General features: G+C 42.9%; 63 protein-coding genes and 2 pseudogenes (1 of these 65 only partly in view). 46 read left to right on the forward strand and 19 right to left on the reverse strand.

What is annotated here, in order from left to right; translation table 11 throughout:
- From V7K30_RS07015 to V7K30_RS07050, 8 genes are all read left to right on the forward strand, one after another.
- Positions 1 to 1458: collagen-like triple helix repeat-containing protein (locus tag V7K30_RS07015; RefSeq protein WP_334998395.1), on the forward strand; the 1458-nt coding region annotated here is incomplete at its 5' end.
- Positions 1455 to 2336 carry a hypothetical protein gene (locus tag V7K30_RS07020; protein ID WP_334998396.1) on the forward strand — a complete coding sequence of 294 codons (882 nt, stop codon included), beginning with the start codon at positions 1455 to 1457 and terminating at the stop codon, positions 2334 to 2336. The genes V7K30_RS07015 and V7K30_RS07020, both read left to right, overlap by 4 nt.
- Before the next feature lies 1 nt (position 2337).
- Positions 2338 to 2982, forward strand: coding sequence for a hypothetical protein (locus tag V7K30_RS07025; protein ID WP_334998397.1), 645 nt, complete (start codon positions 2338 to 2340; stop codon positions 2980 to 2982).
- Between the two features lie 197 nt (positions 2983 to 3179).
- On the forward strand, positions 3180 to 3536 hold the full coding sequence (locus V7K30_RS07030; protein WP_334998398.1) for a hypothetical protein: 357 nt from the start codon (positions 3180 to 3182) through the stop codon (positions 3534 to 3536).
- Between the two features lie 46 nt (positions 3537 to 3582).
- A complete protein-coding gene (locus V7K30_RS07035) occupies positions 3583 to 4170 on the forward strand; it encodes a hypothetical protein (protein WP_334998399.1) in 588 nt (195 codons plus the stop codon).
- Entirely contained in the window at positions 4151 to 4405 is a 255-nt protein-coding gene (locus tag V7K30_RS07040) for a hypothetical protein (RefSeq protein ID WP_334998400.1), read from the forward strand. The genes V7K30_RS07035 and V7K30_RS07040 overlap by 20 nt, the downstream gene beginning before the upstream one ends.
- Entirely contained in the window at positions 4405 to 4734 is a 330-nt protein-coding gene (locus tag V7K30_RS07045; RefSeq protein WP_334998401.1) for a hypothetical protein, read from the forward strand. The genes V7K30_RS07040 and V7K30_RS07045 overlap by 1 nt, the downstream gene beginning before the upstream one ends.
- Positions 4731 to 5066 carry a hypothetical protein gene (locus V7K30_RS07050; RefSeq protein ID WP_334998402.1) on the forward strand — a complete coding sequence of 112 codons (336 nt, stop codon included), beginning with the start codon at positions 4731 to 4733 and terminating at the stop codon, positions 5064 to 5066. Before V7K30_RS07045 ends, V7K30_RS07050 begins: the two co-directional genes overlap by 4 nt.
- Positions 5067 to 5082: 16 nt before the next feature.
- Here V7K30_RS07050 and V7K30_RS07055 read toward each other — a convergent pair whose 3' ends face one another.
- The 8 genes from V7K30_RS07055 to V7K30_RS07090 all read right to left on the reverse strand — a co-directional run bounded on the left by V7K30_RS07055 (position 5083) and on the right by V7K30_RS07090 (position 10903).
- A complete protein-coding gene (locus tag V7K30_RS07055; RefSeq protein WP_334998403.1) occupies positions 5083 to 5376 on the reverse strand; it encodes a hypothetical protein in 294 nt (97 codons plus the stop codon).
- Between the two features lie 372 nt (positions 5377 to 5748).
- Complete coding sequence (locus tag V7K30_RS07060) at positions 5749 to 8553, reverse strand: VapE domain-containing protein (RefSeq protein WP_334998404.1); 2805 nt, start codon at positions 8551 to 8553, stop codon at positions 5749 to 5751.
- Between the two features lie 230 nt (positions 8554 to 8783).
- Positions 8784 to 9065 carry a hypothetical protein gene (locus tag V7K30_RS07065; protein ID WP_334998405.1) on the reverse strand — a complete coding sequence of 94 codons (282 nt, stop codon included), beginning with the start codon at positions 9063 to 9065 and terminating at the stop codon, positions 8784 to 8786.
- Positions 9066 to 9067: 2 nt separating this feature from the next.
- Entirely contained in the window at positions 9068 to 9400 is a 333-nt protein-coding gene (locus V7K30_RS07070; protein ID WP_334998406.1) for a hypothetical protein, read from the reverse strand.
- A 3-nt stretch (positions 9401 to 9403) separates the two neighbouring features.
- Entirely contained in the window at positions 9404 to 9751 is a 348-nt protein-coding gene (locus V7K30_RS07075) for a hypothetical protein (RefSeq protein ID WP_334998407.1), read from the reverse strand.
- Positions 9752 to 9858: 107 nt separating this feature from the next.
- Complete coding sequence (locus tag V7K30_RS07080; protein WP_334998408.1) at positions 9859 to 10212, reverse strand: hypothetical protein; 354 nt, start codon at positions 10210 to 10212, stop codon at positions 9859 to 9861.
- A gap of 120 nt (positions 10213 to 10332) precedes the next feature.
- The gene (locus V7K30_RS07085; RefSeq protein ID WP_334998409.1) at positions 10333 to 10674 is read right to left on the reverse strand and encodes a hypothetical protein; all 342 of its coding nucleotides are present in this window, start codon (positions 10672 to 10674) and stop codon (positions 10333 to 10335) included.
- 85 nt (positions 10675 to 10759) lie between these two features.
- A complete protein-coding gene (locus V7K30_RS07090) occupies positions 10760 to 10903 on the reverse strand; it encodes a hypothetical protein (RefSeq protein WP_334998410.1) in 144 nt (47 codons plus the stop codon).
- A 39-nt stretch (positions 10904 to 10942) separates the two neighbouring features.
- Between V7K30_RS07090 and V7K30_RS07095 the strand changes: the two genes are divergently transcribed.
- The 4 genes from V7K30_RS07095 (at position 10943) to V7K30_RS07110 (ending at position 11969) form a co-directional block, all read left to right on the forward strand.
- Positions 10943 to 11125 (forward strand): hypothetical protein, encoded by a 183-nt coding sequence (locus V7K30_RS07095; RefSeq protein WP_334998411.1) that lies wholly within the window; start codon positions 10943 to 10945, stop codon positions 11123 to 11125.
- Positions 11126 to 11247: 122 nt separating this feature from the next.
- Entirely contained in the window at positions 11248 to 11454 is a 207-nt protein-coding gene (locus V7K30_RS07100) for a hypothetical protein (RefSeq protein WP_334998412.1), read from the forward strand.
- 57 nt (positions 11455 to 11511) lie between these two features.
- The gene (locus V7K30_RS07105) at positions 11512 to 11790 is read left to right on the forward strand and encodes a hypothetical protein (protein ID WP_334998413.1); all 279 of its coding nucleotides are present in this window, start codon (positions 11512 to 11514) and stop codon (positions 11788 to 11790) included.
- Positions 11787 to 11969 (forward strand): hypothetical protein, encoded by a 183-nt coding sequence (locus V7K30_RS07110; protein ID WP_334998414.1) that lies wholly within the window; start codon positions 11787 to 11789, stop codon positions 11967 to 11969. Before V7K30_RS07105 ends, V7K30_RS07110 begins: the two co-directional genes overlap by 4 nt.
- Here the strand turns inward: V7K30_RS07110 and V7K30_RS07115 are convergent.
- On the reverse strand, positions 11956 to 12108 hold the full coding sequence (locus tag V7K30_RS07115) for a hypothetical protein (protein ID WP_334998415.1): 153 nt from the start codon (positions 12106 to 12108) through the stop codon (positions 11956 to 11958). The genes V7K30_RS07110 and V7K30_RS07115 overlap by 14 nt on opposite strands.
- A 9-nt stretch (positions 12109 to 12117) precedes the next feature.
- Here V7K30_RS07115 and V7K30_RS07120 point away from each other — a divergent pair, with 9 nt between their 5' ends.
- From V7K30_RS07120 to V7K30_RS07140, 5 genes and pseudogenes are all read left to right on the forward strand, one after another.
- The gene (locus tag V7K30_RS07120; RefSeq protein ID WP_334998416.1) at positions 12118 to 12582 is read left to right on the forward strand and encodes a hypothetical protein; all 465 of its coding nucleotides are present in this window, start codon (positions 12118 to 12120) and stop codon (positions 12580 to 12582) included.
- 72 nt (positions 12583 to 12654) lie between these two features.
- Positions 12655 to 12822 carry a hypothetical protein gene (locus V7K30_RS07125; protein WP_334998417.1) on the forward strand — a complete coding sequence of 56 codons (168 nt, stop codon included), beginning with the start codon at positions 12655 to 12657 and terminating at the stop codon, positions 12820 to 12822.
- Positions 12819 to 14009: a tyrosine-type recombinase/integrase gene (locus V7K30_RS07130; protein WP_334998418.1), complete on the forward strand. Its 1191-nt coding sequence runs from the start codon at positions 12819 to 12821 to the stop codon at positions 14007 to 14009. Before V7K30_RS07125 ends, V7K30_RS07130 begins: the two co-directional genes overlap by 4 nt.
- A 209-nt stretch (positions 14010 to 14218) precedes the next feature.
- Positions 14219 to 14476: pseudogene (locus V7K30_RS07135) on the forward strand (ferritin-like domain-containing protein); the annotation flags it as partial.
- Between the two features lie 383 nt (positions 14477 to 14859).
- Positions 14860 to 15207, forward strand: coding sequence for a winged helix-turn-helix transcriptional regulator (locus V7K30_RS07140; protein WP_334998419.1), 348 nt, complete (start codon positions 14860 to 14862; stop codon positions 15205 to 15207).
- Positions 15208 to 15440: 233 nt separating this feature from the next.
- On the opposite strand, the gene V7K30_RS07145 is transcribed toward V7K30_RS07140, so the two are convergent.
- The 5 genes from V7K30_RS07145 to V7K30_RS07160 all read right to left on the reverse strand — a co-directional run bounded on the left by V7K30_RS07145 (position 15441) and on the right by V7K30_RS07160 (position 18703).
- Positions 15441 to 15836, reverse strand: a complete 396-nt coding sequence (locus V7K30_RS07145) for a salt stress protein, Slr1339 family (RefSeq protein WP_334998420.1) — start codon at positions 15834 to 15836, stop codon at positions 15441 to 15443.
- A gap of 27 nt (positions 15837 to 15863) precedes the next feature.
- Positions 15864 to 16469, reverse strand: a complete 606-nt coding sequence (locus V7K30_RS07150; RefSeq protein ID WP_334998421.1) for a vWA domain-containing protein — start codon at positions 16467 to 16469, stop codon at positions 15864 to 15866.
- A gap of 56 nt (positions 16470 to 16525) precedes the next feature.
- Complete coding sequence (locus V7K30_RS07155; RefSeq protein ID WP_334998461.1) at positions 16526 to 17131, reverse strand: vWA domain-containing protein; 606 nt, start codon at positions 17129 to 17131, stop codon at positions 16526 to 16528.
- 357 nt (positions 17132 to 17488) lie between these two features.
- Positions 17489 to 17698 (reverse strand): Tn3 family transposase, encoded by a 210-nt coding sequence (locus V7K30_RS34185; RefSeq protein WP_442941048.1) that lies wholly within the window; start codon positions 17696 to 17698, stop codon positions 17489 to 17491.
- A gap of 39 nt (positions 17699 to 17737) precedes the next feature.
- The gene (locus V7K30_RS07160) at positions 17738 to 18703 is read right to left on the reverse strand and encodes an AraC family transcriptional regulator (RefSeq protein ID WP_334998462.1); all 966 of its coding nucleotides are present in this window, start codon (positions 18701 to 18703) and stop codon (positions 17738 to 17740) included.
- A gap of 305 nt (positions 18704 to 19008) precedes the next feature.
- Here V7K30_RS07160 and V7K30_RS07165 point away from each other — a divergent pair, with 305 nt between their 5' ends.
- The 7 genes from V7K30_RS07165 to V7K30_RS07195 all read left to right on the forward strand — a co-directional run bounded on the left by V7K30_RS07165 (position 19009) and on the right by V7K30_RS07195 (position 24678).
- Positions 19009 to 19404 carry a (R)-mandelonitrile lyase gene (locus tag V7K30_RS07165; protein ID WP_334998422.1) on the forward strand — a complete coding sequence of 132 codons (396 nt, stop codon included), beginning with the start codon at positions 19009 to 19011 and terminating at the stop codon, positions 19402 to 19404.
- Positions 19405 to 19520: 116 nt separating this feature from the next.
- Positions 19521 to 20291 (forward strand): SDR family oxidoreductase, encoded by a 771-nt coding sequence (locus tag V7K30_RS07170; protein ID WP_334998423.1) that lies wholly within the window; start codon positions 19521 to 19523, stop codon positions 20289 to 20291.
- Between the two features lie 447 nt (positions 20292 to 20738).
- Positions 20739 to 21044 carry an aldo/keto reductase gene (locus V7K30_RS07175; RefSeq protein ID WP_334998463.1) on the forward strand — a complete coding sequence of 102 codons (306 nt, stop codon included), beginning with the start codon at positions 20739 to 20741 and terminating at the stop codon, positions 21042 to 21044.
- Between the two features lie 46 nt (positions 21045 to 21090).
- Positions 21091 to 21888 (forward strand): carboxymuconolactone decarboxylase family protein, encoded by a 798-nt coding sequence (locus V7K30_RS07180; protein ID WP_334998424.1) that lies wholly within the window; start codon positions 21091 to 21093, stop codon positions 21886 to 21888.
- Positions 21889 to 22075: 187 nt separating this feature from the next.
- Positions 22076 to 23134, forward strand: coding sequence for an NAD(P)-dependent alcohol dehydrogenase (locus tag V7K30_RS07185; protein ID WP_334998425.1), 1059 nt, complete (start codon positions 22076 to 22078; stop codon positions 23132 to 23134).
- Between the two features lie 27 nt (positions 23135 to 23161).
- Positions 23162 to 24169 (forward strand): aldo/keto reductase, encoded by a 1008-nt coding sequence (locus V7K30_RS07190; RefSeq protein WP_334998426.1) that lies wholly within the window; start codon positions 23162 to 23164, stop codon positions 24167 to 24169.
- Positions 24170 to 24243: 74 nt separating this feature from the next.
- Positions 24244 to 24678, forward strand: coding sequence for an SDR family oxidoreductase (locus V7K30_RS07195; RefSeq protein ID WP_334998427.1), 435 nt, complete (start codon positions 24244 to 24246; stop codon positions 24676 to 24678).
- Positions 24679 to 24867: 189 nt separating this feature from the next.
- On the opposite strand, the gene V7K30_RS07200 is transcribed toward V7K30_RS07195, so the two are convergent.
- Positions 24868 to 24990 carry a hypothetical protein gene (locus V7K30_RS07200; protein WP_334998428.1) on the reverse strand — a complete coding sequence of 41 codons (123 nt, stop codon included), beginning with the start codon at positions 24988 to 24990 and terminating at the stop codon, positions 24868 to 24870.
- A 197-nt stretch (positions 24991 to 25187) separates the two neighbouring features.
- On the opposite strand from V7K30_RS07200, the gene V7K30_RS07205 reads away from it, so the two are divergent.
- The gene (locus V7K30_RS07205) at positions 25188 to 27821 is read left to right on the forward strand and encodes a PAS domain S-box protein (RefSeq protein ID WP_334998429.1); all 2634 of its coding nucleotides are present in this window, start codon (positions 25188 to 25190) and stop codon (positions 27819 to 27821) included.
- Between the two features lie 15 nt (positions 27822 to 27836).
- On the opposite strand, the gene obgE is transcribed toward V7K30_RS07205, so the two are convergent.
- Positions 27837 to 28865 carry a GTPase ObgE gene (gene obgE, locus V7K30_RS07210; protein ID WP_334998430.1) on the reverse strand — a complete coding sequence of 343 codons (1029 nt, stop codon included), beginning with the start codon at positions 28863 to 28865 and terminating at the stop codon, positions 27837 to 27839.
- A gap of 66 nt (positions 28866 to 28931) precedes the next feature.
- Entirely contained in the window at positions 28932 to 29609 is a 678-nt protein-coding gene (locus tag V7K30_RS07215; protein ID WP_334998431.1) for a Mo-dependent nitrogenase C-terminal domain-containing protein, read from the reverse strand.
- 527 nt (positions 29610 to 30136) lie between these two features.
- On the opposite strand from V7K30_RS07215, the gene V7K30_RS07220 reads away from it, so the two are divergent.
- The 4 genes from V7K30_RS07220 to V7K30_RS07235 all read left to right on the forward strand — a co-directional run bounded on the left by V7K30_RS07220 (position 30137) and on the right by V7K30_RS07235 (position 34023).
- A complete protein-coding gene (locus V7K30_RS07220; protein ID WP_334998432.1) occupies positions 30137 to 31237 on the forward strand; it encodes a glutamate-cysteine ligase family protein in 1101 nt (366 codons plus the stop codon).
- 525 nt (positions 31238 to 31762) lie between these two features.
- The gene (locus V7K30_RS07225; RefSeq protein WP_334998433.1) at positions 31763 to 32119 is read left to right on the forward strand and encodes a hypothetical protein; all 357 of its coding nucleotides are present in this window, start codon (positions 31763 to 31765) and stop codon (positions 32117 to 32119) included.
- A 382-nt stretch (positions 32120 to 32501) separates the two neighbouring features.
- Positions 32502 to 33041: a Dps family protein gene (locus tag V7K30_RS07230; protein ID WP_334998434.1), complete on the forward strand. Its 540-nt coding sequence runs from the start codon at positions 32502 to 32504 to the stop codon at positions 33039 to 33041.
- A gap of 214 nt (positions 33042 to 33255) precedes the next feature.
- Positions 33256 to 34023: a ChaB family protein gene (locus V7K30_RS07235; RefSeq protein WP_334998435.1), complete on the forward strand. Its 768-nt coding sequence runs from the start codon at positions 33256 to 33258 to the stop codon at positions 34021 to 34023.
- A 530-nt stretch (positions 34024 to 34553) separates the two neighbouring features.
- Here V7K30_RS07235 and V7K30_RS07240 read toward each other — a convergent pair.
- Positions 34554 to 34898: a TIGR02588 family protein gene (locus tag V7K30_RS07240; RefSeq protein ID WP_442941049.1), complete on the reverse strand. Its 345-nt coding sequence runs from the start codon at positions 34896 to 34898 to the stop codon at positions 34554 to 34556.
- A 446-nt stretch (positions 34899 to 35344) separates the two neighbouring features.
- On the opposite strand from V7K30_RS07240, the gene V7K30_RS07250 reads away from it, so the two are divergent.
- From V7K30_RS07250 to V7K30_RS07285, 8 genes and pseudogenes are all read left to right on the forward strand, one after another.
- Positions 35345 to 35794, forward strand: a complete 450-nt coding sequence (locus tag V7K30_RS07250; RefSeq protein WP_334998436.1) for a transposase — start codon at positions 35345 to 35347, stop codon at positions 35792 to 35794.
- Positions 35795 to 36420: 626 nt separating this feature from the next.
- On the forward strand, positions 36421 to 36741 hold the full coding sequence (locus V7K30_RS07255; RefSeq protein ID WP_334998437.1) for a hypothetical protein: 321 nt from the start codon (positions 36421 to 36423) through the stop codon (positions 36739 to 36741).
- A 661-nt stretch (positions 36742 to 37402) separates the two neighbouring features.
- Positions 37403 to 37591 (forward strand): annotated as a pseudogene (locus V7K30_RS34190) (hypothetical protein); the annotation flags it as partial.
- A 79-nt stretch (positions 37592 to 37670) separates the two neighbouring features.
- On the forward strand, positions 37671 to 38138 hold the full coding sequence (locus V7K30_RS07265) for a VOC family protein (RefSeq protein WP_334998439.1): 468 nt from the start codon (positions 37671 to 37673) through the stop codon (positions 38136 to 38138).
- Positions 38139 to 38444: 306 nt separating this feature from the next.
- Positions 38445 to 39263 (forward strand): SDR family NAD(P)-dependent oxidoreductase, encoded by an 819-nt coding sequence (locus tag V7K30_RS07270; RefSeq protein WP_334998440.1) that lies wholly within the window; start codon positions 38445 to 38447, stop codon positions 39261 to 39263.
- Between the two features lie 174 nt (positions 39264 to 39437).
- Positions 39438 to 40322 carry a hypothetical protein gene (locus tag V7K30_RS07275; RefSeq protein ID WP_334998441.1) on the forward strand — a complete coding sequence of 295 codons (885 nt, stop codon included), beginning with the start codon at positions 39438 to 39440 and terminating at the stop codon, positions 40320 to 40322.
- A 208-nt stretch (positions 40323 to 40530) separates the two neighbouring features.
- A complete protein-coding gene (locus V7K30_RS07280; protein ID WP_334998442.1) occupies positions 40531 to 40689 on the forward strand; it encodes a hypothetical protein in 159 nt (52 codons plus the stop codon).
- Between the two features lie 70 nt (positions 40690 to 40759).
- The gene (locus V7K30_RS07285; RefSeq protein ID WP_334998443.1) at positions 40760 to 41812 is read left to right on the forward strand and encodes an alpha/beta fold hydrolase; all 1053 of its coding nucleotides are present in this window, start codon (positions 40760 to 40762) and stop codon (positions 41810 to 41812) included.
- A gap of 419 nt (positions 41813 to 42231) precedes the next feature.
- Here the strand turns inward: V7K30_RS07285 and V7K30_RS07290 are convergent, their stop codons facing one another.
- A complete protein-coding gene (locus tag V7K30_RS07290) occupies positions 42232 to 47019 on the reverse strand; it encodes a glycosyltransferase (RefSeq protein WP_334998444.1) in 4788 nt (1595 codons plus the stop codon).
- Between the two features lie 506 nt (positions 47020 to 47525).
- On the opposite strand from V7K30_RS07290, the gene V7K30_RS07295 reads away from it, so the two are divergent.
- From V7K30_RS07295 to V7K30_RS07335, 9 genes are all read left to right on the forward strand, one after another.
- Entirely contained in the window at positions 47526 to 48545 is a 1020-nt protein-coding gene (locus V7K30_RS07295; protein ID WP_334998445.1) for a glycosyltransferase family 2 protein, read from the forward strand.
- Between the two features lie 50 nt (positions 48546 to 48595).
- The gene (locus V7K30_RS07300) at positions 48596 to 51427 is read left to right on the forward strand and encodes an AMP-binding protein (protein WP_334998446.1); all 2832 of its coding nucleotides are present in this window, start codon (positions 48596 to 48598) and stop codon (positions 51425 to 51427) included.
- A gap of 82 nt (positions 51428 to 51509) precedes the next feature.
- Complete coding sequence (locus tag V7K30_RS07305; RefSeq protein WP_334998447.1) at positions 51510 to 51686, forward strand: hypothetical protein; 177 nt, start codon at positions 51510 to 51512, stop codon at positions 51684 to 51686.
- Positions 51687 to 51688: 2 nt separating this feature from the next.
- Entirely contained in the window at positions 51689 to 51961 is a 273-nt protein-coding gene (locus V7K30_RS07310; RefSeq protein ID WP_334998448.1) for a hypothetical protein, read from the forward strand.
- 76 nt (positions 51962 to 52037) lie between these two features.
- The gene (locus V7K30_RS07315) at positions 52038 to 54644 is read left to right on the forward strand and encodes a tetratricopeptide repeat protein (protein ID WP_334998449.1); all 2607 of its coding nucleotides are present in this window, start codon (positions 52038 to 52040) and stop codon (positions 54642 to 54644) included.
- 132 nt (positions 54645 to 54776) lie between these two features.
- The gene (locus tag V7K30_RS07320) at positions 54777 to 54953 is read left to right on the forward strand and encodes a hypothetical protein (RefSeq protein ID WP_334998450.1); all 177 of its coding nucleotides are present in this window, start codon (positions 54777 to 54779) and stop codon (positions 54951 to 54953) included.
- Between the two features lie 193 nt (positions 54954 to 55146).
- Entirely contained in the window at positions 55147 to 55566 is a 420-nt protein-coding gene (locus V7K30_RS07325) for an element excision factor XisH family protein (protein WP_334998451.1), read from the forward strand.
- Positions 55554 to 55889 carry a XisI protein gene (locus V7K30_RS07330; RefSeq protein ID WP_334998452.1) on the forward strand — a complete coding sequence of 112 codons (336 nt, stop codon included), beginning with the start codon at positions 55554 to 55556 and terminating at the stop codon, positions 55887 to 55889. Before V7K30_RS07325 ends, V7K30_RS07330 begins: the two co-directional genes overlap by 13 nt.
- A 195-nt stretch (positions 55890 to 56084) precedes the next feature.
- Positions 56085 to 57228, forward strand: the 5' portion of a protein-coding gene (locus V7K30_RS07335; RefSeq protein ID WP_334998453.1) for a tetratricopeptide repeat-containing sulfotransferase family protein. 92 nt of this gene lie beyond the right edge of the window; the window shows 1144 of its 1236 coding nt (coding positions 1-1144); its start codon is at positions 56085 to 56087; the stop codon falls past the right edge of the window.

Genomic DNA, 57228 nt, shown 5'->3' on the forward strand with positions numbered 1-57228 from the left:
CCAGGTACTCCAGGTGAACCAGGAACTAAAGGTGAACCAGGTACTCCAGGTGAACCAGGTACTCCAGGTGAACCAGGTACTCCAGGTGAACCAGGTACTCCAGGTGAACCAGGAACTAAAGGTGAACCAGGTACTCCAGGTGAACCAGGAACTAAAGGTGAACCAGGAACTAAAGGTGAACCAGGAACTAAAGGTGAACCAGGAACTAAAGGTGAACCAGGAACTAAAGGTGAACCAGGAGAAGGAGCAAACGTGACGCCAGAAGAAATTACTACTGCCATAACGGCCGGAATAGCAGCTAATTTCCCTCCAATCGCAGGCGAGATTTTTTCTCACAATTGCGTAACCGATCAAACCGAAGCTTATCCTTATGGAGGACTGGGACTGTATGGATTACAAGCTCAAATTCAACAGGTTAGTAATCAAATAGAATCATTAGGTAAAACAGTTTGTAGAACTTACAGAATTGTTGGTGGAAACGATTGGTTCGAGGGAGAAAATCTAAATTTAAGATTTAATCCAGAACAAACCATCAAATCACAGATAAAAAGCTGTTATCAGGAATCAGCAACACCTCAAGCTGACATAACACCTCAAACAGTTCAAGTTCATAACTTACCACAAATGCTTTATAGCCTTCAGGCTGTAACTTGGCGCAGAGAGGGATTACATAAGTTGCCTGTTGATGCTGCCCCTAGTCTAATGCCTCATATCACTCGTAATCCAGCAACGGGCGATATTGTAGATATTAAAGATTGGCAACCACAAGAATATCAAAAGATATCTGATAGTGTTAGCTTTAATGCTTATCAACTGGGACAATTAAAAGCTTTCATGGGCGAGTTTCCACTCACTATTACTATTAATACTGAGGAAGGCGAAAAGCAAATCTACATGGATAATGTGAGTGATGCACTGGCAGAATTAGCAGGTATCAGTCTGCTAACGCATAATGATTTAGAAATCAACACTCAACTGGGAGTAAAAACTTTAATTGAAGTAGGAGCAACAAAAAATGCTTCACTCATAACCCAGGATGTAGCGCTTGCTAATGCTAAGTATTTGGGATATCAACTTAACAAGGTTCCTAAATCAGTGAAAACTCTGTTTACCCCAGGTGAACAAGATATTAAAGCTTTTCTCAAAGAATCAGATCAGCAAATAATTACTTACACACACCGCAACGGACATCTAGAGCATAAACTCAATACCTTGCTAATTAGTGCTGGGATTACTAAAGCTGCACTAACTGGTTTCGCTGCTCCAGGCGACGATGTTATGGGAAGCATAATTGCTAAATCTGCATTAGGTCAATTTGCAGAAAATGCTGATGACTGGAGAAAGTTTTTAGAACTACTTAATTCACCCCCTGGTGACATGAAAATTGATGGTATTCCTCAGCTTGTTATTGAGGACATCACTGCTAGAGTTCAAGAACACTTGAGCAAACTAACATGAAAATTAATCCAGATGGAAGTATTGATTTAGAACCTGGTAAAGATTATGTACAAGTGGGTCAAACCACTCAATATCATGGTACTAATCGTTGGTACAAAAAACGTACGTTCTCTAGCCAGTATGCTGAATCTTCTGGAAGCGATGGAAAAAGCTTACTAGGTAAATTACTAGGTGGACTTAAAAGATTAGGTGGTTTTGCTCTCTCAATTGCTAATGCTTTAGGAATCCAGATTAGTTGGACTTCTCTATGGCAATTCTGCCAAATGACATCTTACACAATTTATAATTTCGACTGGAATCAATCAGATGAACAATTAAAAAGTCAAATTGAAGCTGTCAATGGAATGATAGCTAATCTAGCGGGCTATATATTAGGTGATGTATCTATTCGTGTAGTCACAGTTGCAGTTATTGATGGAGTTCCAATTCGTTACCCAATTATTCCGGCAAGGCTAGCTGTAGAGATTGCTAGAGAGAAAATTGCTGTTATTAAAGGAGACATCAAGCATACAGCAGGTAAAAATATTGAAAATCAATTTAAATTTGGTATTCAATTAATCGGTCAACTAGGGGCGCAAAACCTTTTTTATCAATCGATTCTATCGCTTCGTAGCTTGAAAGCATTCGGTTTAGAGCCAGTAGAGAAATCTGGTGAGCGTTGGTCATTTGCAACACAAGTAGATAAAAAAATCCAAAGTATCCAACCAAAAATTCTTCAAGAGTTTGCACGTGGATATCTTGGAGGCTTAGAAAATGCATTCTGGGATCAGGGATACATCTTATCTATGGGATTAGATGATATTTGGGCAATGGATGATTTAAGGCACGAAGTAAACGACGGCGACCAAAAAGCTGTACGCATTAACCCAGATCCATGACATGACAGGATTAGTAAAATCTCAAGGTGATATTGTAATTTTTGGTAGGCAGAGAGATATCAAGCTAGCTATACTCCAGGCTATTGCTACTCAACGCCAAGTTTGGAATAAAGACGTAGGGCAAATTGTAGGAATGCCTACCGAAGATTTACCACGAGCCAAGCACATGGATAGAAAGCTTGTGGTACTTTTTAAATCTGTAGAAAAACCACCTTGGCGAATTAATGGGATTAATCCTAAAAGTGTGGATTACAGTATTCCAGACTGTAAGCAAGGGCTAACTTATGAACAAATTAAAGAAATATGTCGGCCTTTTACCTGGGGTAAATTTCGCTGTACTGCTTTTTTAGACAATGCCCGACAAATGGCAGTATATGCAGCCTCAAAGGAAGAAGCTGAGGAAGTAATGCAGCGACTTATCACCCTTTCAACTGCTCAGATTATTCGTCTCAGTGTGACTGAAGAAATTAAGGTTAATGTCAACCAGATTAAAATAGCAACTCGCGTTTACCCTTGTTATGCAACCTTAGTTACTGAACCAACAGACATTTTAGGCGTGCCTGTTGGGGGAAAACAAGCTTATAGACGTAGGCGGCGTAGGCTTGACCTTTACCGACAACCAACTGATTTATCACCGTTAGGTTAGACGTAACAAATCTTTACATACCATTTTTTACCAAACACTTTAATGAGTCAGTCAGATTTCCCCCCCTATGGGTGGTTACATTCCTAGTAGCCTACAAACCTTGTGCAGTAGGTTTTTTAAATGTCTGAATATCTACTCTTGTCATTCTGACTCTATATGTCATATTTGGTAAAAAGCAATACAAATCACTTACCGATATGACAGCTAGAACCGATCTAACTTTTCAAGAGCTTGAAACCGCACTTGTTGCTAATGGATTAACAAATGCTCTGACTGTAATTGCTGGCAAATTGTACGTTGACATCAGTGTAGTTAACGGCGTTACTGTGGCAGATTTAACGGCTGAAGGAGTAGCAGAACTTTTGTATAAGCTCCGCATAGCTGCTGGCAATGCTCAAACAACAGTTAATACACCTCTTGCGACTGGTGAACAACTAGCTTCTTACCCTCCTTTCAGTTATGGTCCTCCCATTAACGGGCAAGTTTCTGTTACTCACGTCTCAACCTTCCTGGTTCCACTGAATGAAAATTTGATATTTTCTCCTAACGTTTAGTACTTTTAACGTTTAGTTAATTTGAAAAAATAATTAGGGAGAAAAAATGGTACGTAGACGCGGGAATAAAGTTAAAGCTTATGTAGTCTTTAAAACAGGCTTAAAGTATGGCTTTCAAATTAATGAAGGCTTCCATGAAACATACAAAGGTGAGTTAGGACAGACTACTTTTGCAGGGGCAGTCGGTGTATTTTTTGGCTGTAACTCACCCAAGCCAAATCGCGCTAGTAAATTGATTACTACAGGAACTGTTTCTAGTTTCTGTTCAAGTACTAGTGAGAAAAACTTACAAAAAGCTGGCTGGACAATAACTAGCAGAGGCTCAAATATTCGCGGTATTAAAACAGCCGGATTGACAAGAACTGTTTATATTCCAATGCCAGGTGGTTATAATTATGCCTGGAATATTACCGCAGCAGAAATATCTCATGCTGAGGAATTAGGAATATTGGAAGCCGCAGGCGATACAACAAACTTAATCTGGGGTTCTACCCCCAAGCCACCAAGGGCATCCAAAAAAGAGGGAAGTGGTACTGTTAGTACCTTTATTCAACCTAAGCAAAGCATTATTACTAATGCTGTTGAGAAGGGATGGAGTATTAGGGGTGTAAGTTATGCCTTGTTGCCTGAGTAGACTAATTATTCTTCCTGGCGATCCAGAGTTTGACTGGACTTTACAGACTTCAATTCCTCCCCATTGGCGACAAGTAGCCCAACAAGATCCAGGCGGCTTTGCATTTTGCGCTCATGCTGGATCTGGGCTGCTTGAACCCGTGACAGATAAACAATTGGAAGAATATCTTTATGGGGGAGAGTATGACGAGCGGTTAGAAGAGATAGGTGAAACTGATATCCAGGAATTTGCATAATGGGCTGGCAGACAGTTAGTGCAATTCAAATAACTGATACTTGGCAATTCACTGCACCTATTCAAGGAAGTATTTTTCGACTCAAGCATAGTTTGCTTGGCACTGCACACAGTTTTATGTCTGGTTGGGTATGCCAAGCTAATTTTATTAATGAACAAATAGAAATTTACCAATTGAAGAAAACCTATCCTAGCGATGAAGTTGTGGTTTTAGAATTCGTCTCTCCTGTTTGCTTTCTTGAACGCAGGATAGGAATTAAAAAACGCAAATCTAGAGAAATAAGTAATTTGGTTTGGATCGTAAAAATAGATGTTTGGATTTTAGAATGAAAATTGATGTTTCTAGTACACTAACTATTATCCTTGGATTAGTAGCCCTAGTAGGAGCCATTTACCGACTGGCTCAGGTCGAAGCTAACATCAATTCCCGTATTTCTTTACTTGAATATACTTTAATTAGCAAGATAACTGCAATTGAGAGGAAACTGGATATACACGTAATTCAGTATCAGAGTGATAAAGAAAATATTTACGAGTATCGGCTTAATGATGTTAACAAAACAATTCAGCATAAATTTAATAGACTAGCTAACTGGATAACCCAGATATCCGGCTTTCTACACAAAGAATCTGGGTTTCAAATTCGAGATGATAAATTCTAGATTTCTGAAAATTTACCTATTGGCAAACTTGATTAGCCATAGCTCCACTTCCAACCATCGTCACCTTTCCACATTCTGAACCATTCCTGAAAATTTTTATTTCTACCGCGCCTTGATTAAGTGTTGCTCCTGCCGCCGAAATCAAGGCATTTTTTGGAGCAGAAAAAGTTATTTTATAAGGAAGTGTTGTTGCAACTTTTTCTACTCTCAAAGGTATACTGACACTTCTAGAACCAATAACATAACTTCCGAACAGCTTGCTTCCAGCAGATCCACTCCATTGAACCTCATAATTATCTGATCCTGACATGAAAGCGTTGGCGTTAGGCAAAGTCCTACATCCAACTAGCACTGCACAGAAAAATCCTAGTCTTATTAGTGTTTTCATCTCAAATGGTAAGTAATAGGTATAAAATTAGTCTACCCAGTCACTTACCTGGAACTATCTTTTTCTCGTTCGCACGATCGCGGTGATTGATCCTCTGGGGATTCACTCTAGACAATTACTCATAATCTACGCGAAAGGTCACAGGTTTTAAGCTTTGCTTCCACAGTGTCTTGCACTCAGGGCAGTTTGTAAAATCCGATGAAGCTTGAGTGTAAATTACTCTTTTCCCGCATATAGCTACTAGAATCCCTTTTCCTCCCCAGTTCCCAGGAACGTAGTGGATGATCTTCTCTGTCATTGGTCAAAATTCCGTGCAGTTTTAAACCCTATAGTTTCAACCGAGAATATTTTTTGCAACTTGCCCTTACAGCGCACTTCCAGGAATCCGCCACGATCGCAGTACTCCTCAATTTTCCCTAATATCCACTTCCCTGACCGAAGATTTTTGATATAGACCATTGACCCAACTTCGAGATCGGCGATCGCTTCTGGATGCATCCAGCCGGCAGGGAGTTCGCTATGTTCCTCTTCTGCCCAGTCCTTCGCAATGCGATGGGCTAGTGCCTCAAAGTCTTTCTTCCCAGTTGCAGCCTCGACTCGAATATCTTCGAGACTGGCTTTTGTGCAATCGGGATAGTACATGGTCAACCTGCAAACGTACCCTGCTTTCATTTTGGCCCTGTTAATGATGGTGGCAGTGGGTTCCGCAGTGCAGTTTATATCCCCGAACTGGCTGGGAATTGCAATGGTGAGAATTGTCGGGTCAATCAACCAGAACTGATAATCTATTTTCTGCTTTGTGGAATTTGTATTTTTAGCTAAAATATCGTCGCTGCAATGGATCAATGGATCACCCTTGCTATCACTGGGTTCCAGCTGATCCATTGCAGCGGACTCACATGGATCAACATGGATCTCCGGGATCAGATTTCTAATAGTAGTATTTGATACAGATGTAGAAGGTTGATCCCTTACAACCATTGGAGATTCATTAAATCGATCGTCTGAAACCCGCTCCTGGTAAGCTGATCCATTAGATCCATTGCAATTATCTTGAAAGTCGTCCAATGGATCAGCTAGAACCCGCTCGTAGCAAGCTGATCCATTAGATCCATTGCAATCGTCTGTCTGAGACGAAATTTTATTTTCAATATTTTCTAAAATCCAACCACGCTTCAAGCGATCATTAATCTTCTCGCGCCCCGATATCCAACCCATGTGACGCATGACACTAGAAATTCGACGCGCTATGAATGGATCTCTCTTTGACAGTTCGATATCCAACAGCCTGTAGAGACTTTCAGTTGAAACAAACCTCTGTCCAGGAAGAATAAATTCCTCTATGACTTCCGACCACGGGTCAACACTTTGATATGCTTCGTTCAAAATTTCCCGTCGTTCTTCCTGTTCATCAGTGAGCTTCCACTCAAACCCAGATTTGTAGAGCGCGTTCGCGGCGGCCCAGATTTTATCCCTATTTTTCATCACCTCGAATATTGGAATTTTCTTTTTGACCGCAATAATCCAGAATCGTCTATTGCCTGTTGGGTCATTGAGTATTTCTTGTTCGTTGGTTGTCCCCACGAAGACGCAAGGTCGCTGATAAGTCACCATGCCGCGATCGTAGGGAGCGCGAAATGTGTCTTCTACTGCTGTGATAAAACTTTTGAGAGCGGACACATCTTTCTTTTTGTAGATACTCTCAAACTCTGCCCACTCATGACACCAGTACTGATGCATTTTCATTTTTTCGTCTTTATCACTTAAATCCGTTCCCAGTTGATCAGAAAACCAATTATCACCGAATAGGACTCTGAAAAATGTGGACTTGTACAAACCCTGCTTCGGTGATGCCAACATCAGAACAGTGTCTACCTTGTCCCCAGGCTTTCTGGCACGAGCTACAGCCGAAACCAGGAATTTCTTGAAGTAAATGCTGTGCATTGGGTCGGTGGTAGAAAAATATTCCTGGGCTAGCCCATCGAGGAATGACGGATCAATCTCAGGAAATTTCAACTCCACCTCGTTCAGGTAGTCCACTACTGGCGAATAAGAATCATCTCTTGATATGTTGCGGACAACAGTAAGAGCATCGGTGTTAGTCATATCAACGTCAAGCTCCAAGGCGGCCCTCAGCCGAACATCGTCTGCTGGAAGCTCTGCTCCGCGCAGTTCGACTATTTTTTTCAAAGCGTTGTATCTTAGGAGGTCGCCCCAATGCTGATCAATTAGTTGATAGTTTCTACTGAGTCTTGATTTCTTTGGTTTCGTTGACGGGTCAACTTGTGAATCGATTTCCTCCTTCCACTCCTCAAAAGTTGCCGCTTCATCTACTAGTTGTTTGAAGGCTTCGGCACCATGCAGGGCGATGAAATCATCCATGCCTTTGGCTTCACCTTCTGGCAGCATGATTACCATTATTTTGCTGCCTCTAGCGGCTAATTCTCTTGCAAGCCCGATTAAAGCTTGCTGTACTGGAGGCTTCTTCAATATGTCGTTATCAAAAGCTATATAAAAAGTCCTCCCCAGTACTGCAAAAAGTTTTAGTAACTGATGCAGTCTGCCAAGTTTCCGACAGGTTGTAACCCCAGGAATGCTAATTGTAGGCAGTCCGATAGTCAACCCTGAACCGGCTTTCTTGGGGCCTTCAGTGATGATTACTGCTTGGAGAATGTTGTCTATTATTGATTTCCAGTAGCCTTCCATGCCAGTGTATAGAAATAGTGGGGCGGCAATAAATTCTTTAGCGCCTTTGTATTTCTGGATACGCCCATCTTGTCCTACTGGTGGGCTGTCTGGCTTAACCTGCGCCCCTTCTAGTGTGCGTTCATCAGTTAAAGGGTCAACCCCGGAAGCACACCATGCAGGAACTAAATGATCTGAATGCTTACGTCTGTTATGGGTGTTTTGATTGAGAATTTTATCTATCTCTCTGGAGTCCGTAATAGTCCGGACATTCAGCGAGATAATGGTATTAGAAACAGCGCTTTGCACCCATTCATCATAGTGAGCAGTGGCGATTTCATGAACACGAAAAACAGGTAATTCTAACGTCGCAGTTGCGGAAGAAATGCTATAATTGTCCTTAAGCTCAGTCATTATTATGCCTCCTGTATAGTGATGTCTTTGTCAATGAAGTCATTAGTACGCCCCTGTATAGTGATGTCTTTGTTGGTGCGCCTCCTGTGCAGCAATAGTTTCGTTGATGAAGTCATTTATATGCCCCCCTGTGTAGTGATGATTGTTAATTTTGGGAATGAGTAGCGAAGAAATAGACCGCTACTTTTTTTTGCCTGTAAATATCAAGCAGAATGATAGCAAGCAGCTTTTTATGACTTGCGTAGAATCCTTACTTGTTCGGCTATTTGCTTGAGTTGTGCAACCAGTTCTGGATCTTCTTTGAAATGATTAAGGGCATCCTTGATAATGACGGCTGCCAAGCTTATGGCTTCGGCACGAGTCAATTCTGGATCGACTGTTTGCACGAATTCAGTCAACTGATGCGAATGAAATGCAACGGCTTGACCGGCGCGATTCTCTTCTGGGGATGCAAATAAAATTTCGTCGGGGAATACGACAATCGCACCCTTGATTTCTTCTTCTTGGCTCATGGCTACCGATCCATTAATCTAAAGAATTCTCCAGCATCTGATGTTTCGACTCCACTAAACCAGGTGTGGGTTAGTGGCAATCCTCCTTTGACAATTTGAATCGCCATCTTGAAGGAAGTGCAGTTTTCCAGTTCCTGGAACAGCAGAATAGCTAGTTCTTTTATTTGCTTTTTGGTGAGATATTGAGAATCGACCACGTAACATGGCGGTGCTTCTGGTGTTAGGCGTACAGGAACAAGGGAAATAATCGGGACTTTGTTATCTGGAAATAACCAATTAAATGGGGTGTTATCTTTCAAGAATCCGTAGGTTTTTGCTGATTGGTTATTAGTCATTGGTTATGAGTTATCGCTAATGTCCTCAAAAGTAAGGTAGATTCTACTGTCGTTTTGGTTGGGTGGACGATTGATGTAAGGTGCCGATTTCTCTATCAATCGCAAGCCGTTGTCTTCAGCTTTTTCTAAAAATAACTCTGCGGCTTGTTCTACTTTGTCGGTTGCCGCCCAGACTCGAACTCTAATTAGCTGGGTTGCAAGTTTTGCTGGAGTGTCATCTCTTTCCCACTCTTTATTCTGAGAATTCCAGTACCAGCCGAGTCGGTTTAGTTCCATGTACAGATCGTTCTGTGTTCGATGTGGGAAGGTCAAGACTTGGCAAGCTCTAGCGTACTTCTGGGTTTGTTTCATTGGTCACAGTTCGCTATCGAGTTCGACGATCGCATTTATCCCCCGCAGTGCGATCGCACTTTCTACATTGGTTAACGCCGGTCGCGTTCCAAGTCATAAATCACTTTTTATAGATACCAGTTATCTGATTTGCCCGGATTGGATTGCCTCTGCTGTATTAAGAGGCGCTTGGCTGCTGGCACATCATTTCTGAGCAGGGTAAGTAAGTCGGCTTGCAATTCTCGGTTTTTAGGGTCTGTGCGGTATGAATGAGAGATTTTCCCCGATGGTTGACGGGGGCGTTGTTCCTGGGGAGAGGATTCAGATTTGCTGTTTTGCTTTTCTTTGCGGTGACGAAGATAAATAAGCGTCCGCAATAAGAGCAATAGTGCTTGGACAATGCAGTAAGTTAGAGTTATTGACATGGTTGAGTTGGTAGTACGACTCAACCCACCATGCGGCTTTTCCCTGGATGTAGACATCGGGGAATTTCCGCATATTAGGAGGTTTAAAACGTGTTTAGTCGTAGATGCGCCGCCAGATGGCGACAATAGGAAATCGCACAAAACAAAACCGTCCTTGCCAGAGCAGGCAGGACGGCTTTATTCAGTGTGGTCTACATCTGTAAGAGTTTCAGGGATTTGCTTTAGCTCTTTGAGCCTGTCTCTTAGGACTTCAACTTGTTCTTCATAATAAGCCAGCTGTTTTTCAGTCTCATCTATTAGCTGGCTGACGAGTTTCCCAGAGATTTGATTAGTTGTGCATCCTCCTGCGATAACGGGATTTGATTTGTGGCTATCTTCTCCACTAGTTCCGACCTCGTAAGACCCATATTCTGAGCTAGTGCCTGGAAAAGCTCCCATGCCTCTGGGTTCACTTTCAGGCTGACCCCTTTCGTATCTCTGCCCCTCGGACGTCCTCTGCTTGCCATTTGTACTTTTCATATCTACTCACTCAATTATTGCATATCCAAAAATCCATTATTGACTAGAGTATCTGAATATGCAATATTATAGCAATAATAGATATTCAAAAATCTATTATTCGCTCCCCCACGCCTAACCCTTTGCGTGGCACCACCGGAGCAAGCACCCGTGCTACGGCGCGGAAACACCCTGCCATCACCAAGAACCGAGCGCGGTAACGAGATTGCCGCGCGGTGATTTCTTCCAATCCAATTCGACTAACCAACCAACCCAGGAGAAAACCAACATGACAAGAACAGTTCAGGAACTCGTCGAACAACTACAAGGCTACCCAGGCAACGCGGTGATAACCATAAAAGATGTCGCAGAACAGCCATTTTTTATCGTTGGTTTTCATTTGATAGGCAACTTTCTCAATATTGCAATTAACTCTAAGGAAGAAGCGGATGACCCTGGGTCGGGCGAATAAATAAACGATTCCTTTCTCTGGAGGCAACCCTAGACGAAAATCCAAATACCACTTAACCACGTTTTTAATCTCCCTCCGTCAGCACGGGGTCGTCTGTGCTGATGGCTCCTTAGACCTGAGAAATGAACAAATACGCAGATATCACCAAAGACTTACAAACGCTGGAGTCCAGTTTACAGCGCATTTTAGAATCGCCAGTCTACGCAGACATGGTGAAAACCGGACTGTACAATCCCGACCTTAGTCTCCTCGATGCACTTCATGCAGTGCAGCAGTGCCTATGTACTACCAAGCAGATTAAGAGCATTCAGCGACTCAAAAACAAATAGCGCCTGAAAAACAAGCGCTACAGAACCTATTAGTAATTAGACGGATAAACATTAACTATGGCACATTCCCCTGGATATTATACCAGCTACACTCCCGGTGACGGGGGAGTACTGGAAGATATGGAGGATACTTACGGCGCAAAGTTTGAACGCTTGAATAGAGCCGAGAAATTGTGCCTCATCTCCATGATGGCCGCGGACTTAGCTTTCCTTTCTACGGAGCCTCGGACTAGCGAGGATTTGTTTAGCCTAATGCTGGCAATCAAAGGCGAATTAGCAATTTCAGACAGAGAGGGACTAGTTGAATGTTTAATCAACGGGGTGAGGAATCCATGAGAGCCGATATAGAACATAGACCTTGGCTAGTCATGTCAGCCACAAAGGAAGGATTTAAAGAAGTCGCTCGTTATCGTTTTCGCAACGACGCCGAAGCCCACGCACAAAAATTAAAGCGATTATGCCCCACTGGGTACTTTACTGCTGCCTTTGAGCAACCAAAAATCAGTTCCAGATAATTAGAAGCGATCGCACTCGGCAGGAGTTTGATTGCGATCGCTTACGTCCATCTACCAAATAAAAGTTAGCACAGGCTTTGGCATGACAGATTGTCCCATTGGATTGATTTGTGATTATTTCGAGTGCTATCGGCACCACTGCCAGCAGTTGGCTAATCCGTGGACATTGCCTTACTGGGTAGATCCTTGTTGGATGCCGGGAGTGGGGCTGCTAGTAAATATCCCCGCAGTTTCGGGGGATTATCTCTCGAACGACGAACATTTGATCGCAATCCAAGACAACTACGACGAGTGGATTGAACGTATCCGCGAGGATTATTGGCTTGGCGGTTGGTGGGAATCCGTTAATTTGCCTTACCAACCACACCCAGAAGGAGGATTACTGGTGATTCAGTACTTGGCACTCGACGAGAACATTACTTTTGCTTGTCCCTGGCGTCATGTCAGCAAAAAAACAGATGGCAGTTCTCCTGAATGCTGGGAGAGATTTATGCCACCTGTCCCTTTAAATAGCCACAGACACCCTTGGGACAAGAGAGTTGACCAGGGTGACGGCTTTTACCCTCCTTATGTATTGGTTTATGCTTCTGATTTCGAGAAGGAAGATGACTAGTGAAACCTGCCCTCGCTGCGATAGCGGATGATGAAACACTAAAATTCTTAAATTCACAAAGCCACAAAATATATGCAACTCAGAAAAGATATTGAGCAATTGTATAAAATTCAGCAGCGACTTGTGCATGTTCCTGCTGAACTGAATAAAAATTTAGCTTGCGTGGAAGTTGCCTATACGTCATTACGGCAAGCGATTGAGGCCTTGGAAAAATTGGAAGATATCATCGCAGAAGGATGAAAGACGAAGACTATTGGATTCACAAAGACCCCGACTCGCAAAAGCTATTTTTTCGCTTTCGAGTTCGGGGCTTTTCTAAACAGTTTTTCCTTTCCACAGGACTTAAGGACGGCAAGCGCAACCGGGAGATAGTGCGATCGCGGCGAGATGCGATCGCAACCGATATCGCCCTGGAGCGGTTTGACCCAACACTGGAAAGCTATCGCTTTAGAGCAGGCGGGAAAAATCCGGCGGTGGCAGTGGCGGCGATCGCTCCAAAACCAAAATACGAATATAACCTTCTGGAACTCTGGAACAAGTTCACCGACTACCAGGAAACGCAGATTGAGCAGACAACCATCCTCAGCCGTTATGTATCTGTGCTGCGGTACACAAAACGGCTTCCCACTCAATCATTAGATGAAGCCCCCAAAATTAGAGATTGGCTTGTTAACAATACTACAAAACTGATGGCTTGGCTGCTAGTAAATCACTACAGTCAATGCTGTGAATGGGCTGCCAACTCTCATCTCGTGCCGGACAACCCTTTTGAAGACTTGAAAATGAAAGAACCTCAGAGAAAATCCACTGGTGAAGACTATAGAGCGTTCACTCTGGGGCAGAGAGATTTGATTATCCAAGTATTCGAGAATCATCCAACATATTCTCACTATGCACCATTGATTAAATTTTTATTCTGGACGGGGTGTCGGCTCGGTGAGGCTTTTGCTCTCACGTGGCATGATATCTCAAAAGATTGTTGTCAAATAAGTATAAATAAATCTTGCAATTCATACCGCATATTAAAGAGTACGAAAAACGGAGTAAAACGAGTATTTCCTACTAAACAAGGCTCTCGACTACAGAACTTACTGCTAGAGCTTAGACCACCGTATGCTGACTCTAGTACTTTAATTTTTACAGACAGATTAGGCAAAGCTCTATCGTCTCAGACATTACAAAAAATCTGGAAAGGTCAGACTAGCAGAGGATATCACTATTCAGGGGTAGTAGAAGACCTGGTGAACAAGGGTAAGCTACCTTACTATCTCAAGCCATACGCTACACGCCATACTTTCGCAACGTGGGCAATCACCAAAGGGAATTCCCCTGATAAGGTCGCTAGGTGGATAGGCGACACAGTAGAAACAGTATTGAGGTACTACTGCCATCCACAGGTTGTAAATGCAGAATGTCCAGATTTCTGATTTTGCTGCTACTCAATTACTACTCAAAATTAAGATAGTAAATCTTCAAAGCAATATACGGAGAGCGTTTACCTTTGTTTAGTTAATTTCTCCATCCAAACTTACCTGCATTACCTCTGTGGGATGATACTAGCAAAATGAAAAGATATATTTGTTAACCGTTGACATAATAAGAATTGTAACCTTCCAATTGTCAGCGGGAATTCCTGATGAACTTCTTGACTCACGTTCTGCATCTAGCTGGTTCAGGTGCTTTTGCCTATTACTCTGCTGCTCAAATTCGTGATTCTAAAACTCGCCCCAACATCCTTGCGGGGTTTTATTTCGCCGAATCTGGCTCTGTACCGTTTTTATCTGCACTTAGCGATCGCGCATCTGCCGAAGGCGATATATGGCTAGCCGAAAAACTAGCAAAACATGCATCAGATGAAACTAGGCATGGTCAAATTTTTGCCCACGCCTTACAAGCCTAAATTGTTGCAAAAAAATTTGTAGGTTGGGTTGAGGAACGAAACCCAACACTCCGATCAATGTTGGGTTTCGCGTTGCTCAACCCAACCTACATCTAATGTACTATTTTAGCCATGCCCTTACGATAAATCTATATGTATCAGGGTTTTCGTGAATTGGTATAACGCTGCGCTAACGTAATTAAGTTTTGTAACGGGGAACGGGGATTTAGACCCCGCCACAAAACTTGCCGCTTTTAGAAGTGGGGGACTTAAACTCCCAGAATTAGTTAAGAAAAATCACCAAATATTTAGTTATGGAAGACTTAAAACAAGCAATAATCAGATAACTAGCGGTATTACCCAGCAAACCTGAGTCAGATTCTCACTACAAAAAAACTATGAAAGCTGAAGCAGAAAACCATCACAGGCTGACTTGTGAAGTAGAAACTACCCTAAAGGTGATTGGTGGACGCTGGAAAGTTTTGATTATTAGAGAATTAATGACTGGCGTAAAACGGTTTGGTGAGTTGCAACGGGCTTTACCTGGAGTTACGCAAAAAATGCTGACCCAACAACTCAGAGAAATGGAGGAAGACGGCATTATTCATCGAGAAGTGTATGCCCAAATTCCACCCAAGGTAGAATATTCTCTAACGCCTTTAGGAGAAACTTTGCAACCAATTCTCTATGCTATGCATGAATGGGCTATTCAACATTTAGCTCAAACAAATCACCATCAATATTGATTATAGGTAATGAATAATAATTTATAATTTTCAATTCGAGCTAAGTAAGTAGGCGTGAATAATTAAAGGTTTCTAGTAAGCCGCTTCAGCCCTGAAAATCGGGCTAAAGCCACTATTACGAGCAAATTTAATTAAATTTACATAGCGTAAGATAGTTTGATTTATTCTTGCCCACTTCCGTTGGCAGATTTATCTGTGAGGTCTTTAATTTTAAATTTTGAATTTTGAATTGTTTATTCATTGCTTCTTAAATATTCAATTGCCGCCTCTAATTTTGAGGAGTAACTTTCAGCAAAGCTTTCAAACCAAAGTCCTTCGGACGAAAGTGGATCTACTTTGGCTAACCATTCTTTTGCCTGCACTTTTAAAGCCTCTAGTTGTTTGGCTTTGAGTTGTTCTTGTCGAATCCTTTCCTGTTCTAATTCTTGCTGTCTTTTTAACTCAAGAGCAGCATCCTTTTCTGCAAAATCAGCCTGAACTTCTGCCAAAAGATTATCCATGAAAGATGCCGATTTTGGCGATGGTGGCATACCGGATTTGGCTGTGGCTGATTTTGAATGCTGCTGTTCAGGTTGTACTTCTTTGTATTCAGTTTGGAGTTCAGCTAACAGCTTATCAATGGAATCCATTTTTGCAATTCCTAATAAATAGTATAGCTAGTCGTTAATGGCATTGAGTAGCACTTCCGATAGACTCATATCTTCCATATCTTCCATAGTAATGGTGTCACAGATATCAAACTTAGCACCAGCACTTTGAAGTTCATCATCTAAGACTTTGAGAAAGCGGGTAGCTTGTGCATCTGTGCCGACTTGAATAAAGGAAATGGCTAATTCTTCATCTCGATCTATGCGGCGAGAAGCTTCAATAATTACCTTCATGACTGCTTTGCGATCGTCCGGTTCACCATCAGTAACTACCAAAATTGTTTCACCATTTGGCTTTGTTTGACCGGCTGCTTTGCGTTGAAGGTAATCATCAGTTGCGTGTTTCAACACACCTGCTAAGTCAGTTGTACCAGAAGGGTCATTTTCTCGAAAAATTTGCGATACTATGCTGGATGTGACATTTTCGTATCGCTTAAATTTACCAGAAAATACATAGATTGTGATGCCATCTGGGTCAAATTGCTCACACTTACTAGCTAAAGCCAAAGTAGATTCCTGTGCCGCAACCCATCTACTTCTACCACCCTTTTGATCTTGGGTTGCCATGCTGCCACTTTTGTCGATAATTAAGGTATAGTCACGATTTTCTAGCATTATTCAATTCTCCATTTAAAAGTTAAGAGTTATTGGACTTTGGGCTGATGTATGCATTAGTCAGTTATTGCGTTCGTCAATACATCTACAAGGCTCATTTCTTCTAAGTCATCTAAAGTGACAGTATCGCAAATATCAAATTTAGCACCGACACTTTGCAACTGGTCATCCAAAGCTTTGAGGAACTTAGTTGCTTGAGCGTCTAAGCCTACTTGAATAATCGAAATTCCTAATTCTTCATCACGTTCCATCTGGCGAGTAGCATGAATGATGACTTCAAATACAGCTTTGCGATCGTCTGGTTCACCATCGGTGATGACTAAAATTGTCTCTCCATTTGGCTTGCTTTTACCGGCAGCTTTACGTTGAAAGTAGTTATTGAGGGCATCCTGAAGCACACCTGCTAAGTTTGTCGTTCCAGAAGGGTCATTTTCGAGAAATATCTGTGCGACTTTGGCTGAGGTGACATCATCGTAGCGTTTAAATCTACCGGAAAACACATAAACAGTGATGCCATCGGGGTCAAACTGTTCGGCCTTTCTTGCCAAAGCGAGAGTAGACTCTTGGGCTATCTCCCATCTACTTCTACCACCTACTTGGTCGGGTGTGGACATACTACCGCTTTTGTCAATGATTAATGTGTAGTCGCGATCGCTCATCATAATATTCCCCTGATTGTTACCCTGTAATTCTAGTTTAATCTGCGAATTTAACGATACAGCAAGCATTGTAAGGATTTACATCAATCCTGCTTACTCATCTGCTACTCAATAACTCTATCTTTACCGAGATTTTCAGCGATCGCAAGCAGTAATCGCGCTACTCAAATGCTACTCATTTCCTACCCTGTGGATTCTCTACTGCATCCACTGGGCAGGAAATGTGATAAAAAGGGAATTATGCCAAGAACTTTAGAACAATATTGTGATTTGAATTATAAAATAAACTTTTACCTCAAGATATGCTTCAAAAATCAGAATCAAAGTAGAATACATCTTCCATGTAATACATGGTTAGGGCTAAACTAACGGTGTATTACATGGGAAGGTTGATGCTGAAACGGGATATTCAAGGGAAGTTTGCGCTTCCCCTTTGTTGATCTGGCGATTGTGCCTGCGGCGATTGATCTCATCGGCATACCAACGCAGAATATGAACTGTCTTGATCAATCTGCCGTATTCCTGAAGTGCCCACGTTAAAGGATGTTTGCGTGGAAACGATTTCTGCACGATTAGGACATCTTGAGGAGATCATATTGAACTAGGAGTCTACCTAACAGCTTCTCGCAGCCGCTCCACATCGCGTATCGGTGGTGCACCAAAGAGCCGCTTGTACTCCCTGTTGAAGTGCGAGGCATCATCATAACCTACACGGTAAGCAGCACTGGTAGCGTCAAGGTTTTGCCCCAGCATCAGACGGCGAGCCTCTTGGAGCCGCAGTTGCTTCTGGAACTGCAAGGGACTCATTGCAGTGACAGATTTAAAGTGATGGTGGAAGCCTGAGACACTCATTCCAAGCTCTCGTGCGATGGTTTCAATCCGAAGTGGCTCCTTAAAGTCTTTACGAAGTCGCTCGACGGCAAGAGCGATGTAGTGGGTGTAGCCACTCAGAACTGCAATATGACAGAGCCGACTACTTTGCTCCCCCATCAGGAGTCGGTAAATGATTTCCCGTGTTACCAGTGGCATCAGAACCCCAGCTTCGGCGGGGGCACAAAGAAGCCTAACGAGCCGGACTACAGCATCCAGCAGAGGCGCATCCAATGGACTCACGTCTATCGCTTTTACATTGGTACCCCTTTGTGGTGAGGGATAGCCCGCTTCGACCATGACTGAACCGACAAGGATGGGGTCAAGATCGAGGCGAAGGCTAAGGTACGGCTGCTCCTTGGACGCTTCCAGAATTTGACTCACAATCGGCAGTTCGACCGTAGCAAGCAGATAATGCATTGGGTCGTACTGATAGCGATCGCTGCCCAGAAGGACTTCTTTGCTGCCTTGAGCAATTACACAAAAGGCAGGGACAGAGATACCATGAACGCATTCCGCAGGCGAGGAGGAGCGGTTAAAGTGTAATCCTTTCAGTGGCTCAATTGTCCCATCATTACGGATAGCCTGTGAGATGCGCTCAGTCAGTTCGTCTCTGTTAGCTTGCGCTCTGTCTGCCTCACGTTTTGCCTGCGGGTCGTTCATTAAATCCATATCGGACTTTTCAATTATTTTGACAGCGTTCATTTCTAAGTTTGCAGAATTGTACAACAATCTTAGACGATCGTTATATTGCTTGCCCCTGAGAATCCTTAGAATGAAGCTAAAGCAATGAAAAGTGATTCCGGCTTCTAGTAAGCATTCTAGATTTTTATTTAAGAAAAAACTCAGTTTTGATTGGGCAACAGACTCGCCTACTGACAACCAAAATGTCATCAAGGCTAACCTTGTTACTTAATAAAATCCATCCCTACAGATAGAGCACTTATGCTTGCTCTATCTGTAGGGATGGGCTAGCAACCCAAATGGCATCAAGTGAAGGAATTAAGCAAATGGACATCAAAAGAAGTGGCTCACAGCCTTCCACCAAAGGGCCAGCCGAGTATTTTACTGGCACTGTCCGCATTGACCCCCTGTTCGAGGCGCACGATCCGGCACGCGCGTCTGGCGCCAGTGTCACGTTTGAACCCGGCGCTCGGACAGCATGGCACACCCACCCGTTGGGACAGACCCTGATCGTTACGGCAGGTTGCGGCTGGGTGCAGCGATGGGGTACTCCAAGGGAGGAAATACGACCGGGGGACGCGATCTGGATCTCGCCAGGTGAGAAGCATTGGCACGGTGCCACAGCAACCACAGCCATGACGCACATCGCCATTCAGGAATGGCTCGACGGGAAGCCCGTGGACTGGATGGAAAAGGTCAGCGACGAACAATATCGCCACTGATCGCCGTATCCGAAATTTTTGGGAGTTGAGATGCACGTCCTTGGCTCCACTACACAGCAATAGATCATGGAAATTCTGATAAAGACTTTCCGAATAAGCAACACAAGGAGTAAAAAATGACAACGAACGACAATGGATACTACACAGGAAAGGTTGCGTTTGTGACCGGAGCAGCGAACGGCATCGGTCGAGCTACGGCGCTGGCATTTGCACGTGAGGGCGCTAATGTGGTGGTCGCTGACATTTCAGAACAGGGCAATCAAGAAACGGCTCGTATGATCGAAGAACTCGGCGGACAAGTGCTCACCGTCACGTGCGACGTGGCGCAAGCTAAGGATGTGAAGGCGGCTCTGGACAAGACCATCGAGACCTTCGGGCGGCTGGACTTTGCCTTTAACAACGCCGGTGTGGAGCAGAAGAATGCAGCAACAGCGGAAATTGAAGAGGAAGAGTGGGATCGGATCGTAGACATCGACCTGCGCGGCGTTTTTCTGTGCATGAAGTATGAAATCCCGCTGCTACTTAAGCAAGGCGGCGGCGCAATCGTGAACACATCATCGGGCGCCGGCGTTATAGGCATCAAGGGCGGAGCCGCATACACCGCCGCAAAACACGGCGTGATCGGACTCACCAAGTCGGCGGCTCTCGACTACGCCTCGCAGAACATCCGCGTCAACGCCGTTGCCCCCGGTTACATTGACACATCGATGATGGATCGCTTCACCGGCGGCACTCCCGAAGGCCGGCAAAAGGTGGTCTCAGAGGAGCCGATTGGAAGGATGGGACAGCCCGAAGAGATCGCCAATGCCGTCGTCTGGCTGTGTTCGGATGCGTCCTCCTTCGTCGTCGGGCACGCCCTGGTCATCGATGGCGGTCAAACGGTGTAGTGATGTTCGGGGCAGTCGCCTTCGCCATGAGCCACCCGGAGGATGTGGATGTGAACAATACCAGACCTGATTGTGGGTAGGACATAGAGTCCTTGCGTCATCTAACTCAGAGGTGGGATTCTCCCCAAGCGTTAATTCGGGTATGCCCTACCCTATTCGCTCTGCCGCGAGTTCTGTTTAGATTTGGAGATAATTCCCCCAAAATGCTGAACGCCCTAGCTCCTCTGAATCTTTTACCTACTGCGAGGTGGAGTCTAGAAAAATGCAGCTTTATCCGCATAGATTCAATTTTCAAGGAACAGAAAAGTCTTTCGACAACAAGGTTTTTTGAGTGGTTGATTACCTTTTCCACTATCGCTATTGTACCAAAAGCCGCCCCTGATAGCGGGGCTTTAGACCCATTATTTTGGTAAAGACGCAAAATTTGACAAATCCGATTTCCGCAGCATTGTTCCCCGTTTTACTCCTGAAGCCCTTGAGGCCAATCAAGACCTGGTAGACCTATTGAAAAAAGTGGCCCAAGAGAAGAAAGCCACAGCAGCACAAATAGCGCTTGCTTGGCTACTGGCACAAAAGCCCTGGATTGTACCTATTCCAGGTACGACGAAGCTGCATCGATTGAAAGAGAACATTGGCGCAGCGAACATCGAGATCACGCAAAACGAATTGAAGAATATCGATGAGGCATTGAACCGAATTGAAGTTGAAGGCGATCGCTTTCCAGAAGAGTTGGAAAAGAGAACGGGACTTTAAAAGGAGTCACTCGCCTCAGAATTACGATTAGAAGAGGAAGGATCGCATGACAAATGAATCCCAGACAAACACAGCTGACCGCCCGTTGAGGATTACTCAAACAGCACACCGGAATCACGAAGAACTGTTTCCCAACCACAAATCAACGCTGAAAATAAGTGATCCCGAGTTGATCGAGTTCTTTGATAACTTCGCCTTCGACGAGGTTCTTGCTCATGGCAACATGGATACAAAGACAAGAGTCATGCTCATTCTAGCGTCTATTATTGGCAGTCAGGCTTTGAGCGAATTCAAAGTAATGGTGGGCGCAGCGCTCAATGTCGGAGTAACGCCCGTTGAAATCAAAGAGATTGTGTATCAGGCGGTGCCTTACGTGGGTATGGCAAAAGGATTTGACTTTATTCATGCCACTAATGAAGTGCTGTCTAGTAGGGGCATTCAATTACCTTTGGACGCGCAATCGACCACCAGTCCGGAAACACGCTATGATAAGGGGTTGGCAGTACAGAAAGCTATATTCGGTGAGACGATCGATCAAATGTATGAGCGATCGCCGAAAGACCAACTGCACATTCAAAGGTTTCTTTCCGCCAACTGCTTTGGTGACTATTATACCCGAAACGGTCTGGACATAAAAATCAGGGAGCTGGCAACACTTTCCATCCTCATCGCCTTGGGTGGGGTTGAATCGCAGATAAAAGGACACATTCAAGGCAATCTGAATATTGGAAACGACAGGGAAAGACTACTGTGTTTGATTACACAATTGTTGCCCTGGGTTGGATATCCCCGAACACTGAACGCCTTGAAATGCTTGAACGAAGTGACGCGTGAGGGACAGTAATTAATGGTGTTCGATTTGTCTACGCATGGTCAAAAGAGGCAGGGGGCAGGGGGCAGGAAACTTAATACTTAAAATCACTGCTTTCCCGGTTGAAGGAGCGAATAAAAGTAATCGGCGGCTTCGCGGGTGAGGCATTCTCAGGTTTCTTCGTAAACCAAATCAATTTTGCATATAGGAAGATAAATTCATGTACAACACAAAAGCTTATTCCGCAGCCAGTGCAACATCACCGCTGTCCTCCACCAAAATCAAGCGTCGCTCACCAACTGAACACGACGTGCAGATTGAAATCCTATTCTGCGGCATCTGCCACTCTGACCTCCATTCGGTGCGTAACGAGTGGAGCAGCATCATGTCCACTGTCTACCCAATTGTCCCCGGTCATGAGATCGTGGGCCGTGTCACCAAGGTCGGCTCGGCAGTTACCAAGTACAAGCCCGGCGAGATCGCCGCAGTTGGCTGCCTGGTGGACTCCGATGGGACGTGCCCGAATTGCAAAGCTGGGCTTGAGAACTTCTGCTCGAACCAGACCCTTACCTTCAACTCCCCAGACAAGCACCTTGGCGGTGTTACATACGGTGGGTACTCCGATAGCATTGTCGTCGATGAACGCTTCGTTCTGCGCGTCCCCGACCACCTCGATCTCGCTGGAGTCGCACCGCTCCTCTGCGCTGGAATCACAACCTACTCGCCCCTGCGCCACTGGGGTGTCACCAAGGGCAAGAAGGTCGGCGTGGTTGGTCTCGGTGGGCTGGGACACATGGGCGTGAAGTTCGCCCATGCATTCGGTGCCCATGTCGTCGTCTTCACCACTTCGCCCGACAAGAAGGAAGACGCGCTCCGCCTCGGTGCTGATGAAGTCGTTGTCTCCCGCAACACCGACGAAATGCAAAAGCACGCTGGCAGCTTCGATTTCATTCTCGATACCGTCTCCGCCAAGCACGACATCAACGCCTATCTCAACCTGCTCCGCCTCGACGGGAACATCACCCTTGTCGGCGCACCCGAAAAACCCCTAGATGTCTCGGCATTCAGCCTGATCATGGCCCGTCGCAGTCTCTCCGGCTCTAACATTGGCGGCATCGCCGAAACCCAGGAGATGCTTGACTTTTGCAGTGAGAACAACATCACCGCCGATGTCGAAGTTATCCCCATCCAGAAGGTCAACGAAGCCTACGAGCGACTGCTCAAGTCTGATGTGAAGTATCGCTTCGTGATTGATATGGCATCACTTAAATCTGAATAACCGAGTTGGAACCTCGAAGGAGTCACAATGCAAAAACGCAAACTTGGAAACAGTAATTTGGAAGTCTCGGCAATTGGACTTGGCTGCATGGGAATGAGCTTTTCCTATGGCCCGCCCAAAGACACGCAGGAGATGATCGCTCTTCTGGGGGCCGCCGTCGAACGCGGCGTTACATTCTTTGACACCGCCGAGGTCTACGGCCCGTTCACAAACGAAGAGCTTGTGGGTGAAGCCCTCGCTCCTTTCCGCGGGCAAGTGATCATCGCCACCAAATTCGGATTCGACCTGAGTCCTAATTCTGATCCCCGTGGCATGAAGGGTTCACCAGGACTGAATAGCCGACCGGAGCATATCAAGCAGGTCGTGGAAGGCTCGCTCAAGCGACTCAAGATTGAGACAATCGACCTACTTTATCAGCACCGGGTTGACCCGAACGTGCCGATCGAAGACGTGGCAGGAGCCGTGAAGGATCTGATTCGGGAAGGTAAGGTTAAGCACTTTGGACTCTCTGAAGCAGGAGTGCAAACGATCCGTCGCGCGCACGCTGTCCAGCCAATCACTGCTCTCCAGAGCGAATACTCGCTGTGGACGAGGACTCCTGAGAAGGAAGTGATACCGACCCTTGAGGAACTCGGAATCGGCTTTGTCCCGTACAGCCCGCTGGGTAAGGGCTTTCTCACTGGCAAGATGGACGAAAGCACGACCTTCGACAGCTCGGACTTCCGCAGCACCCTACCTCGCTTCACGCCGGAGGCTCTCAAGGCCAATCAAGCCTTGATTGATCTGCTTGGCAGCATCGCAGAACGGAAGCAGGCGACCCCTGCTCAGATCGCGATCGCCTGGCTGCTGGCCCAGAAACCGTGGATTGTTCCGATCCCAGGTACCACGAAGCTGCATCGCTTGGACGAAAACATCGGGGCAGTCTCAGTCGAACTCACGCCCGACGATCTGCATGACATCGATGATGCGGCCTCCAAGATCACGGTGCAAGGGGCTAGGTATCCCGAAAAGCTGGAGCAAATGACCGGTCGTTAAGCGGCAAAAAATGTTTTCTCTGTAGGACTTACGCAAAATTGTCTCAAAAACCTGATTTGTCGTAGGGGTAATTCATGAATTACCCCTACTTCAGAACTTTTTTGCGTAAGTCCTGCTCTGGTTGCATTCCTAGTTCACTAAGCAAGGCAACTCAGAGAAGACCAAGTGAAGGAGATTTTATAAGCAATAACATCGAAGGAAAAGTTGTCGTCATCACGGGTGCGAGCAGCGGACTGGGCGAAGTAACCGCTTGGCTTCTCTCCGCGCCCTGCGCGAGCGTTGTGCTGGGTGCGCCGCGCACCGACCGCCTCCAGTCGTTAGCGGACGAGTTGATCGGCAGCGGCGGTAAGGCACTCGCCGTAACTACAGATGTCACCCACTGTTCCCAGGTGAAGAGACTGGTCGATACCGCCGTGCAGAACTATGGGCGTATCGATGTGATAATCAACAACGCTGGGCTGATGCCGCAGTCGCCTCTTGAGCGCCTCAAGATTGACGAATGGAACTAAAGTATTACTGTCACCCCGAAATAGTCGATTTTGAATGCCCAGATTTTTGAATAGCAAATGAGTAGCAGCTTAACGAAAAATTGGCTAAGAAGTTTACTTTACCTTGCTTTGAGAGTTTTTCTGGTGGTTTTAGTTTAACTCCGTTTTTTTACCAGTAAGCAAGGCTTTTAAGCTTTTGTATAAATTACGCTACTTAACAAAACCACGCCACAGTTGATCAATGCGATCGCTAGTGCCTCTTTGTTCCCGCAGTTTCCTAGTCCCCAGTCCCCTGAAAACACTAAAAGTTAGAGATTGGTTTGCTTGTTGCATCCATATTTAGTCTGGGAATAATAAATACTAATCATGCTGACACACACGGAGCATAAATAAACGTGAGTTCGACAAACCTCTCCTTGCCTTGAACTTTCGTTCAAAACCGTCCTTCTCCGACTCGGAGAGGGACGGTTTTGCGTAGTAAAACCAAGGAGAGGTTTCTTTATTGCTCAATTTTAGAGATAAATTCCGGTATGAACCAGCCTAGATTCATAGATAACCCCGCGCAAAAACAAAACACGCAGCAGCAAAACTTCTCCCCGGCATTTCTGCATCAGATGATCAATGGCATATCTGACCCAATTTTTATCAAAGATCGTGAACATCGCTGGGTATTACTTAACGATACCTACTGTGATTTCGTAGGTCATAGCCGAGAAGAATTAATTGGCAAATCAGACTATGATTTTTTTCCTCAAGCAGAAGCTGATGTGTTCCGGCAAAAAGATGAACTGGTTTTCACCACAAATATTATTAATGAGAACCAGGATCTTTTTACCGATGCTCAGGGTATAACCCATCTCATCTCTACAAAAAAGTCTTGCTTTGAGGATGAGACTGGTAATAAATTTCTGGTGGGTAGTATTCGAGACATCATTTTACAGAATGAAGCCGGAAAAGTTCTGGGTGTGACTGGCACACTGCGCGATGTCTACGACGAGCTTCGCTTCCGCCAGCAAGCAGAGAAAGACTTACACCGCATTAATACTGTACTACAAGCTCAACAAGAAGCTTCTATCGACGGAATTCTGATTATTGATGAAAATCGTACAGTTACATCATCCAATCAGAAATTCTCCCAGTTATGGCAAATTCCTGCGGCACTGATCCAAACACGTAACGATCGCCAACTCCTGGGATGGGTATTAGACCAACTAATCAATCCAGACGAATTTCTGGCTAAGGTGGAGTATCTTTACCAGTATCCAGAGGAAAGCAGCCGTGATGAAATTTTCCTCAAGTCTGGAAAGATTTTTGAGCGCTATTCTGCACCCGTGTGTAAACACCAAGGAGCTTGTGGTGAGCCATCACCTTTAGAAGACTATTACGGTAGGATTTGGTATTTTCGCGACATTACCGAATACAAGCAAGCAGAGGCAGAACTCAGGGCTTCACAGCAAAGACTGGTGTTGCTGATTGAACAAACACCTTTAGCCATTATTGAATGGAATACTAACTTTGAGATTGAGACATGGAATCGGGCAGCAGAAAGAATCTTTGGATACACCACAGAGGAAATGCTGGGCAATCATTTTGAGATCATAGTACCTGAAAACGCCAGAAAACACGTAAATGAGATTATCACCGCCCTGTTAACCCAACGTGGAGGAAGTTTCAGTGTCAACGAGAACGTCACTAAAGATGGCAGGACGATGGTCTGTGAGTGGTATAACAACCCGTTAGTGGCTCCTGATGGCCAGATTGTTGGCGTTGCCTCAATGGTGTTAGACATCACAGAACGCAAACGAGCTGAAGAGGAACAGCAAAAATTTGTCGCATTGATTGAAAACAGCAGCGACTTTATTGGCATTGCTTCAATGGAAGGGCAAGTTCTCCATGTGAACCCTGCCGGACTCAAGATGGTAGGACTTAGTAGCCTGGAAGCAGCCAAAACCAAATCTTTGGTTGATTTTTATTCACCAGAAGCTTTTGCAGAATTCATCCAGCAAATTACTCCTTTGATCTTTCAACATGGTTTCTGGCAAGGCGAGTTTCGCTATAGGCATTTTCAAACGGGCATAGAATTTCCCACTGATTGCAGCCTGTTTATTGTTAAACATCCTGAAACAGGAGAGCCTTTCTGTCGGGTGGCTGTCGTTAGGGACATCACAGAACGTAAACAAGCCAAGGAAGCCCTGCTAAAGTCGGAAGCGCAACTACGACAACAAGCCCAAGAACTCAAAGAAACACTCCGCGAACTTCAATCCACCCAGACTCACTTAATTCAAAGTGAAAAGATGTCCAGCTTAGGTCAACTAGTTGCAGGAGTGGCACACGAAATCAATAACCCGGTGAATTTTATCTATGGCAACCTCAGCCCTGCCAAGGAATACACCCAAGATTTACTTTCACTTTTGCAACTTTACCAAAGTCATTATCCCCAAGCTGTGCCAGAAATTCAGGATTTTGCAGAACTAATCGAACTGGACTTTTTGAAATCAGATTTGCCACAAATACTAAACTCGATGAACGTTGGGGCAGTCCGCATTCGGGAGATTGTGCTTTCCTTGCGAACTTTTTCGCGCTTGGATGAAGCCGAAATGAAAGCTGTTGATATCCATGAAGGAATCGACAGTACTCTGATGATTTTGCAAAGCCGCCTCAAGGGTAATGACCAACGCCTGACAATTGAAATAATCAAAGAATACGGCAAACTACCGCTAGTTGAATGTTACGCTGGGCAGCTAAACCAAGTATTCATGAATATTTTGTCAAATGCGATCGAAGCTTTAGAAGAGAGAGTGGGGAGTGGGGATGAGGGAGACAAGGGGACAAGGAGAATAGCCATGTCCAATTCCCAATTCCCAATGCCCAATGCCCAATTCCCAATTCTGACAATTCGCATTTGCACTCAACTACTGGAACCAAATCAGGTAAAAATTAGAATTGCCGACAATGGATTGGGAATAGCAGAAGATGTTAAAAAACAACTATTTGACCCCTTCTTTACCACCAAGCCCATCGGCAAAGGTACGGGGATGGGACTTGCCATCAGCTACCAGATCATTACAGAAAGACATGGCGGTTCTTTAGAATGTATTTCGCAGCCAGGAAAAGGCGCTGAGTTTTTGATTAAAATTCCCCTGATTCAGGATACGTCAACATAATTCGTAATTATTTCGTCAGCTAAATACCTCAACTTCTTCAGGAACCTTCATTTGGTCGAGAATTCCCCAAATTTCCTGTAACATCGGCTCTAATCCGGTGCGGGTAACTGCTGAAATCACAAAAACCGGGGCGTAGGAAAGATGATTAAGTTGGGTAGCTAACGCCTCCAAATCGACAGTTTCCCGATCAACTGCATCAATTTTGTTCAGCGCCAAAATTTGCGGACGTTCTGCTAAACCTTGTCCATAGGCTTGTAATTCTTGCTTAATTGTGTTATAGTCTCTAATCACATCATCACTAGTGGCATCAATCAAGTGAAGTAGTACTCGCGTGCGCTCGATGTGGCGCAAGAAATCATGTCCCAGCCCTGCCCCGTGAGATGCTCCTGCAATTAGTCCGGGAATGTCGGCGAAAACAGTACCATCGCCAGTAGGTTTCCGCACTACACCCAAATTAGGGATCAGGGTAGTAAAGGGGTAGTCTGCAATTTTTGGACGTGCCGCTGATAAAGATGAAATTAGAGTGGATTTACCAGCATTTGGTAAGCCAATAATCCCCACTTCTGCCAAAAGTTTCAACTCCAGGCGCAACTGCTTTATTTCTCCTGGTAATCCTGGGAGAGCGTATTCTGGGGCGCGGTTACGGTTACTCAAAAAATGCTGATTTCCTAATCCGCCTTTACCACCTTGGGCAATCCGCAAAGTCTGCTTTGGCTCAATTAAATCCCCTAGCAATTCGCCAGTTTCAGCATCATAAATGGTCGTACCGCAGGGAACTTCAATGATCAAATCCTTTCCTCCGGCTCCAGTGCAGTTACTTGGCCCGCCACGAGTCCCTTTTTCTGCCTGAAAGCGATGGTTATATCTGAAGTCCAGCAAGGTTTGCAGATTTTCATCGGCAAGGAAAATTACCGAACCGCCTCGTCCCCCATTACCACCAGAGGGGCCACCAGTCGGCACGTACTTCTCTCGCCGGAAGGCGACAATACCATCGCCGCCCTTACCAGCTTCAACTTCAATTTTTGCTTGGTCGATAAATTGCATACTTAAATAATAGTGAGGAGTTAGGAATTAGGAGTTAAAATTATAGCTCCTCACTCTTCACTTTAACTAAATATATGGTGAAACATCTTCACCGCATTTATCTGCCAGATAGGAGAGGGCGCGGAAACGTAAGCCCACCAGTTGCTCATACAATGGGTTAATTTTACACATCGCCGGGATGTGGACAACCTTGCGTCCAAATAGGGTGACATCCCGCTCAAAGGGACACTGGGAGGGAATCATTTTACACAAAAAGCGGGCTACTCTTGGGTCTTGGATATCTAGCCTATCCAGCCAGTCACGCAGGGGGTGTAGTGCATTAATTTGACGCTTTGTAAGTCCAGGGCTGGGGATAATGGGGGTAACTTGTTGTGGGTGTTCTAGGGTGTGGCGAAGGGCTTCTAGTAAATTCTCTGGCTGTTCTAAGGCTTGGCAGAACTGTTGCAGAACCTGATCTTCGCTGGGAGAATAAGTACCATCTGCGATCGCTACCATGATCGCTGTCCTTAAAAAATTTTCCGCTGCTGGTGTACCTTTACTCAAGACTGCGGCTAATTCCTCTGGCGTAATTACCTCTAGTGAGTCCCATTTAATCCCAAGAGCTAATTCATCTTTGGTGATGCTGGCAATTAATTCCTGTTCTTGGGCATCAAAATTACCATCTGCCCAAGCAATGGTGAGCAGTCCACGCAACCAAGCTGCAATCTGTTCGCTGCTGTAGGGGGATTGAACGGTACTTGTCATAAACTCACGTCTCAAGCTTTCCTCAGTCAATACTAAGCTACCCTACCCAGTGACTATGAAGATAGTGGGGGCAGCACAGAAAAATCAAGAAAGCGCGACGCCGAATAGCCAGCCGTAGGCATCGCCGCATAGAGACATAAACAAGAGAACTTTTCAAATCGCAACAGTCGGTCTTGGGGTAAAATCCATCTGAGGTAATCTTGAGAATCTTTTCTACTTAAACTGAAAAGGAAGATTTAATCTGTATTTTTAATCTGTATTGTAGAAGTATTCATGAATAAAACTAAAGTTAACCTCGGCGTCATTCAAGAAACACTACTAATTTCCCTCTGGGCTATAAGTTTTGAGCTTTAGGCAGCAGAGCCAATTATAGTAGACTCTAAATCATCTGAGATGATTGCAGCGATCGCTTACGAAGTTGATCAACTTACTACTGCAAAATCTTCTCATATCGGCTGTTTTTTCCGAGGAACTATTTTCCACAACTGGGTACACACCTACTTCAATAAACAATAAAGGTATACATAATGTTTTTATTTGGCATTGAGCATGAAGTTGCTTTCTTGAACAATGAAGGAAAGTTTGCTGATTTTTCCCACACAAAATTTGCTGATTTCAATCAAATTATTGAAAAGCTACCCACATACCCCAGTGACTATCCTCAACTGCGGGTCGGGGATGCGGGTATTAAGATGAAGAGATGGTACATTGAGGGATTTGAAAGATTTGCAGATTCCGACAAGGTGATAGACTGTCATGCCAAAGGTATTGAAATTAGAACAACGATACATTCTGATATTCAAGGCGCTATTACTGAATTATCAGAAAGTTTTAACTTGCTACGTGAGGTTGCTGCTAACTTTGGTTTATCACCAGTTTTGGTCAGTTTTAATCCCTACAATCCGGTTTTTGAGCCTCAACCGCCATTAAACGATTATGAAATCAGACAGCTAGAGGCTGATCCTGATGAACAAACTGCTAATATTCACATGGTGACATATGGCCCAGATTTAAATATTTCAGTGGCAGATTTGTCTACTGAAAATGTGATTGATATTGGCAGGAAGTTAACTTATTATAGTCCCTATATCGTCCCTTTTAGTTATAGTTCCCCTTTTTATAACGGAGGTTTATGGGATGGGCTATCGGTACGAACGTTTATCAGAACCGGAAAAAGACCAGCAGCCCTGGTTTTTATTCAGGAACAGGAACAACTGATTAATAGCATACCTTCCTTGACAAAAATCGCCCGCATTCCGGCTGAAGTAGGACGCATTGAATTTAAGGCTTGTGATAGTTGTGATGATTTTTTTATCTATGCGGCTTTACTGGCATTATTGAAAGGTTTGGTGTTAGATGAAACCTTACTGGGTAGAGCAACTGTACCCGATGCCGCATTACATCAACTTTCTGCAAAAGAAGGATTTGACAACGAGGATATTTTTGGCAATGTGACAAAAGTCTTGCAAGCAGCCGAAGTTGCTTTAGAAGATGATCCCGATGTTCAGTATTTAACACCACTAAAAGTGCTGCTAGCGAAGCGAAAAACAAGATCCCACGAATTAATAGAAATGTTCCATCGTCTAAGTTCAATAGAAGAGGTAATAAGGCAGACTTATCAAGTTTAAAGAAAAGATTTATTTTCCTGCATTAAACAGGGAGGATCTTTATATAAATTCATACTTTACAAATAGCCTCTAAGGTGCATGGTCAACAAAGTCCTTTGATTGGATAAAGTCGAGTTAACTGAACATCAAAAGTAGAGCGATTAAGCTGCCACAACTATATTAAGTCGATATATCTAGAGACTGATTTTAATGCAACTAAAGATTTAGAAAAGTTCATTCTAGAGATTGATACAGACGTTAGCGTTTTCAGAGTAAAAGTAGAAACAGTGAACCGGAAAAGAAGAATGTCAGTATGAAATGTAATTCTTTTGCTAAAGAATTAAGGTGGTATTTGATTATTATACCTGACTAATCCGATACAAAAATACAAAGGCAATTTCTTCGTCAGGTTCGTTTCTCAATAACTTCCAGATTGAAGCGTAGCTTGTTAATTTTATTATTGCTCAAGTTTGCCAAATAAAGTTATCAGCTTCCGCTCTTTTAGTGAAAGTTCTGCGTTGTTAAAACTGTTATCGAGGATTTCAAATGAAAATTATTGCTTCTGTTTTGTCTATCTTAAGTCCAGTACGTTTTCTAGTTGTAGCTTTTACTTGCGCCTTACTACTGTTATCTAATGCTTTTCCTGCTTTTGCGATCGATAGCTACCAAAGTGACCCTACCGAAGGTACTACACAATTACTTGACATTCAGCGCAAAACTGACGAAGCTGCTAAAGAACCACCAGCTGGATTGGAAAAGGTTCAAAAAGAGTCAAACAAAGGACTCAATGAGGTTCAGGGAGATGCTGATATTGACAAGCAGAAGCGTCCCGAAAATTCACAGGGTTCAACCTCTGTGGAAGAAAATATAAAGAATGTGTTAGAGAAAGTTACAGGTAGGTAACAAAATTAATCCGTTGCTAATTTTTCGGTAGTAATGGGTGATTGCGTAAAAGCAGTTACCCATTACTAGTGTTAATATGGCAAATTAAATCAACTATACAATTATGTTCACACTGAGTATTTTTGGGGAACCTGCGTTTAGATAGTTTTCATGACAGATGTTTTGATTAACTATTATTATATTTAATATTTTTATTTTTGGATCTTAAAAATCAATAAAGTTTGCTAATTATTAGATTCTTGGCTTAATACTACCTATTAAGGCATAGACAGAATGCTGAATATAGTCATTAATTTCAGCTGACAATATTTCCTTTGGTTGATGTGGAATGTATATGAAATTTGAGAAGATAGTAAATAAGTTTGCTTAGGGATGGAAAACAATGCGTGCGATAAACATTGGTTTGACAGAAGAACAACGTCAAGGTGTAATTAATCTGTTGAATCAAGATTTGGCAGATGCCTATCTACTGTTGGTGAAAACCAAAAAGTATCACTGGGATGTCGTTGGTCCTCAGTTCCGCTCTTTGCACCAGCTGTGGGAAGAACACTACCAAAAGCTGACTCTGAATATTGATGCCTTGGCAGAGCGGGTTCGTACTTTGGGCGGTTTCCCAGTTGGGACATTGGAAGGATTTCTCAAGCTTGCTACCCTCAAGGAACATGCTGGTAATGTTCCCACAGCAACAGGGATGGTAGCTAATCTAGTCCATGATCACGAGCAGGTTATTCGTAACTTGAGAGACCATGTTGATCAGTCTGGTGAAAAGTTCCACGATCAGGGAACTGCTGACTTTTTAACTGGACTGCTGGAACAGCATGAGCAGATAGGTTGGATGCTGCGTTCATTTATTGAAGGGGAAGCATTAGACCCAGATGGCAAACAGCCAGCAGCAGGGGCTAAGACTCCTGTAGGTGTGTAGCTCATAACGTCACCGAATTTTAGATTTTAAATTTTGGATTTTGGATTGAAGATTCAAAATCCAAAATTGATTGACCAGTTGAGGATGGCTGACTAGTCAAACCAGTTGAGGGGGGATTAATTCCTCCCTCAATTGGTGTGAAAGGATTAATCTGCCTGCATCTACCTATTCACCATCTTCATTGCAAAAACAACATAATATAAGGAGTATTTAAGTGCCAGAAGTATATAAAGCAGAAAGGACTATCTCTGCTGTATTCAAAGAACAGAAGCAAATTGATGATGTGATTCGACGTTTACTAGACAGGGGTGTGCCTAGAGATCATATTTCGGTTATGGGGAGAAACTTCCAGTCGGAAACGAGAATCGCTGGCTTTATTAGTAAAAAAGATGTGATTCTCGGAGGTTTGAGAACAGGAGCAGTTTTTGGTTCCTTGTTTGGTTCCTTCCTCAGCTTGCTCACGGGTGTAGGCGTATTGTTTATTCCTTTTGTCGGCTCAATTGTAGCAGCAGGGCCTATAGGTGCAGTGTTGTTGGGGGCTGCCAGTGGAGCGATCGCAGGTAGTGCAGGTGCCGGTCTAGTATCGGTTCTAACTACTTTGGGGATGCCAGAAGATAAAGCGACTATCTACCAAACCCGCTTACAGGCTGGCGAATTCTTATTGATGGCAGAAGTTCCGAGCGATCGCGCTGGCGAATTTCAATTGCTGCTGGAAAGTGCTGGTGCCGAAGAAATTCACACGATTGAAAAAACTTTTGCTCGCCCTTGTCCTGGACAGTGCAACAGTCCAGAGGACTTGTCTCCTGAGGTTCGCGCTCATCTTTCTAATGAAGCTCAGAGTACATTCATTGAGCGCTATAATACTGTCTTCAATGAGAAAAATGACGAGTTCACAGCTGAACAAGCTGCTTGGGAGTCTGTTCATCAGCAATATGATGAAGATGAAAATGGTGTTTGGTCAAAAGCTAAGGTTAAAGCTTAAGGATTTCCAAGAAATAAATTATCCAATCTTATCAGGTGGCTATCTTGCCAGACTTTAATTAAGCGTGGGCATCTCGCCATTGGTGTCAACTTAAGCGCAAACCCTTTTAAAACCTCGTTTACAGCCTCTGGCTGTAAATGCTTTTTCATTGCAGTGCCGCAAGTCTTGAGGCGGCAGCCCCCCCATTAGGCATTCCCAGTCTGAGACGAATGGCACTAAGAAAAGCCCAAAGGCTTGTGTCGCCTCGTTCCCAGCCTGGAGGCTGGGAATGTATTCAAAGAGGCTCTGCCTCTGGTCAAGCTACTGGAGGCGGAGCCTCCCAGAATGGGTTCGCAGCCTAGAGGCTGGGAACCCGTCAGGGTAAGGGCTATATCTTTTCTTAGTGCCATTCCAGTCTGAGACTCTTGACGAGACAATCTCTCAAAGCTAGTTATAGAATGACTTTCAGGTTAAGTTGACAGCAATGGCATCTCGCCCACCCGACAATCAGTTGTGTTAGTCCGCGTTTATCTGCGATTTTAAATGCTTCACTATGGCAATTTATAGCTACTAACACGTAGATTTAACTTAACTTGGCGCGGGTTATGGCTAAATATAAATACGCCTTCTTCCCTTTCCCCACTAGATAAAAAGTCGATCTGTTGCTCTCCTATTTCTGTAACTTTGCCGTTAATCAGTAACTCAGCCATAATTTGAACTGACTCGGCTGTATCTCCTCCGGTGTTCACGACTTCAACATCAATTTCCCGAATTGTTTCTTTTTTGGTAACAGAAAGCATGGGAGGTTGATTCTTTTCGTTCAGCCAAGTGTATCCTACCAGACTCACAATGATTGCTATAGCAATCCGAATTGAAACGTGAGAAAATACTGAAATTAAAAGTACGTATTTTAAAGCCTTTCAGCGATTTTCTCTCTCACGAATGATTTAGGATTGCTATAGGATAAGTGAGGTAACGCTGAATGTCACCCACTCTGCAATAGAGCGTAGTTGCTGTTCTGTTTACCTGATCGGTTGCTTGTCCTTCTGCATTGCCATTTCTGGTATCTCCCAACAACTGGTTGGGTAATGCTACACCGAGAGTGAAGGGTACACTTTAAAAGATGATTTTACCTAAAGATTAAATGGTAAAACTTTCTTTTGGTAGAAAGAATATCTCCACGTCATGTCGGACGACTATATAGAGGAAGCCCAAATTAAGCCACACCAGAACCGTTACTGGTTGACACCCTCCCCTTGATGAAGAATTTGAGCCTAAAGTTCGTAATATTACTGATTTATACATAACTGCGATAGAACGTGAGTCAAGAGGAGAACGAACGGTGTGTATTGATGAAATGACTGGTATTCAAGCAATTGAGCGTTTACATCAAGACTTACCATTACGACCGGGAAAAGTTAAACGACAAGAATTTGAATATATCTGTCATGGAACACAAGCATTAATCGCCAATTTCAATGTCGTCACTGGCCAAATTATCCATCCAACTTGTGGAGATACCAGAACTGAAGAAGACTTTGCCCAAAATATCCGTCAAGTGGTTGAGAGTGATCCTGATGCCAAAAAATGGAATTTAATTATGGATTGTCTCAACACCCATCTTTCTGTTTCCTTGGTTCATCTGGTTGCACAAAAAGAAGGGTTAAATATCGACCTTGGCATCAAAGGCAAAAGCGGTATTCTCAAATCAATGCACACACGAGCAGTATTTTTGAGCGACCCAACACATAAGATTGTTTTCCATTACACCCCAAAACATTTTTCTTGGTAAGCCAGTGCGTTTGGCGGGTTCCCCGACTTGAAGCAACTGGCGAACCCGAAGGGCTCAATCAAATTGAGATTTGGTTTAGTATCCTAATGCGTAAGTTGCTCAAGCGTGCAAGCTTTTCAAGCATTGATAATCTTAAAACGCGCATCCTTGATTTTATCGACTACTTTAATCGCACTATGGCAAAACCATTTAAATGGACTTATAAGGGCAAGGTTTTGGCTGTTTAATGGATACTTAATTTCCGCCGTGCTGTACTAGCAACTTGGGTTATTATCGAAAAAGCCCTTTGAGCAAAATATGTGCGAAACGGGCTTCAAAAACTAAATATTTTCCCTTCTACAGAAATTTAAGGACAGGGAATGGCGATAGCTGTGTTAGTTAATTCCTCAAAGAGAGTGATATTGCAAAAATAATCTTGAATACGTTTTATGTCATAGTCTATCGACTTATACAAGTCAATCACCAATGAAACTGTTGCATATACTCGATTTCAAACATCTGGTTGTTACACTGTTTTACAATAAGGCCAATTAGAAACATCTGGAAAGCTTTTTGATAACAGACTGTACAGTCACCAAATGAATCTAGGCTTGAAAGTGAACATTTATATATATCAAACAACAATAATGTCGCATACATTGATTAATTTAACATTGCCAATCGTCATTCAAGAAATTGAGAATGTCTTGGATGAGTATCCTGAACATCCTTATCAATTAGCCTTTTCAATTCATGAGTTGCGGCAAAAGCTAATTGCCCACATTCTCAGTCATGTCCCTAACCGCTATGTAGTCGAAGAGGTACAGAAATCATCTAGCGACCCGAAACTTCACTACTTTTCTCCTTTAAAGGAGCGACTACATCTGGAAACGGTTGTTCACGGAAGTATTCTGCATATACTGCGCGAAAACGCTGATTGGGTGAGTCGCCATATTCCACATATTTGAAGTTGGTTCTTATTGGTCAATAACTCTATTCAAGATTCAACCGAACAATCCAATGATTAATCATCAATCTCAAGCGACACCTTTCATTGCTTCTCCAAGAGACGATTTGGCAGATCGCGTTGCAGTTTTGCTTGCAGGTTATGGTGAAGTCCAATCTTGCCGTGATCTGAGTCGTTACAATCAAGCTGCAAGTAAATATATCGCATCTCAGTTTGTGCCGATTCCCGATTGGTTATATCCCTTGGCTGGTAAAATTCTCGCCCTTGAAGATTTGTACAATTTTGGGGTCACTCAGAATAATCCTCAATACTCTCCATTTAAATTAGTTCGATACATTCCATCATTTGCAACTGAATCTGCTTATGTTGATTTGATGGTGCATCAACTTGAGGAAACCCTGACTCAAACCTTGGCAAGTGGCTTTTTTGCGTCTCGAATAGGCATTATACTCACCGTTCATGGTAGACCCGACAAAGTAAAAGGACTGTTGACGGGTGTGATTGACGGACAAGTACTTGCTGTGCGATCGCAATTACAACCCCGATATCCGTTAATCTCCATCGGTTGGGTGAATCATGATATGTCATTCATCAATTGGTCGCAACCCGACCTCAAACAATCTGCGACAAGTTTAATCAAAGCAGGTGCCCAAACCATTTTAAACCTGTTAGTTCAAGAATATAAGTTTTTGCACGATCGCGTGCAGCAAGCTGTTTATGCCCTAATCGATGAGTCACACAAACAAGTGGTTCATCTGCAAATTGGTCGCAACCTCCTGGAAAACACTTTGAGCGAACGACTATCAGAGCAGCTGTTTGAAATTGTAGATCATCTCAATTATGGAATTGAGCGATTGCTGAAAACTGAAGTGTAACCAATGTGGGCATCAAGCTCACCAAGCTAACGCCAACCTAACGGATAACAACAAAATGAGCAGCATTAACGTGGACAATAAAAGTATGAAACTCGAGGTCTTAATATTGCCCGTCTCCGATGTCAATCGGGCTAAGGGCTTCTATGAGTCTTTGGGGTGGCGGCTGGATGCCGACTTCGTAACCGGTGAGGACTTCCGGGTAGTGCAGCTGACGCCTCCTGGCTCGGAGTGCTCGTTCATCATCGGCAACGGGATCACGTCGGCCGTACCGGGATCATTGCAGGGTCTGCACCTCGTCGTTTTTGACATTGAGACAGCCCGCGCCGAACTCGTTGGCCGCGGCATCGAGGTAAGTGAGGTGTTCCACGACGTGGGGGGAATATTCCACCACGTCGGGTACGAGGGACGAGTACCTGGCCCAGATCCGGAACGTCACGACTATGCTTCGTTTGCCTCGTTCAGTGATCCGGACGGCAATGGTTGGCTGCTCCAAGAGGTAAAGATGCGTGCTCCCGGACGGTAAGGGACATCAATCGCTTAAGGGCGAAATGGAACAAAACGTTCAAGGCTTTTCGCTCCTTTTGCTACTCGCCATTAGTGCTAGTCATACAGGAAATCGAAGCATGGCTGCCAGTATCCACTAGTACCGACCACGATTTGGCCTTATCCGGCTATTCTGCTTACTAAATCCCCAAGCTAACTTGAAGCCGATACCCAAGCATTGAAGGTTCGCTGCCTGAAAGGAAAGGAGACGGTTGGAACAAACAAGGTGTCTCTAAACGATTTATTCACTACGAAACATTTGTACACTTCACAAAGGAGCAATACCATGAACCAACTAGCCAATAAGATCGTACTCGTTACTGGAGCATCTAGTGGAATCGGTGCTGTCTATGCCGATCGCTTCGCGAAGCGCGGTCACGATCTCGTGCTGGTAGCCCGTGACCTCACCCGAATGGAAGCTCTAGCCGAACGACTGCGCCGGGAAACCGGGGTGGCGGTTGACGTCCTTCAGGCGGATCTCACGGATGCTGGTGAACTCGCCCAGGTGGAGGAGCGGCTACGTGCCGACACGCGCATTGGTATTCTGATCAACAACGCTGGTGCCAGTGTTGCCAGCAGTTTCATAGATCAAAGCCCGGACGAGGTGGCTAAAATTATTAGCCTCAACATCACAGCGCTGACGCGGCTTGCCAACGCTGTTGCCTCGCGGTTCGTCAAAGCGGGCGACGGCGCGATTATCAACATCAGTTCGGTAGTCGGGCTAGCACCGGAATTCGGTTTGACAGTCTATGGCGCAACTAAAGCCTTCGTCCTCTTCCTCAGCCAGGGTCTCCATCTCGAGCTTGGCCCCAAAGGTGTGTATGTTCAGGCTGTGCTACCGGCATCAACACGGACGGAAGTCTGGGAGCGCTCAGGTTGGGATATGAATGCGCTACCGCCTCTTATGGAAGTTGATGAATTGGTGGATGCCGCCCTTGTTGGCTTCGATCGCCGCGAGACCGTCACCATCCCATCGTTGCCCGATGCAGACCAGTGGAAAACCTTCGATGCTGCTCGTCAGACCATGATCCCAAATTTCAATCAAGTACATGCCGCAGCCCGCTATCGTCTCGCCTCAAAGCCACATACGCGCCAGTTACAGTAACTTTTTCCCAACTGATGCCTGCTGCCAGTTTACTGGAATTCGCTTGGCAAATTCAAAACCATGATATTGACGAGCGAAGTTTTCGTGAGAGGTGTTTTACCCCATCTCAAAGATTAATAGCTGCCTACTTTACCCCTCCCTTCCTTACAAATCCTCTTTTTTTAGCCAATGGACATGACTATGACAACACCAGAGACAATAACAGGAAAAATCAACCCTCAAGAATTGACCCAAAGCAGACTGCAATTACACTATGCCGTTCAATATATTGCCATAACGGGCGCGGCATTGGTAGAGCCTCTACCAGACGACAGCCACACCAGCATGGTATGGAATCCGGTTTTAGAAGCGTTTGTTGGATCGACTATTCAAGCGGTCCAGCCCTTTCAAATAGCACTCAAGCCAGTCAGCCTCACATTAATTTTGATAGATCATGAGAATAATACGATTGCATCTTTGCCATTACACGGAAAGACAATGCTAGAAGGACTGGATTGGCTCCAGCAAGAGATTTCTAAACTCGGTGCAGATGCCAGCAAAATTGTACTTTCAAACTATCCACCTGATGACTTTCCCGATCATCCCCTTGCTCATGGAGCTTTTTTTGATGCTAGTCAAGAGTTGGCATTGCGTGAATTAACAGATTATTATATCAGTGCACATCGGCTACTTCAGACAATTGTTACAACTAACGAGAATGCTTCAGCAATTTACATTTGGCCCCATAATTTTGATATAGCAACTGTAATTACACTTCCTGGCTCCAAAAATGGGAATCCATCAACAGTTGGGGTTGGATTATCGCCTGGAGACACTAGCTATCAAGAACCTTACTGGTATGTGTCTCCTTCTCCGTATCCAGACACAGCAAATCTTCCTACCCTTGAGGGTCAGGCTTTTTGGCATACCCAACACTGGGTTGGGGCTGTGCTACGAGCTTCTCAATTCACTGAGAATCCCAATGCCCAAACCCGACAACAGCAGGTTGCGACATTCCTGGATTCTGCTGTGAAAGCATCAATAACCCTGCTCAAGTCCGAGTCTTTTGCTGAGGTTTGACGATGAATGTCTCGCAAACTTATCCTCTCTGTACACACCAGGTTTTGTGTACAAAGGACGTGTAAATTTCATCGATCTCAATCATTGAAAGTGTGCAGCAATCAGACTTTTTTGATGACACGATTTTGTCCCCTGTGATTTAATTTGACACTATACAAAAAAGTAATTCGACCATTGTTTTGATCGCGGCTGACGTGACATAAAAACAGTGACATTTACGAGGGCGCGATCGCTCGTATGGCAAGCAATTCGACAAACCATTACAGAGAATATCACAGCGATGTTTTTAACAAAGAAAAAAGTTCAAGGATTTTTGCTCATTCTGGCACTCGCCCTCAGTGCGGTAGTCGGTTTATCAATGCGCTGATCAAAGAGAGATAGAGAAGCAGGGACACATCGCAGATACATGGAACTTAAATCGAATTGAGGAAAGATAAATGTCCGATGCAATCAACCATCATCGCCGCCGCTTTTTGGGCACTGCGGCTATGACCATTGCTGCCGCCCAGCTTGGCATGTTCGGTTCTGCGATCGCACAATCCAGCAAGATAAAATCGGCAGATCTACCCCCGATTAAGCCGGGGACAAACACGTCATTCGGCTCACTGAAGCTGATCAATGCGGGTGTCCTGAATGTTGGATACGCTGAAGCTGGTTCCGCCGATGGTTCTGCGGTCATTCTTCTGCACGGCTGGCCCTACGATATTCACAGCTTCGTCGATGTTGCGCCTTCGCTGGCAGCAGCGGGCTACAGGGTGATTGTGCCGCATCTGCGAGGTCATGGCACGACGCGCTTTCTTTCAAGCGAAACGTTCCGGAATGGTCAGCAGTCAGCGATCGCTCTCGATATCATCGCTTTAATGGATGCCCTCAAGATCGAGCGGGCAATCCTCGCTGGTTATGATTGGGGAGCGCGGACAGCCAACATCATCGCGGCGCTCTGGCCGGAGCGCTGCAAAGCTATGGTCTCCGTGAATGGGTATCTGATCAACAACCTTGAACGTAACAAACTGCCGTTGCCGCCGAAAGCTGAATGGGGATGGTGGTACCAATATTATTTTGCCACCGAGCGGGGCCGAGCCGGACTCGATGCAAATCGGCGCGATCTTGCAAAGCTCATCTGGACGTTCAATTCCCCGAAATGGGACTTCGATGATGCCACGTTCGATCGCACCGCAGCGTCCTTCGACAACCCGGATTTCGTCAGCATTGTAATCCATAATTACCGCTGGCGGCTGAGTCTGGCTGAAGGCGATCCACAATACGACGATCTGGAAAAGCGACTTGCTGAAGGCCCGGTGATCGCAGTGCCTACGATCACCCTTGATGGTGATTCCGATGGCGTTGCGCCAGCCTCGGATGGAACATCTTATGCCAAGAAATTCTCTGGTAAACGCTCGCATCGAATCATTAAGGGCATCGGTCACAATCTGCCTCAAGAAGCTCCGCAGGTCTTTACCAAAGCTGTCGTCGAAGTTGATGGTTATTGATCGGCGTTAGCCCGCGTAGACCCTGTGGACTGTCTCACGGTGTCCGTATATACATTAACGATCGACGGCGGATTCAGAGCTTAAGTACTCTTTCTAATGGGACTTAAACATTTTTGAAGCAGAAATAAGCCTTAAACCCATACAGGGAAAGAAAAATACACCAAAGGCTCAAAAATGCTTGAAACCTAGATATATCAAGAAAATAGTCAAAACGATGTCAAATCCTCTCTGTATATACGTTTGATGGCTTTTTCTGGCTACTTTTTGTCTAAGTCCCACTAAGTCTCTTTGTGTACCTTCTTTGTTTTGCCACGCACTTAATATCTTCTGTCGCAAGTCAATGGAATATGCTGGCATTTCTCAATAATCTTCTTTTTTTTACATCTTTTCAGTTTACGATCTTTGTGGAAAGCCTGATCTCAAATTGCTGTAAGTGCAAGTAATAAAGTTACAGTTGCTAACTCAGTGTCAATTTTTGATTGGATCTGGATTTGACGAGTTTGGATAGCTTCAGTAAAAATGTTTACCATCTGAATATTACTAGAACAAGCTCTCAACTTAAAGTTATTTGAGTCACTAATATCTTTCTCAACCGCCGTAATCTCTGGAGAGAATAGAACTTGACAGTCAAGGTACTGACTAAATTGACTAGAAACTGTGAAATAATTATCACTTTGCGAATTGGATTCACCAGTATAGGTGCAATCAATAAAAGCAACTTGAGGAAATTCAGCACGGAGTAGAGGGAGGAAGTAATAGGCGATGTCTGTATGAGAAATTACAACAATATCGATTTGACGAGATTGGATCATGTAGCGGATAAAAGCCAACCAGTAAACTTCATCTAAGAAATTAGGTAGATAAAATATGTCTGGTGTTAGACGATAAAAGGAATCATACCAGGGATGCTCTGATTTTAAAGTTGTGGCGATCGCCATTTCATAACCCTCTTTTTCCAGCAGCGTCATTAAGTCCAGATGAAATGTACCGATATTGGTGTTGGACACCGAAGAAAAGAAAAACAGCACGTGTTTCCCAGGATTGTAACGGCTGAGGGAGTTTTGGACGGCTATTTTATATTTAAGTTGCTGCGGGTTAAGTGGTTGGCGGTTGAGACAAATATTTTGAGTTGCGGTGCTACTAAAAAATTCAGGGTAGCGAGACTGGATTAATTCAGTTACTTGCTTTAGTTCCCCAGGATCAAGATCCAAAGAGTTAATGGTGCGATTGCATTCTAAATATTCGGGAATTGTCCATCCTTGTTGTTGATTAGCGATCGCCTTTAGCCAGCGTTCCCAATCTGCATATAACTTTAAGTCTGCGTCAAATCCCTCTAGTTGCTCAAAATCAGCTTTGCGATACAGCAATCCTCCTGTAAACTGATTTTCATTCCAGAATGAAGCAGGTTGGCTAAAGCTATGATTGTGCCAGTATTCCTGTGCTTGAAAAATCGCAGAGTAGGAGTTAACAAAGGAAAATTCCGAATGGGTTTCTAAGAACAGAAGGCTTTTTTCGATATATGTGGAGTCAATAATGTCAACCAAATTGAGAAAAAATAAATATTTGCCTCTGGCTTGAGCGATCGCCGTGTTGCGTCCTGCGGCATCACCTTGTTGGCTAGAATGAGAAATAACTTTGATTTTGTTGGTTCTTTGAGACAATGACTCAATGAATGCTATTGCATCGGAGTTAGTCGAGCCATCATTGACAATAATCCATTCCCAATTTTGCCAAGTTTGGTTAATCACACTTCTGTAAGTAGTTTCAAAATATTCATAGTTATTAACAAACACAGAAATAATTGAAACTACAGGAGATTCAGAAGCTTCTGGCTGAAAAAATCTCACTTTTTGGCTAGCCATAAGAGCAACAAAATTTCGGATAGGAATGTCGGAGTTAACTTGATTTGCTAACTGAAGTGGATCGGGTTTTTTCGAGCCGAGCAGCCCTTTGAATTTTAACCAAGCCCTGCGGAGTTGCCAAAACTTACTCGCAGACATCATCGTGCTAAAAGATTGCCATCGTTCCCACTCAAACTCCGCTTTTTGCGCCCTCAGCATCCATGTCTGCCATTGTACCTCTAGCCAGTCTTTTCCAAGTTGTAGTTGTTGATTCCATGCTTGCACGTTTTTTAAAGTTTCTTGGGTTTGTGTGAGTTCATCTTGAAGTTGCTGTGCAGTTAGCATCCAAGCCTGAGACTGGGGAGATAAATTTTGGTTATTTTGATGAGTAAATTGAAATACTTTACCTGAATTTTGCTCTTGCAGAAGTTGTTCGACACCTGTTAGCAAGAAATTAAGCTGGCGTTGATTCCATTTTGCCGGCTCGATTTGGTATAAATATTGCCGCAGATAATACCGTTCTTTAGCTAAATTTACAGAATTAATTGTTGGCTCAGTATTTTTGGTGATGTAGAGAGGATAGGGGTAGTAAGCAATTTCTTTCCCAGTGGCGATCGCTGCTGCTAAGATGTACCAATTGAGAGCTAGCAATCCTCTCTCTAGGGAGTAGCGAAATTCTTGCAGCAGCTTGAGGGAAAATAACGCAGATATATCTTGGTTGTGGTTAAACTCTAGCAAATTCAGTAAGCAACCATCAATAAAGGCGATCGCTTCTGGTTTTCCATCCTTTGGCAGTGTAACTTGGGGACATACTACCACATCTGCATGAGATGCCATCGCCGCCATCACTAACTTTTCTACCATATCTGGTAAGGCAATATGTTCCACAGCTAACTGTAAAACATATTCTCCTACTGCTAACTCAACTAAGTAGTTATAACTTTCTCCCAAACTCCAGTTCGCATCTAAATTTAAATATTTATAATCAGGAAATTTTGTTTGAGCTTGAGTAATTATTTCTTCTAAATACTCATCAGTTAGTTCTCGATACCCGATGATGATATCAAAATTATTATAGGTTTGGACAGCAAGACTTTCTAAGCATTCCAATATAGTATTAACTGGATGCCAGCAGACAATAGCAATTGTGATTTTCGGAGTTTGAGGTTCTTTAGGAGCGCCATTAATAAAAGCTTGACTCATATATTCTAATCTTTGGTTCAGCAGGTGTTGATTGACTTGTTCTAAAAATTCCTCTTGGGGGATTAATGGGTGTTCAGGATAAGCATTAATTGCCTCATTTATAGTTTGAGCGAGGGAATAGGAATTTCCTGGGTGAAAGTAACGCACGCAGTCAGAACGCTCAATTAAACTTAAAGTCTCTCGAAATCCCCCTGTATCTGAAACCACTACACTGACGGGTAACTGTCCCATTTCTAATCCCGTGTTGGGAAAGTTTTCTTGTATGCTTGTCAGGCAAACGATTGGGTGATTTAATTCCGAAATAAACTTAATTGCTTCTTGACTAGATAAATTTGATAATAAATTATAAGTTACATTTCTATCAAGTTGTTGTTTGATATACTGCTGACTATCTAGATGTTGTAGTTGGGACGATTGTAGGGGAATAATTTTTCCGATAAAAATAAGCTGGATTCTCTCAACTACAGTAAGATTAAGTAATTTGATTGCTTCTACAAAAGTGCAAAGTCCTTTTCTCTCTTCCAGGCGACTGAAAAAAACAACAGGTATTTTATCAACATTAAGATTACTTAGCTTTGCGAACTGCTCACTTTTTTCATGTTGATGTCTAGTGGGTGCAAAGTATGGTAGATGCTTCGCTGGGGATGTTTTCCAACCATAACTTTCTAGTTTGGACTTGAGGAAGTATGAAGGGAAGTAAGCGATGTCTGCATTTTCATAGGAAAATTGCTCGTAGTGGTAAGCTTGCCAAAACCACTGGGGTTGCTGTATGGCATATTGACTATTAACCTCGCGCAGCCATTCAAAGCACCCATGAGCAGTAACGCCAATGAGACAACTATCACCCAGTAAACCAGTTTTTTTAGCTTGAATTGTGCGGTAGCCGAATCCCCAAATGTCTGGAAATTCTACATAAACCACTGCATCTGGTAAACTAGTGATGACTGCTTGAGTAAAGAATAAACAACAGAAACTCTGATAGTCAAAGCTATTATTAATTGCATCTTGTTGCGTCTTAGTTAGAATTTGATAATGAAGTGGTTGAAGATTTAAAACCTGTTTTATTTCGTGAGTAGAGAAAACGCAATCTACATCAGGGAAGCTTGGTTCTCCTTGAAAGTCAATTTCAGTTTGACAAAGCAGCAATATGACGTACCAGCCATCAGATTTAAGTTTTTGACTTAAGGTTGTATAGTAAGTGCCTATTCCGCCATTATGAGAAAAACCTTCAAATTCATTGCTAACGAGGATTGCTACTTTTTGAGATGATGAGTTAAGTTTTTCTAAAAATTGAGGCTGAAAGTTAATTTCAAAGTTTGCCAAACTAGAATTTTTCAATTTAGAATTGTTTGTTCTTAGTTTTTCTACAAGTAGCTCTGGTGTTAATGCATCTACTCTATAATCCAGAGTGCCTAATTTTTTCACGCCTTCTGGTTTTTGTCCAACGATATAGCGATCGTAGAATTCATCCTCTACCTCAAATAACTCTATTTTACTAGAGGTCGGAGTTTCTCTATAGCAGAAATGAGTCAAAATATTTTCAGGAACAAGGCTACAAGCAGCTGCAACTCTTTCAATAGCCGTTGAGTTTGGTGGCGAACCGTGAAAAAGTCTCTTGTCATATACCAGTGCTTGTCCGGCTTTCATCGGGATGCTGGTGAGATAATTTTGTTGTAAAAGTGACAGGATATCTTGGCTGTAGGGAAAGCCGTCAAAAACAAAAAGTGGTCTGGGGTTTGAATTAAGTAAATGGCTTTTTTTTACAACTTGAAGACATCCATTTTGCTCGTCTACGTCAATTAGAGGACACCATACTCCAAAGGATTTTAGGGATGTTTCATCTACTAAAGATGGGTCTTGATGTAGAGGCATTATACTAGACGATGAATTGGACTTCTTACTAGCAAAATTACCAGCTAATATTTTATAGTCAGGAAATAAAGCTGTTAATTTTAGAGCAAACAGGCTTTTTATTTCCTGATTAACTAGCTGGCGGTACGAAACATCTGATGTGTGTATGCTAAAACACATACTTGGTGCTAATAAATCATTAGGAAGAGAATGTTTTTGATAAAAGCTGAGAAGAACTTGCACTTGATTTTCATCTACAAAGTCAATAACTACATATCCATTTGTTTCAATTTCTTGATGAATTTTACGCATTTTAAAATAGTTTTCCTTGGAAATTAATAATATTAATATATTTGATTGAATATTCAGATAGTTAGTATTTTATGTAATTTTAAGCACTTGTATACTGCTTTAAGTTAGAAAATGTGAAATCCTTAAGTAGTAATAACTTTTTAATTAACACAGTATATATTTGCTAGAGTATACACTTCTACTGTCTGCTATCTTCCTTTTAAGGGTATTTTTTACATTTGTTAATTTTTTGCAGTCGTAGTAAAAAAGACCTAATCTCTTAGAAAAAAAGAATTGTCTAATTGATAAGAAAAGTAACAAAATATACCATTGATTATAAATAAAAGCTAAAAACTCAGAAAGTAGCTTGGAATTTGAGCATAATTCGATTGCCAACAAATTCAAGATGTTTATCAAATTTGTAAAAACATAAAAATTGAGATCCAGACCTGAAGCGATGTCTTGCGACAAGCCATTATGTGTCTATGCACCTGATTTTCAACTAAATTATCACTAAATTATTTGTAATGCTACCTCCTTCTGTATCTTTGATTATTTGTACTGTAGACAGGTGTAAGTTTCTCCCAAAAGTGATGAGCGCCGTTCATTGTTTGCGAGGTTCTTTTCAAGAGCTAATTTTAGTTGTTGGCCCAGCACAAGATGATACAGAGTTAGTTTTGTTAGAATACAAAGATATTATTAATCAAATTATTTTTACTAAGCAACGAAATGTGAGTGTAGCTAGAAATTTAGGTTTGAAAGCAGCATCAGGAGATATTATTTTCTATCTTGATGACGATGTTATCCCACCACATAATTGGATAGATTTACATTTACAAATTTACCGAGAACAGGGAGCGATTTGTGGTTGTGTGGGTGGAGCAGTTATAGATAAAACTCAAGCCAATTTTTCTTTACAGTTTTCTAGAGGTGTTAATAGCTGTTTGAGCGAATCTAAACCAATTCTTTCTGCGACAGAGACAACTAAATATACCTCCAGCCCTGAATGGTTTTGCGGTGTTATGGGAGCTAATGCTTCATATCAACGAGAAGCTTTAGTCAGAATTGGCTATTTTGATGAGTTTTTTGAATATTTTTTAGAAGAAACGGATATCTGTTTGCGTTTGCTGGAAGCTGGCTACAGGGTTCATCATATAGATGCGGTTGTAGAACACTATGTGCAACCCAGTCATAATCGCCGCGATCGCCGGCATCTCACCTGTTGGTATTCCCTCTCTAAAAATACTACCTACTTTGCTTTCAAACACGGTTATCAAAAAATACCTTTACCGATATTTACTATCCGTCTCATCTTGCTTCTTATCTACCGTTGCTTATTAAGAATTTTGCGCCTTAAATTTACTCATAATCTCCCCTGTAATTTGATATTTCAATACATTCAAGAGTCGATTTTAGGTGTTCGTCACGGTTGGTTGTTTGGCTTAAAATTGCATAAATTTCAAGAAAAAAGAGGATATCATCTAGAGATAGATTTTGAAGACAATGGTTTGGTTTTGTTAGAAAAAATCCCACCTGGAATTTTATAGATTCTTAACTACAAACTTCATCAATTTTGAAATCTGCTGTAAATCAACCTATGAGCGCTCGCCTAGCCTCTCAGAACGAGAATAGCACTCTCGTCAATTTGCATAATCGCGCCTCTCTACACCCAGACAAAATAGTCTACACTTTTCTAGAAGATGGGCAGAAACCGAGTGCCAGTTTAACTTATCAACAGTTGGACGAGAAAGCCAGAGCGATCGCCGCTTACTTACAATCTCAACTTTCCATTGGCGAAAGAGTCTTGCTGGTTTATCCTCAAGGATTAGAAGCGATCGCTGCCTTTTTTGGTTGCCTTTACGCTGGAGTGGTTGCCATTCCCGCACCCGCACCGGAAGCGGCACGGATGAAACGCATTTTACCGAGATTGGAAGCGATCGCATCTGATGCCGGTGCTTCATTAATCTTAACCACCGCCAGTCTGTTAGCCAACCGTGACGGCAACCATTTAACATTCCAAGCCAAAAGTTTTGTCAGCCGACTCAACGGCAGTGCATCACTCCTACTCAACTACTATCTAGCAGAGGGAGAAATTGCCCAAAAAATACCCCAACTCGCTACCATTCCTTGGATAGCTACCGAGAAAATTCCCTCCCACCTCGCCACCCAATGGCAACAACCAGAAATTAATGGCGATACCTTAGCTTACCTGCAATATACCTCCGGTTCCACTTCCACTCCCAAGGGAGTGATGCTCGACCACAAAAACCTGATGCACTGTTTAGCAGATGTCACATCGGTTTATGGGTATAGTCCCGATAGTATCACCGCCACTTGGCTACCTTATTTCCACAACTATGGTTTAATAGGAGGACTTCTCCGACCTCTTTACAACGGCACTCCTTGTTACTTAATGTCTCCGCTAGCATTTGTTGAACAGCCACTGCGATGGCTGAAAGTTATTTCCAATTATCGCGTCACCCACAGCCTAGCCCCTAATTTTGCCTACGCTTATTGCCTGCAACGGACAACAAAAGAAGAACGTGCGACCCTGAATTTAAGCAGTTGGGAAGTAGCCGGAAGTGGAGGGGAACCCATAAACCCAGAAGTGATAGAGCAATTTTGTCGTACCTTTGAGCCTTATGGGTTTCGTCGGCATACCTTTTCCCCAGGTTACGGACTCGCTGAAGCTACTTTGGCAGTAACAACAAGCAGAAAAACAGATGTTCCGGTTTTTTGTACCATTTCTGCGGAAGCATTGAGGCAAAACCGCATTCTAGAGGTTTCAGTCGGTCAAAAATTGGCTGGTTCGGGACGGCTGTTGGGAAATACTAAAGTCACAATTGTGAATCCAGAAAAGTTGACTCGCTGCGCCTCCGATGAGGTGGGGGAAATTTGGGTAGCGAGTGCAGGGGTAGCGCGGGGTTACTGGCAGCGTCCTGATGCAACTCAGGAGACGTTTGGAGCTTCTACCGCAGATACGGGAGAGGGGCTGTTTCTGCGGACGGGGGATTTAGGATTTATTCAAGATGGGGAATTGTTTGTTACGGGTCGTCTCAAGGATTTGATTATTATTCGGGGAGAAAACTATTATCCCCAAGATATTGAATGGGTGGTGGAAAAAAGTCATTTGGCTCTGCGTCCAAATTATGGGGCAGTATTTTCTATAGAAATTGATGGAGTCGAACAATTAGTTATAACGTTTGAGGTCGAGCGCGAGAAGAGTAAAAATCTGAATGTTGATGAAGTAGTGAGTGCTATCCGCAATGCTGTAGCAGAACACTTTGAGTTACCTGTTTATGGGGTAGTGCTGCTCAAACGAGGAAGCATTTTTAAAACTTCTAGCGGTAAGATTCAGCGTCAAGCCTGTCGAAAAGCTTTTGTTGATCGCAGTTTGGATAGTATTGCTATTTGGACTCTGGAAAATGTATCAAGCCAGCAGAAAATTATTCCTCATAATTCGGTAGAGTTCCAGTTAGTTCAAATTTGGCAACAGGTTTTAGGCATTACATCAATTAGCAGTAATGATAATTTCTTTGAGTTAGGGGGAGATTCGCTAAAATCTGCGGTTGTGTTGGCTGAAGTAGAAAAGGTGTTCGGTCAAAATCTCCCTTTAGGAAGTTTAGTAGTAGCACCCACTATTGAACAACTAGCCAACTTTATCCTTCAGGAAAACAGTAAAGACGAATTTACATCGCTCATCCCAATCAATCTTCATGGTAACAAGCCACCTTTGTTTTATGTACATAGTATAGGTGGTCTAGATTCCGTTTCCCCATTTGTCCGTTATCTAGATTCAGAGCGCCCTTTTTATAGCTTCCAAGCAGTAGGATTGAACGGCGAAAAAGCTCCCTATACTCGCATAGAGGATATGGTGAAACACTACATCCAAGAAATTAAAACCGTTCAGCCTGAAGACCCATATCTCTTAGTAGGTGGTTGTATAGGGGGCAATATTGCCTTTGAAATAGCTCAACAATTAAAAAAGCAGGGTCAGCAAGTTTTGCTGGTGGCTATGATAGATAGTCCCAATCCATTGATTACACAAGAACAAAAAATGCAAACATGGAATCATTGGATATCATCTGGAAAGCAAAATAGAAGAGAAAAACTAATAAACTCTAGTTTAAGTGTTAATCAAGTTGAAAATATTTTAAAAGTTTGGGAGGCTAATTACCAAATTATCATTAACCATGTTCCACTGGTGTATTCGGGGCGAGTTGTTTATTTCTCGGCTAGAGAGAATCGGGAGCAGCAGTTCGGACATCAGTTTGATCCAATGCAACCCAATGGCTGGAATGATTGGGTTGCAGGTGGAATTGAAATTATCGAGGTTTCGGGGAGTCACCAGACTCTGCACATTGAAGCCCACGTCCGAGAATTAGCAGAAAAGTTGAATGCTTGTTTGGAGCAGGTAGACTGTGAATAACAAACCAAGTGGTGCCCAAACTTATCTCAATCTCAGGCAATTGGAGAAAATTTAGCACTCTTGAGAAGCGGCGATCGCTTTCGTGCAACTAAGAATAGGGGAGCGATCGCTAAATAGACGCATTGCTGAACATCAAGAAAAGATTAGGCTAGAGTCCGAAAAGGACTCTCCTGATCGAGGATTAATCAGGCATTGGGAAACAGAGATTTGTGCCTTTGAGAAAGGTATTCAGCAAGCACTCAAACGATTGGGGAAATAACTATGCAAATTCGTCATCGCTCTCTTCCTTTTGCCAGTCCCACTCTGAGTACATTAATTACAGAGCTAGGCTCAGAGTGCGAAAATGTCACTGCCTTAATTCATCAGCTTCAGTCACCTCACCTCAGTGCTAGACAACAAGCTGAAATTCTAACAGAATTGCTGGCTGCTACAATTCATTTGAATGTCCACTGTGGAGAGGAGTTTCAGACACTCATTGCCCAGGAGATGGAAACATTACCAGATAATGACGAACAGGAGTACATCAGCCCATGAGCGATCGCGTAGCGTCTCGGAACCCAAATCGCACTCTCGTCAATACCCCCCCTACCCTATTGAAAAACAAACGAATATGAAAAAAAACGAGGTTGTTGAAATTTACGATGAAAACTATGCTCAAAAGTATAATCAGAGATTTCTTCTCAACGATTGGTCTAAAAATAACGCTGATTTTGAACAAGAAACTATTAATAAACTTTTAAGTGAAATCGGCGAAGGAGCAAAGTGGTTAGATGTTGCCTGTGGTTCGGGGTACTTTCTAAGCTGTTTTCCAGATATAGAACGAGCGGGACTAGATATTTCACCAGCGATGCTTAATATTGCCAAGCAAGCAAATCCAAATGCTTTGTTTGTTGAAGGTGACTATAGAGATAAACGTTCGCAGTGGCAAGGGAAATGGGATATAGTATCCTGTATGTGGTGGGCTTACTGTTATGTAGAGTCGTTATCAGAGCTAGAAATATTAATTGAAAATTTTGCGGATTGGACATCTGAAAAGGGCGTTTGTTTTCTGCCAGTTTGTGAACCTGAAGAGATAGGAAGTGGTCAGCTAAAGCTACCATATTTTTACACAAATTCGGGCAATTTGGGTGGATATGGTGGCTCAATTCAGTTTGAAGGAGTCATTTGGAGTTGGATCGATGAAGAATCGGGAAAACAGCATCTAAATCTTTTAGCGCCACAACTAGAATATATGCTTCCTCTATTTAACAAACACTTTGAGCAAGTAGAAGTTATAGAATACCTCTTATTTAAAGGAGAGAAAAGAAAAGCTATCGTTGCTCGTTCCAAAAGACAAAAACATATTTTTGAAACAGAAGTAGTTGGTGAAAGTGGATCAACAGGATTGTTTTCATCTTTTTCCAAAATTATTCGAGGAGGTGACTGGTGGCTTTATAAGCTTCCTCCTTTACTAGCTATTGCTTATGCCGAAATCCTTTTGATGAATTTCCCAGTTATCCAATTAATATTAACTGTATTAGCCTTGTTATTCTCCATATCTTCTGTAGCAGCTTACGGACATATAGTTAATGACATTTTCGACATCGAAGTAGACCAAAGAGTTGGCAAAAACAATTCGATGGCTCAATTTTCATCGTGGCAGCGCCTTTTACTTTGCATTTTATTTGCAGTTACAGGTTTTGTGTTGCCAACTCTAATGAACTTTGGCACATTGGCAATTATATTACTGGGTATTAACTACCTGCTACCAACTCTTTACTCTGCACCCCCCTTGCGATTAAAAGAAAAAGGTATATGGGGGATAATTAGCGATGCAGCAGGAGCGCACGCCATCCCTACTTTGTTTGTTGCTACCACTTTTTTACACTTGAGTGCATCACCACAACCACAATCTATTATCCTAACTATTGCGGCAACAGCATGGTCATTTTGTGCAGGAATCAGAGGAATTATCCTGCATCAACTTTGGGATAGAGAAAACGACCTAAAATCTGACGTGAAGACATTGGTGACAAAACTCAATGTAGAAAAAGTGCGGTTTTGGATAAGTTACATCATCTTCCCAACTGAAATTTTACTGCTAAGTTTACTGGTATTAGTTATTTCTCGATTCGCTCCCATACTGCTACTTTTCTTTATCCTCTATCTTCTATCAAAAACTATTAATATCAAATTAGGTTTAGCAAATGCCTTTGATACTGCTCCTATTCGGAAAGTAAACATACCACTACACGATTTTAACGAGGTGTGGTTGCCTTTAGCTTTAATAACCTTATTATCTATCCGAGAACCCTTCTTTTTCATATTGCTGTTATTACACATAATTTTGTTCTATCCGTCTATCAAACAAAGGACAACGGATTTATTTCAACTGATAGTGTCTGGATTAAAAGGTCTTAGTAACTTAGTTAAATTCACTAATGAATATGAGCAGAAAGTAGCTTTTTTGCATACAAATCAGCAAAATAAACAAGGAATGGAACAATTGCAAGCTCAATTACACACCTCGCAAACAGAATTTACAAAACTAAATTCTCATCTACAACAAACTCAAGAGCAGTTGGAACAAATTCAAACTCAACTCCAACAAACTCAGGGAGAACTACAGCAATCTCAGTATCAGCTAGATACCTCTCAAACTAAATTGCTACAATCTCAGTCTGATTTACAACAGACTCAAGAGCAATCTGAGCAGATTCAAGCTCAACTGCGACAAACTGAGAAAGAATTGGCAGAATCTCAATCTCAACTATATATATCTCAAACTGAATTAACCCAACTAAAATCTTATCTCCAACAAACTCAGGGAGAAGAAGGATTAATGAACTATTATCGCTCTCGCATCGCATCCAACCCCGACGATATTCAACTTTTCCATAAGGCATTGACAATTAAGCCAAATGATGATCAAATTCATTTACAGCTAGGCAATGCTTTAGTTAGACAAAATTGCTTTCATGATGCGATCGCCACTTACCAAACAGCACTCCAATTCCACCCAGACAACTTTGAAATTCACTTGGAGTTGGCAAAGACTTTAGAGAAAGAGCAAAAATGGGATGATGCGATCGCTTCTTACCAACGTGCGATCGAACTAAATCCAGATTACTCTTGGTCGCATAAACGCTTAGGGGACATCTTAGCAGAACGCGGTCAGATTGACGAAGCAAGTTTTTGTTATCATCGTGCTTTGCAACTTCAACCGAGAATTTTTTAATTGTAAAGTCAATCGCCTAATTTTTATTGAGGAACTTGAGCGATCTGAGCGATCGCCTGCCCCAATCGTCTAAAGTGATTAGGATTGAGAGTGAATAGAATATCGACTTGAACTTTCAGGGCTGCTTAGGCAATGAGGGCATCAAAAACGCCATCACCAGAAATATTGAGAGCAACCATGCAGGCGATCGCTTTGCAGCTAGAGAATGCTTTCGTCAGACAAGGACAAATTTTTGATGCGATCGCTTTGCCCAACCCAGGCGGCGCTTCTTACCAACGCAGCATTGAACTAAATCCAGATTACTCTTAGCCACACAAACACTTAGGCGATATCTTAGGGTCAAGAAGATAGCTTGACGAAGCAAGTGTGTCCTACCGTTACGCCTTGTAACTTCAACCAATATTTTCTGAATTTAGCCTCATAATAAGCGATAAAAATCATATAGGCAACTAAAATAAGAACTATAAATGTATAAACGGAAATAACTGCTTGCCGTTTTGCTATGCCCGCTAAGGATTTGTATCATGATACTGTTGTCCAAGCCCTTATTAAAGATGGCTGGGAAATTACTGACGACCCCTTGCTTTTATCCTACGGCGGTCGAGAACTCTATGTCGATCTGGGTATAGAAAAAAGGGCGATCGCCGCGCAAAAGGACAATCAAAAAATAGCCGTTGAGATTAAGAGCTTTTTAAAGCCTTCTCCAGTCCGCGATTTAGAAGAAGCGGTAGGACAATATGGTGTTTATCAAAGTATTCTGACAGAAATCGCACCAGAACGAATACTCTACTTAGCCGTTCCCAGACGCTCCTATGAGACTATTTTTACAGAAAAATTAGGACAGCTAATTATAAAACGTTTGCAAATTAAACTCTTGGTATTTGATGAGGAACAAGTGAGGATTGTGCAATGGATACCTTAGAACGCTATCGCCAGATAGTCCGCCAGTTAATTGATGAGATTGCGTTGTATAAGCCTTCTCATGGTCAGATTGAAACCGAAGCAATTATCGACCCTCAAGCAGATCGTTATGAAGTGCTGCACGTAGGCTGGGATGGGCAACGTCGAGTACATGGTTCAGTGGTACATATTGATATCATCCAAGGAAAAATTTGGATTCAACATGATGGTACTAATCGTCCCGTAGCCGAGGAGTTGTTGGAAGCAGGAGTTCCTAGAGAGGATATTATTTTGGGCTTTCATCCTCCTCAAGTCCGTCAATATACTGATTTTGGTGTGGCATAAATGAAACTGAATCGAGATGACTCTTGGTCGCACAAACACTTAGGGGATATCTTAGCAAAATGAGGTCTGATTTTAATTAAACTAGCAATCTGACTGTAAAGCAGCTTTAATAGACTTTTCAAACATCCTCTTCTCTTAGAGCAGACAGACCGAGAATACGAACAAAAACAAGCGCCATTGTTTCAAATTAACGCGATGAGTGATAGCAAAAGCCAACTAATATCTCACTATGAAAAAGCTTTAAGAATTAAATATGATAACTCCTATGTCCACGATAAACTAGCACAAATATATCAAAGCCAATTTAAATTTCAAGAAGCATCTTATCATTATATAAAATCCATTCAATTTGACCCCAATACATTGAAAAATTACTGGGATTTAAAGTATTCTCTACTTATTCTACTAAGCTTAATTGGGAATAATGAAAAAATCGATTCCAGTTTGCTAGAAGAAGGAATTACCATTTTCCGTCAGACAATTCAGAATCAACCAAATTTTTATTTTGCTAACGTTGTTTTAGGTATTTTGTTAACCTTACAAGGTAAAAGTGAAGAAGCAATTGATTGCTACCAAGCAGCCAGCTATCAGCAAATCTTTCTATCTCGTCCTCAACTGATTGAAAAATATTGGGATTTTGATCAAAAACTTCCGCCAAGTTTTATCATTCCTGGATTTATTAGATGCGGTACTACCTCTCTTTATTCCTATCTAAGCACTCATCCTCAAGTTCTTCCTGCCATTGATAAAGAACTTTTGTTCTTTAGTAATTTCTTTGAGCAAAGTATTGATTATTACCTTGCTCATTTTCCTTCGATTTCTAATAGCACAAATTATATTACTGGCGAAGCAACTCCTATTTATATTAATGATTCTAGAATAGCTAAAAAAATATTTGCTCTGTTTCCCAAAATTAAATTTATCATTCTTTTAAGAAACCCTATAGATAGAGCTATTTCTTCCTATTATCACCAGCATCAGGCTAGCTGTGAATATAAGTTAACACAGAGTAGCATAACTGAGACTATAGGAAAAATTCCAACTGTCATAAATAAATGGTTTAATTTGTTGTTTTATGAACCATCATTGTTACTAGAAGCTTATCAAACAGAATATATAAATTATCTACTATTACCTGATTTATTAGGCAGTTTATATATCTATTACCTCAAAGAATGGATGACTATTTTTCCGAGAGAGCAGTTTTTAATTCTCAAAAGTGGGGATTTATTTGAAAATTCCTCAGCAACGATGAAACAAGTTTATAGTTTTCTGAATCTGCCAGATTACCAGGTGCCTAAATATTCCAATCACAACCCCGGCTCATATCCTCCAATTC

The sequence above is a fragment of the Nostoc sp. genome (genome assembly GCF_036917655.1).
Taxonomy (GTDB): domain Bacteria; phylum Cyanobacteriota; class Cyanobacteriia; order Cyanobacteriales; family Nostocaceae; genus Nostoc.

Coding starts and splice junctions, on each gene's coding strand:
- V7K30_RS07020 (WP_334998396.1), top strand. CDS start 1,455: ATGAAAATTAATCCAGATGGAAGTATTGATTTAGAACCTGGTAAAGAT.
- V7K30_RS07025 (WP_334998397.1), top strand. CDS start 2,338: ATGACAGGATTAGTAAAATCTCAAGGTGATATTGTAATTTTTGGTAGG.
- V7K30_RS07030 (WP_334998398.1), top strand. CDS start 3,180: ATGACAGCTAGAACCGATCTAACTTTTCAAGAGCTTGAAACCGCACTT.
- V7K30_RS07035 (WP_334998399.1), top strand. CDS start 3,583: ATGGTACGTAGACGCGGGAATAAAGTTAAAGCTTATGTAGTCTTTAAA.
- V7K30_RS07040 (WP_334998400.1), top strand. CDS start 4,151: ATGCCTTGTTGCCTGAGTAGACTAATTATTCTTCCTGGCGATCCAGAG.
- V7K30_RS07045 (WP_334998401.1), top strand. CDS start 4,405: ATGGGCTGGCAGACAGTTAGTGCAATTCAAATAACTGATACTTGGCAA.
- V7K30_RS07050 (WP_334998402.1), top strand. CDS start 4,731: ATGAAAATTGATGTTTCTAGTACACTAACTATTATCCTTGGATTAGTA.
- V7K30_RS07055 (WP_334998403.1), bottom strand. CDS start 5,376: ATGTCAGGATCAGATAATTATGAGGTTCAATGGAGTGGATCTGCTGGA.
- V7K30_RS07060 (WP_334998404.1), bottom strand. CDS start 8,553: ATGACTGAGCTTAAGGACAATTATAGCATTTCTTCCGCAACTGCGACG.
- V7K30_RS07065 (WP_334998405.1), bottom strand. CDS start 9,065: ATGAGCCAAGAAGAAGAAATCAAGGGTGCGATTGTCGTATTCCCCGAC.
- V7K30_RS07070 (WP_334998406.1), bottom strand. CDS start 9,400: ATGACTAATAACCAATCAGCAAAAACCTACGGATTCTTGAAAGATAAC.
- V7K30_RS07075 (WP_334998407.1), bottom strand. CDS start 9,751: ATGAAACAAACCCAGAAGTACGCTAGAGCTTGCCAAGTCTTGACCTTC.
- V7K30_RS07080 (WP_334998408.1), bottom strand. CDS start 10,212: ATGTCTACATCCAGGGAAAAGCCGCATGGTGGGTTGAGTCGTACTACC.
- V7K30_RS07085 (WP_334998409.1), bottom strand. CDS start 10,674: ATGAAAAGTACAAATGGCAAGCAGAGGACGTCCGAGGGGCAGAGATAC.
- V7K30_RS07095 (WP_334998411.1), top strand. CDS start 10,943: ATGACAAGAACAGTTCAGGAACTCGTCGAACAACTACAAGGCTACCCA.
- V7K30_RS07100 (WP_334998412.1), top strand. CDS start 11,248: ATGAACAAATACGCAGATATCACCAAAGACTTACAAACGCTGGAGTCC.
- V7K30_RS07105 (WP_334998413.1), top strand. CDS start 11,512: ATGGCACATTCCCCTGGATATTATACCAGCTACACTCCCGGTGACGGG.
- V7K30_RS07110 (WP_334998414.1), top strand. CDS start 11,787: ATGAGAGCCGATATAGAACATAGACCTTGGCTAGTCATGTCAGCCACA.
- V7K30_RS07125 (WP_334998417.1), top strand. CDS start 12,655: ATGCAACTCAGAAAAGATATTGAGCAATTGTATAAAATTCAGCAGCGA.
- V7K30_RS07130 (WP_334998418.1), top strand. CDS start 12,819: ATGAAAGACGAAGACTATTGGATTCACAAAGACCCCGACTCGCAAAAG.
- V7K30_RS07140 (WP_334998419.1), top strand. CDS start 14,860: ATGAAAGCTGAAGCAGAAAACCATCACAGGCTGACTTGTGAAGTAGAA.
- V7K30_RS07145 (WP_334998420.1), bottom strand. CDS start 15,836: ATGGATTCCATTGATAAGCTGTTAGCTGAACTCCAAACTGAATACAAA.
- V7K30_RS07150 (WP_334998421.1), bottom strand. CDS start 16,469: ATGCTAGAAAATCGTGACTATACCTTAATTATCGACAAAAGTGGCAGC.
- V7K30_RS07155 (WP_334998461.1), bottom strand. CDS start 17,131: ATGATGAGCGATCGCGACTACACATTAATCATTGACAAAAGCGGTAGT.
- V7K30_RS07160 (WP_334998462.1), bottom strand. CDS start 18,703: ATGAACGCTGTCAAAATAATTGAAAAGTCCGATATGGATTTAATGAAC.
- V7K30_RS07165 (WP_334998422.1), top strand. CDS start 19,009: ATGGACATCAAAAGAAGTGGCTCACAGCCTTCCACCAAAGGGCCAGCC.
- V7K30_RS07170 (WP_334998423.1), top strand. CDS start 19,521: ATGACAACGAACGACAATGGATACTACACAGGAAAGGTTGCGTTTGTG.
- V7K30_RS07180 (WP_334998424.1), top strand. CDS start 21,091: ATGACAAATGAATCCCAGACAAACACAGCTGACCGCCCGTTGAGGATT.
- V7K30_RS07185 (WP_334998425.1), top strand. CDS start 22,076: ATGTACAACACAAAAGCTTATTCCGCAGCCAGTGCAACATCACCGCTG.
- V7K30_RS07190 (WP_334998426.1), top strand. CDS start 23,162: ATGCAAAAACGCAAACTTGGAAACAGTAATTTGGAAGTCTCGGCAATT.
- V7K30_RS07195 (WP_334998427.1), top strand. CDS start 24,244: ATGAATTACCCCTACTTCAGAACTTTTTTGCGTAAGTCCTGCTCTGGT.
- V7K30_RS07200 (WP_334998428.1), bottom strand. CDS start 24,990: ATGCAACAAGCAAACCAATCTCTAACTTTTAGTGTTTTCAGGGGACTG.
- V7K30_RS07205 (WP_334998429.1), top strand. CDS start 25,188: ATGAACCAGCCTAGATTCATAGATAACCCCGCGCAAAAACAAAACACG.
- obgE (WP_334998430.1), bottom strand. CDS start 28,865: ATGCAATTTATCGACCAAGCAAAAATTGAAGTTGAAGCTGGTAAGGGC.
- V7K30_RS07215 (WP_334998431.1), bottom strand. CDS start 29,609: ATGACAAGTACCGTTCAATCCCCCTACAGCAGCGAACAGATTGCAGCT.
- V7K30_RS07220 (WP_334998432.1), top strand. CDS start 30,137: ATGTTTTTATTTGGCATTGAGCATGAAGTTGCTTTCTTGAACAATGAA.
- V7K30_RS07225 (WP_334998433.1), top strand. CDS start 31,763: ATGAAAATTATTGCTTCTGTTTTGTCTATCTTAAGTCCAGTACGTTTT.
- V7K30_RS07230 (WP_334998434.1), top strand. CDS start 32,502: ATGCGTGCGATAAACATTGGTTTGACAGAAGAACAACGTCAAGGTGTA.
- V7K30_RS07255 (WP_334998437.1), top strand. CDS start 36,421: ATGTCGCATACATTGATTAATTTAACATTGCCAATCGTCATTCAAGAA.
- V7K30_RS07265 (WP_334998439.1), top strand. CDS start 37,671: ATGAGCAGCATTAACGTGGACAATAAAAGTATGAAACTCGAGGTCTTA.
- V7K30_RS07270 (WP_334998440.1), top strand. CDS start 38,445: ATGAACCAACTAGCCAATAAGATCGTACTCGTTACTGGAGCATCTAGT.
- V7K30_RS07275 (WP_334998441.1), top strand. CDS start 39,438: ATGACTATGACAACACCAGAGACAATAACAGGAAAAATCAACCCTCAA.
- V7K30_RS07285 (WP_334998443.1), top strand. CDS start 40,760: ATGTCCGATGCAATCAACCATCATCGCCGCCGCTTTTTGGGCACTGCG.
- V7K30_RS07290 (WP_334998444.1), bottom strand. CDS start 47,019: ATGCGTAAAATTCATCAAGAAATTGAAACAAATGGATATGTAGTTATT.
- V7K30_RS07295 (WP_334998445.1), top strand. CDS start 47,526: ATGCTACCTCCTTCTGTATCTTTGATTATTTGTACTGTAGACAGGTGT.
- V7K30_RS07300 (WP_334998446.1), top strand. CDS start 48,596: ATGAGCGCTCGCCTAGCCTCTCAGAACGAGAATAGCACTCTCGTCAAT.
- V7K30_RS07310 (WP_334998448.1), top strand. CDS start 51,689: ATGCAAATTCGTCATCGCTCTCTTCCTTTTGCCAGTCCCACTCTGAGT.
- V7K30_RS07315 (WP_334998449.1), top strand. CDS start 52,038: ATGAAAAAAAACGAGGTTGTTGAAATTTACGATGAAAACTATGCTCAA.
- V7K30_RS07320 (WP_334998450.1), top strand. CDS start 54,777: ATGAGGGCATCAAAAACGCCATCACCAGAAATATTGAGAGCAACCATG.
- V7K30_RS07325 (WP_334998451.1), top strand. CDS start 55,147: ATGCCCGCTAAGGATTTGTATCATGATACTGTTGTCCAAGCCCTTATT.
- V7K30_RS07330 (WP_334998452.1), top strand. CDS start 55,554: ATGGATACCTTAGAACGCTATCGCCAGATAGTCCGCCAGTTAATTGAT.